This is a genomic window from Rhodohalobacter sp. 8-1 (assembly GCF_038150125.1).
Classification (GTDB): Bacteria; Bacteroidota; Rhodothermia; order Balneolales; family Balneolaceae; genus SW132.
This window is the reverse complement of sequence record NZ_JBBVMF010000004.1, coordinates 115344-173014: the sequence shown is the minus strand read 5'-3', so window position 1 is coordinate 173014 and position 57671 is coordinate 115344. Positions and strand designations below refer to the sequence as shown.

Genomic DNA, 57671 nt, shown 5'->3' with positions numbered 1-57671 from the left:
TACATAACTGAAGCAATCGCTTATTATCATAGAAATTATAGTCTGGAATATTTAAATATGGTGCAAAAATCAGAAAGCCCAGTAATAAGCCAATTATTATTTTTTGCATTGTGAATTACTGATATAAAAAAAACCCCTCAAATTATCCTGAGGGGTTTAACTTAATTTAGATTTATTGAATCTGATTTAAGAATCAAATGCAAATACATTTGGTTCAACTGTTGCTGTAATTTGATCTGCTGCGGCGCAAGCTGTTCCGCCAGTGAGAACACCTTCTGCGTCAACAGCTCCGGGAGTATACCCATCACAACTTGCTGGATCTGCCACAATTGAGAATGATTGCGGCGCAAGTACAGCTATTGTGTATCTTCCATTCTCATTTTGTGCAGTTAGTGGTGTTGCTGTTACTCCATCAGCTGGAAAAGCAAGCCCATCAAATGAAAGTCCAGTAAAAGTTCTGCTACCACCACCTAACATTCCTGGTCTCATATAGAAGCCCTGTGCTGCAGAAGCAAGTGTTGCTACGTCATTTCTAACGGCGTCTACGTTTGCCTGATCGGCTGCTGTGCCGAAGGTGTTGATTGCTACGACCGTGGCGATACCCACGATGATTGTTACCAAGATTACGAGTAAGAGTTGTTGTTGACCCATGATGTACTCCGAATTGTTTGTTTAGTATTGGTTTGAGAACTGCAATTGATTTGCTGTTCTGTATGTATAGATTGCTACTGTGTACAAGAGTGTAAAAGATTCGATTTGTTACAGATTAAATTAAAATTTTTTAATTAATTGATTAGAAAAAAGAACCTCTCAACCCTCTCTCCTTACCTTATTGATTAATCCTATCTGCTAAAAATAGGTCTTTATTTAATTAAAATGCCTATTTATGAATCAAAACCGCACACCCAAATTGTAAAAGAACATTGAAATATTTTAACTAAAAGAGGGCATTTTGAAAACATTAGTATTAATGTTTTCTAATGTTTTACGGCGCAACTCTCTTCCCTTCGGTTATCGGACAGATTTAAAATCTACTTAAACCCATTTATAATTTTATTCATCTATAACTTTAAACTGTTTGTTTTAAACCTTTATTAGAGCCTCTTCTCTTTGGGTTCTCTTTTTGTTCACATATCTTCATTCATCTAATACCAATACATACATTCGACCTGAATCCATCAAACCCATGCAGGAACTTACAGGCACTATCCTTGATCCCGTCAACCGACGCTCATTTCCCGGAAAAATTACGTTTCATAACGGAGTCATTTTATCCGTTCAAAAGATTCCGGAGGCCGACGCCGGTCAACGTATCATCGCGCCCGGCTTTGTCGATTCCCATATTCATATAGAGAGCTCCATGCTCGTACCATCTGAGTTTGCGCGTCTTGCCGTTCGTCACGGCACAGTGGCCACCGTGTCTGATCCGCACGAAATTGCCAACGTCTGCGGGCTTGAGGGGGTTGAGTATATGATTGAAAATGGCAACAAGGTTCCTCTGAAGTTCTTTTTTGGCGCGCCTTCATGTGTTCCCGCTACATCATTTGAAACGTCAGGATCCCGGCTTACTCCCCGCGATATAGACAAGCTCCTGGAACGCGACGACATTCTTTACCTTGCAGAAATGATGAACTGGCCCGGCGTCCTTAACAATGATCCGGACGTCATTGCCAAGATTGAATCAGCCATAAAGCGCGGAAAACCGGTTGACGGTCACGCTCCGGAGCTAACAGGAATCGATGCAATTAAGTATGCAGGCGCCGGCATCACCACCGATCACGAATGTTTCACTATCAAGGAAGCCAGAGACAAGATCAAAGCAGGGATGAAAATTGCTATTCGTGAAGGCAGCGCCGCAAAAAACTATGAGGCACTGCATCCGCTGTTTGATGAATATCCGGATAGAATCATGTTCTGCTCTGATGATAAACATCCCGACGACCTGATTCTTGGCCACATTAACCACCTTGCGGCACGCTCACTTGATCATGGATATGATCTGTTTGACGTGCTGCAAGCCTCTTCGGTTCACGCTGTCCGCCATTACGGACTGGATGTGGGACTGCTCCAAACCGGTGATCCCGCAGATTTTGTCATTCTTGAAGACATTGATTCAATGGAGGTACTTGAAACCTGGATCAACGGAATGTGCGTATTCCGCGATAACAGTGTGCTCTTTGATACCATTGATGCGAACATCATCAATAATTTTGTCAGCCGGAAGGTCTCTGCCGCTGAGCTGGAAAAACGAATGTCATCGTCGGAATCAGAACTATCCGTTCCGGTCATTGTGGCAAAAGATGGGGAGCTCATCACTGAAAAATCAATGGAGACGCTTACCGCAGAAGATGGAATCATCTTGCCGGATCCTGATCGCGATATACTGAAAGTGGCGGTAGTTAACCGGTATGAGACGTCTGAACCGGCCGTTGGGTTTATCAAAAACTTTGGGATCAAAAACGGGGCTATCGCCTCCTCCGTTGCGCATGATTCGCATAACATTATTGCGGTCGGTTCATCCGATGAACACCTCGCCGAGGTTATCAATAAAATAATGGATAGCAAAGGTGGAATTGCAGTCTGCGACGATTCCGGTACCGATAGTCTCCCTCTTCCTATTGGCGGCATCATGACCAACCGGAACGGTGAAGAGACGGCAGGCGCCTACAAGCGCCTCACCCAAAAAGCGATAGACCTGGGCAGCACACTCAATTCTCCATTTATGACCATATCATTTATGGCACTGCTTGTGATTCCAAAACTGAAATTGAGTGATAAAGGCCTGTTTGATGGCGAGAACTTTGAATTTGTGGAATAGAATTAACAGACCTGTCAGCATTGGAAACATGGCATGTCTATTCAATATCAATGATCAGATCGTTTGCACCAATTCACTTCGAGCCAAATTCTCGCATAGATCAGGTGAGACATGCAATGTTTTGGATGGGACCCTTTGCCTGACGCTCACAGAAGTCCACCAAAAGCGCGGAAATGTTGTCAGGTCTGGTAACATGGCATGTCTATTCCGTATCAATGATCAGATCAATCACACGAATTCATTTCGAGCCAAATTCTCGCACAGATCAGGTGAGACATGCAATGTTTTGGATGGGACCCTTTGCCTGACGCTCACAGAAGTCCACCAAAAGCGCGGAAATGTTGTCAGGTCTGGTAACATGGCATGTCTATTCCGTATCAATGATCAGATCAATCACACGAATTCATTTCGAGCCAAATTCTCGCACAGATCAGGTGAGACATGCAATGTTTTGCAGGGAATCTTGCCCCATATTTTCGAAATCAAGCAAAAGCCAATCGCTTTTTGAGACGTTGCCTTACGCCCGCCTGATTATGGAGTCGGGGTTTTTAAAGTCTTATAAGCCTTCTCGGGTCGGCGACCCGAGGTACGTGGCGACGCTGACAGAAGTCCGTAAAAAGCCGCGTAAATGCTGTCAGGTCTAATATCAACCTGACTATCCAGCAACCTTCGCGGTATTCTCCAATTAAATGGAATCGGTTCCAGTTACATTCAGCCTCTGAATTCAGTTATTATTGGGGACTTAATTATTGCCCATCGCTCTTTAAAACTGTCCATGAAGCAAAGCTACCTGATTACTTTTATTTTTTTCTTATTTGCAATTACCACTCAGACAGAGGCTCAATCACTTGAAGATAAAATCGGTCAAATGATAATGGTCGGTGTTGAAAATGATCAGCTCTCACAGTCAACGCTGATTGAGGATCTTGAACAGCGAAACCTTGGCGGGGTTCTACTGTTCGGGTACAATATAGATAACCCGACACAGGTTCGAAACTATACTTCCGACCTACAGACAAAAAGTGACGAACGGCTGCTCATCGCAGTTGACCAGGAGGGCGGAATTGTTGCCCGTCTGGATGAAACCAATGGCTATGCGCAAACATATTCCGCGGAAACCCTGGGATTCGAATTTAACTCGGAAGATTCTACCCGTGCAGTCGCACAGCTGATGGCTCACTGGCTGAGTGACGCCGGTTTTACATTTAATCTTGCACCGGTTGTTGACCTGAGAATCAATCCCAACAGCCCGGCAATTGGCTTTCTCGACCGTAGTTTTTCAGCAGACCCTGAAACGGTTGTTAATCACGCAAGCTGGTTCATTGAGGAATTTCACAGCCGAAATATTGCCACCGCCCTGAAACACTTTCCCGGACACGGCAGTGCGGAGACAGATTCGCATTTAGGATTTACAGATATCACCAACACCTGGAAATCTGTTGAGCTCGACCCTTTTAAACAGCTCATAGACAATGGTTACAATGATCCCATCATGACCGGTCACCTCTACAATGAGGATTGGGACACAAATTACCCGGTGTCTCTTTCTGAGTACGCCATTACCATAATGTTGCGTGACAGCCTTGGATTTGATGGTGTTGTCATAACCGATGAACTATTTATGCGCGCCCTCTCCAATAATTACGGGCTTGAGGAAACAATTGTCACTACTATAAACGCCGGTACCGACATTTTGCTGTTCAACACCAATATCTGGAATAATCAATCGCTGGTTGAATATATCATTAACCTGGTAGTTGATCGCATTAGTGACGGGACAATTCAAGAGTCAACTATTAACGAATCTTATGCGAGAATCAAGTGGCTGAAACAAGAAAGAATTCCCACATCCTCCGATGAAATTGTTGAAAGCTCCGAGTTGCCGGCATCTTTCAGAATTCAAAACTACCCCAATCCTTTTAATCCTTCAACAACAATAACCGTGTCAACACTTGAGCGGTCAAATGTACGTATTTCCGTTCATGATGCTTTAGGCCGGGAAGTCCGGCTTCTTCAGGAAGGTCAGCTACAAAGAGGCGTACATACCATTCGATTTGATGGAGGCCGGCTTTCGTCAGGTGTTTATTTCGTCATGGTTCGGTCACCATCATCCGTTAAAACCCATGCTATAACGCTTGTAAAATAAGACGGGCAGCTTACTATCGGTTAATTAGGTTTGTTGATGCCAAAATATTTGATTTCGTAGTAGATCAAACCCGACAGGCCGTGACTTAACGGGTTTCTTTAAGAATTGATTGTAGTTTGATTGTATTCGGAGATGGAAATATGGCATGTTTATTCCACATTAATGATCAGATCAATGACACGAATTCAACTCGAGCAAAATTCTCGCATAGACCAGATGAGACATGCGATGTTTTGGATGGGATCTATCAGCGTTCTACGATTGTACGATTAAGAAACGATCGAAAACGAGCAAATGACACTTAATTTATAGACGTTGCCTTACGGCCGGCTTGTTCTCGATTCGGGTAATTTTGAGACTTATAAACCTTCTCGGGTCGGCGACCCGAGGTACCTAGCGACGCTGACAGAAGTCCGCAAAAAGCCGCGTAAATGCTGTAAGGTCTTTTGAGCCAACCACCCAATTTGTTACGAACCCGTGATGAATCTTCACTTGTTTTGTACAATATTCTCATTATTCTTAAAGAAAAGAGATTTTGATATGTCACACACCAACGAATCAATTCTTGTCGTAGAGGATAACAAAGACCTTGTTAATCTTCTTGAGATCAATTTATCAGATGAGGGGTATCAGGTTCAGACGGCAATGGACGGCGAAGCGGCCCTTGAAGCTTTCAATCAACAAGAGCCGTCACTGATTGTTCTCGATGTAATGCTGCCAAAAATGGATGGGTTTGACGTTTGCAAGGAAATCCGATCCAAAAATAAGCAGGTCCCTATTCTCATGCTTACAGCCAAATCAGAAGAGGTCGACAAAGTTCTTGGCCTTGAAATTGGTGCCGATGATTACATGACGAAACCGTTCAGCATTCGTGAGTTCCTGGCTCGTGTGAAAGCAATAATTCGGCGGTCAAATACGGCATCAACCCCTGCGAAACAATCAAAACTCAGTTACAAAGACCTGGTCGTGGATCCCGATAAACGACGGGTTTCTCTGCAGGGTGAAATGATAGAACTTACAAGTAAAGAGTATGATCTCCTGCTGCTATTCTTTTCAAATCCCGGGAAGGCCTACAGCCGGGAAGAGCTACTGAACATCGTTTGGGGGTATAGTTATGAAGGATACAGCCACACCGTGAATTCACATATCAATCGCCTGAGAAGTAAAATCGAGGATGATCCGTCCGAGCCCGATTACATTAAAACTGTCTGGGGCGTGGGATACCGTTTTACAGATATAGAAAAGGAAGCAAATCATGCGTAGTTTTTACACGAAACTTGCCGTCATATTCTCCATTATCCTGGTGGTGTTTGGAATGATTGTGGCGTTTATAAGTATTCGTGCCTCCTCCAAGGTAGCTCAGGAGTCGCTGCAAAAGATCAATCACGACCTTGCGCCAACACTCGTTGAATCATTTGAGCCAATTGTAAAAGATGAATTTAACCAGCAAAAAATTGAAGCCTTACTGACCAGGCTTCGTGGCACAAATCCTCAATTCGACTTCTATCTCCTGAATGGTGAAGGAAAAATTAAAAGCTCGATACCTGCATCAAAGCAAAAAATAAACGTCGCGAACGCGACCGTTGACGTGGAACCGCTTGATGATTTTATAGCCGGAGAGCCGTTGCCCATACTCGCTGCCGACCCGCTCAACCCCGGTCAAATGAAGCCATTCAGCGCCGCGCACATCAGTATTATGGGATCACAAGGTTGTTATCTTTATGTAGTACTTGAGGGCGAGCAATTCAGTGAAACCTTTGCCGTGCTTTCGGAAAGCTATATTACCAGAGGATCACTGATCATCATTGGCCTGGCCCTGATTATAAGTCTTATTGTAGGACTCATACTATTCAGGCAGCTCACACAGCGCCTCGATGTTATCAAATCTACTGTTGCGGACTTTGAACGGGGTGAGCTAACAAAGCGGATTCCCGTAAAAGGCAATGACGAGCTTTCAGATCTTTCAAGATGTTTCAACAGTATGGCGGATAATCTCTATCATAATATGATGGAAATTAGAAAATCTGACCAGCTGCGCCGCGAGCTTGTAGCAAACATTTCCCACGATTTACGAAGTCCGCTGGCATCTATCCAGGGATACCTGGAAACGATTCAGCTCAAAGGCGAAGATCTCACCCGTGAACAGTTTACGCAATATGTTGAAACGGCCCTCGGGAATACCAAGCGACTCAATAAACTGATTGGCGACCTTTTTGATCTTTCAAAACTGGATGCGGAACAAGTTAAACCGGCGCTCGAGTCAGTATCGGTAGCTGAGCTGGTGCAAGATATTGCCCTTCAGTTTAAACCCATCGCCGCTAAGAAAAATATTGAACTATCTGCAGGCTTTCCAGAGCAGCCCAACTCCTATATCACGGCAGATATAGGTCTGTTAAACAGGGCCATTGCAAATCTAATTAACAATGCCATTGAACATACCCCGGAAGGCGGAAAAGTGTCCATCACCTTTTCAAAAGACGGAACAAATGTTCGGCTTGAGGTTTGTGACAGTGGTTCAGGAATCCCGGAGTCGGACCTACCTCATATTTTTGACCGGTTTTACCAGGCTGATAAAAGCCGATCAAGCGATTCAAATGCCGGGCTCGGTCTTGCAATCGCTCAAAAAATTTTTAGCCTTCATGGCGGCAAAATTTCTGTTGATAGTCCATTGGAAACCGGAACCACATTTAAAGTTTGGATACCGGAATCCTCCTGAGAATGAGACGTCTGAAATTATGCCAATTATTAATATGGAGTTTATTCTGGAGTGACCCCTTCTGCCGCAGCATCCCATATGGGGAAGGTGGACTTTCATCTTTTCCGACCAGAGGATCGGGGAAATGAACCACTTTTGATAGAATGGGTAGATCATCTTCTTTAAAACTTCAAAAAATTGTGCTACTATCTCAATTGTCCAACTTACAGGAGAGCAAAAGAAAACCTGGTTGATGGCATTAATGAAACTGAACAATAAATAATTTGATTGGATGTTTTCTTAATGGAATGCAAAAGCCAACGTCGGGTGTTGGTCGAGTTCACGGCATCAAATTTTTTATCAAACTTAATTTTATAAACGCAACGAATGCCACAGTTTACGTTTAAACGCTGGTTATCACTTTTTACCCTGATAGCACTGGTTACCACCTCTCAGCTGGCTGCACAATCATCTGCTGTATCAAGTGCATCAAAAGTTGATATAAAGATCGTCAAGTCTCAAAATGTAATCCCGGCGGGCAGCTCGGCACAGTACGGGGTATTGCTCAATCTTGAAGAGGGATGGAAAGTAAACTCTAATCAGCCGCGGCAGGATTTTTTAATTGGTACTGAGCTTACAATCAGTGGAACCGACCAGCTGACGGCAACCGCGTTTCAGTACCCAAATCCAAAAACCTACAACTTTGAATTTTCACCCGTCCCGGTTGATGTATTTGAAGGCGAAGCTCCGATTCTATTTTCTGTTTTTGCGTCGGAGTCGATTGACCCGGGAAGTTATGAACTAAACGGATCGCTTAGAATCCAGGCTTGCGATAACGAAGTGTGCCTTGCGCCTGTTACTCTTGATGTCTCTGTGCCGGTGGAAGTTTCTGCGGCAGGCACAGGATTCCAGCCGCTCAACACCGAATTTTTTGAGAGTATCGAAACATCCGGGGGTTCCATTGTAGATGCACTCTCTGCACGTGGCGGCGGTGAAATCGAGGCGCTATTCGATTCCTTAGGCCTTTTTTGGGCATTTGCGGGCATCTTTTTGATCGGCCTCGCGCTCAATCTTACACCTTGCGTATACCCCATGATGTCGGTGACCGTTTCCCTGTTCGGAAACAGTTCCGATAGTGAAAGTAAACTCAGCAGCTCGTTTTTCATGGCGTTTGTATATGTGATGGGAATCGTATTTATGTACAGCATTCTTGGTGTTGCCGCGGCTTTTACAGGGGCACTGTTCGGAAGCTGGCTGCAGAGCCCAATTGTACTGGCCGGAATCGGTATTCTCATTTTCGCACTCGCCCTTAGCATGTTTGGACTTTATGAGCTCCAGCCACCCTCCTCCTGGATGCAGTCGCTCAGCGGCACTCAGCGTAAAACCGGCGGCGTTGTTGGCCATTTCTTCTCCGGCCTGGTGGTCGGAGTATTTGCAGCCCCCTGTATCGGCCCCCCCATTATTGCATTGCTGGCATTTGTAGGATCACAAGGTGACCCGGTTTTCGGATTCACCATTTTCTTTGTGATGGCATTTGGGTTAGGATTCCCGTACCTGATACTTGGAACGTTTAGCGGTCTGCTGTCTAAAATGCCGAAATCCGGCACCTGGATGGTTTGGGTGAAAAAGATTTTCGGTGTGGTCCTGGTGGGAGTTGCTTTGTTCTATATCGCACTTGCCTTCTTCCCAGGCTACTCATTTCACATGATCATCGCCACGGTCATCATTGGCGGTATTTATCTTGGATTTCTGGAATCATCCGGCAAAGGCATCAAAACATTCACCCGCATTAAATGGGGACTGGGTGCAGCAATGCTTGCTTTAGGAGTCATGATGATCATGAACCTTCAAAAAGAAGGAATCGAATGGGAGCCGTACAGCGACGAAAAATATACAGAAGCTATTGAGAACAACCAGCCCGTAATAATGGATTTTTATGCCGACTGGTGTATACCCTGCCTCGAACTCGAACGGTCTACCTTTGTGGATGAAAACGTGATTGAATCTACTCAGAACTTCAGGAGATTTAAGGTAGACATGACCAATTACGAATCCGAAGATTCACAGAATCTTAGAGAGAGGTTTGAAGTGGCAGGCGTACCCACAATTGTATTTATTGGCCCCGGCGGCGAAGAGATTGAAGATGCCCGCGTGGTTGGTTACCTGAATGCCAGCAGCTTTATGGAACGGGTAAACATGTTGCTGGAAGCATCAAATAGCGAAGGCGTGGCACTTGCTGAGTAATCAGTTTGTTAGTTAAACAGTTAAACAGTTCAACAGTTTATCAGTTTATCAGTTTATCAGTTTTTAATTTAAGACTTCAGTGGCTCGCGCTAACACCATCAATACTTATACCCCTTCATTTCCTCATCGGTAAATTCAACCCCGAGTCCCAGAACCATTCGATTGACAAAATTGAAGTAGGCTATCACTTGCGTGGCATCAAGAATAGCACGGTCGGTAAGTCCGGATTTTCGAATTTCCTGAATGAGTTTTGTTGTATCCTTTGCTGGAGCTTTGGTTAGCTGATCGGCATACTGACACAGCAAAAACTCAGCCTCATTCAATTCGGCATTTTTCCTATCCCCGGGGTCTGAAATCATTTTTATTCGTTCCTCATCTTACCAGTACGCAAGCAACGCCTGTTCATGATGATTCACGCAATAGTCACAATTATTTGCTGCTGACACCACCACACCTATCATTTCCCGCTGGTATCGCTTGAGTGGTGATTTACCAAACATAACTGCCATATAGAGCTCCATATGTGCAACAAGAACCGAGGGGTTCAGGCTGTGTATTTTATGCACTTCTGCGAGCTTCCCTCTCGATTCAACCAGGTTCTCGTAAATTTGTTTTAGTTCACCTTCGGCTTCCTCGAAAGTTACTGTTTCAATATGCGGCATTATGCACTCCGATGTTATCGATTGACTGTTTTTGCAACAACAACAAACTATTCATTTTATCAGTTATATGATAAAACCGCGATCGTTTGTTACTTAATTGTTATGCATCGCCCCTTCTTTTTTTTCTTATTGCAAATAAAACAATTAGACCCAAACAGTATGTTTTACAATATCTTCAGATTTTTTGGCCTGCTGCTGATGCTTTTAAGCATTGCTTTCCATCCTTTACACTCACAGCAGCTTAGCGGCTTTGATACAAATACCGATAAGCGAAGTATCGATCTCGACGACCTTAAGGCCGGTGGTCCAGGCAAGGACGGCATTCCATCGATCGATGACCCCAAATTTGTTTCTCAGGCCGATGCAGCAGAATGGCTCGCATCCAACGAGCCTGTCATATCACTCGAAGTTAACGGCGAGGCACGGGCGTATCCCCTTCAGATCCTGATCTGGCATGAAATTGCAAACGATGAGCTTGGCGGGGTTCCGGTGGCTGTCACATTTTGTCCGCTTTGCTATTCCGCTATCGTCTTCGACCGCCGTGTTGATGGTGAAACTCTAAGATTTGGAGTGTCCGGTTTTCTGCGGCATTCCGACATGATTATGTACGACCGCAAAACGGAAAGTCTCTGGCAGCAATTTTCCGGCGAAGCCCTGGTGGGCGATTACACAGGCACCGAACTCACCATCATACCGAGTCAGCTTATTTCGTTTGAGCAGTTCAGAAATTCATTTCCAGACTCACGGGTGCTCTCCCGGAACACAGGCTATAATAGAAACTATGGTGAAAATCCGTACGCCGGCTACGATGACATTAATAATTCCCCCTTTTTACTCGATGAGGATGAGTTAACGGATAAACTCCCGCCGATGGAAAAAGTGATTGGTGTTCGTTCTGGTGAGGCCTCCAGAGCATATCCATATTCTGAGACATCAGAAGAACGGGTCATTCAGGATGTCATTAATGGTGAGCCTATCGTCATTTTTCATGTGGAAGGTATGGCATCCGCGATGGATAATCGAAGAATTCAACAATCCCGTGATGATGGGGCAACAGGCGTATTTTCGCCTGTGGTCAAAGGAGATACGCTGGAGTTTAAATGGGAAAATGATGCCATCAAAGACACAAAAACTGAAAGCAAATGGAGCATTAGCGGAAAGGCTGTAAAGGGTCCGCTAAAAGGCGAGCAGCTTGAAACTAAAACATACGGCGACTACTTTGCTTTTGCCTGGATGGTATTCTATCCCAATACTGAAATTTATCGATGACAGATTTATTTCCAGAGTTCAACTACCGATGACAGATTGATAAAAGTAATGTTATTGGGCTTTATTCAATGCTTATTGCCTTTACGAACACACCCCTAAATCCCCTCTCGAGAGGGGACTATAATCTCTGTCACCTTTGAAATAGTGTTGCCCGATTTTGGGCAAAATTAGAGGCTACCAATGACAGATTTTAACCATCACGTTTTCTCCCGTTGTGGAAAAAACTCCCGGCTATGATGGCTTCCGGGCATGGTTTGCCCCGCACGGTTACACAATGAGAATGCTCACTGCGTGAACGATCATTGCGATTTTTCCCGTGCCTGCCCTCCGAAGCCTTGGCGCAGTTAGGGCTGTGGTGCAACCCCTGCTATCTCTCAACCCATCAAGGCCGGAGGGCTGTATCCTAATAACTGATTATGAAGTAGAGCTTTGCTACTATTTCTGTCTCTTCTTAAATGGTATTGCCCTGCTTTTTGGGCAAAATTAGCGGCTACCGATGACAGATTTTAAAAGCACTGTTTTAGGCTAAAATCGATGTTTTATTTTAATATGCACGTGAATTATCCCCTGCCAATCTACATCCGGTTATGTGTGGTTTCGAGCCTGCGCGTAACAGAAAGTCCCAATAGGGACGGCAGCTTCGTAGCCCCATACAAGCGCCGTGGTGTTTACGGCGCGCAGTGTGGGGTTAGTTAGCGCAGATAATCCAAGAGCCCCAAGGCGAATGATTACACAGAAGAAATGAATTCAGTCGACGGGTTTATGAAAGATCAAATCCATGGATGCATCACGACCTGAAGAGGTGCTTTTGAAATTTAATTCTACCTGTAATACCGTACACATACCCTCAAAACGAATAGTAGTTCCGGATCGGAAAACACATCCTGTCACCTCTCAAATAGTGTTGCCCGTTTTTGGGCAAAATTAGTGGCTACCGAAAACAGTTTGTAAATTAGTTGATCTATATGCCTGATACTTAAACAGCTGAGAGTCAGATGTCCCTTCTGAGGGGAGATTTTATCCTGTCACATTCAAAATGGTGTCCCCCTTTTTTTTTGAGTAAAATTAGGAGCTAACAGTGATAAATACGCAGCTATTGGCATTTACTTAATAAAGCCGGCAAAGCAGTATGATAAAATTTTTTGAGGACTCCCGTTATGGATCATTTTTTGCCATTTCAACAGAATTTCCATCAGACATAGTGGAATCAAAAAAACCTCTCATGTTTATCTGGAATGATGAAGGTAAGCCAATGATATTTCATGTTGATGGGAGGCAAATCACCCTCCAGCATTCCAGTATATTGTGTACTACCTACATGTACAATTTACGATTTGACAATTCTGAATCAGATTTGAAATTTCTTCTTTTCAACCGGGAATTTTACTGTATTCATACAAATGACAGCGAAGTTAGCTGTAATGGACTTCTGTTTTTTGGATCAGATTTTACCCCAATCCTCGATTTGTCTGACAGTGAATCATCAACACTTCGAACGCTTTTCAGTGTATTATCTGAAGAGTTCGACATCCATGATACGGGACAGGAAGAGATGCTGCGCATTTTGTTGAAACGGTTCATCATTCGCTGTACCCGTATGGCGAATAACCAGATTGTTCAAAATGGCGACAATCAAACAGAAATTGACCTGATAAGGCATTACAACGTACAAGTTGAAGAACATTACAAAACAAAAAGAAGGTGGCGGACTATGCTGATCTTCTATTCAAATCTCCAAAAACCATCGCGAATGTCTTCAGCAAAAATTCAGAATACACTCCCCTTGAGGTGATTCATAACCGGGTCATCCTCGTAGCAAAACGAATGCTTCTGTATACCGACAAATCCTCAAAACAAATCGGTCTTGAGCTTGGATATGATGATCCGGCCCAATTTAGCAAGCTTTTCAAGAAACAGACCGGAACCACCACGACTGAGTTTAAGAATAACAAAGCAGTCATCCCACAATAGGAAGTATTGACAATAGCGGGTGACGTCCTGCCATTTTTTAACGGTCTTACATCAGGTAGTTTATGAGTGAATTAAACAAACAACTCATAAACCAACAAAACCATGAGACCATTTAATGTTCCGATAAAAAACGATGTAACTGAACAAAACCGAGCCATCTTTGATGATCTTGAATCCAAACTCGGGTTTGTTCCTAATATTTATGCAACCTATGCGCTGTCTGACAACACGCCTGCAAGATACCTCTCGTTTGCTAACGGCAAAACCTCTCTAAGTAACAAAGAAAAAGAGGCGATCAACCTCATTGTCAGCCAGGTAAACGGGTGCGTGTACTGCCAGGCCGCTCATACTCAACTGGGTAAAATGAACGGGTTTACAGAAGATCAAACCATAGAGTTGCGTAAAGGAACAGCGGGGTTCAACGGGAAACTTGATGCTATAGTAAAACTCACTAAAGCTATCACAGGCAACAGGGGCGTCATTTCTGATGATGTTCTCCGGGTATTTTTTGATGCAGGCTATACAAAAGAGAACCTGGTGGATGTTATTCTGAATGTTGGCGAAAAAACAACAACCAATCTCTTGCATAATGTCACGCAGATTCCGGTCGATTTTCCGGAAGCACCTACCCTGGACCGAACTGAACCACAAACTGTTTAACGGAGGATAACCATGCATAAAATCAACTGGACAAAAGCAATATTAGCCGGCATTGCCGGAACAGTATTATTCGACATCTTTGGATTAATTTCAGGCTCGGGGTGGTGGGATATTCCTGCCCTCCTGGGAGAAAAAACAGGCCTTGGACTGGCTTACGGGGTATTTGGCCACTACAGCAACGGTATATTATTGGCGGTCCTTTACTCTGGTATAGCACCATCGCTGATAGGCCCAAACTGGCTTCGCCCATTCATTTTCATGACAGGTGAAACCATCGCCCTGGTCTGGTTCTTCATGTTCCCGTTGCTGGGTGCGGGAGTTGCCGGGCTTAATATGGGTGTGGACATGGCCATCGGATCGATGGTTCGCCACTGGCTGTTTGCGATCCCGCTGATCTTAATCGTCAATAAAGATCTGTTCGACAACACAGCATCATAGCCTCTTCAAGTTCCCAGAAAGGCACCTCATTGGGTTGGGGTGTCTTTTTGTTATTTGTGCAAACCAGGTCGTTGGGTTCACTTTTTTGCTCATCCGGGACTTGAGCCGGCATATCCCTTACTCGTTTGAACTGTACATCTGACACCGGCAAATCCTTCCCCGTTACAAAAATGGGAGATCGCGGTTCGGGGTCCGCGATGACGGTAATAATCTCACATACCAGACCAACACATCACCCCTGTGTCAATAACACAAGACTCTCCTTTAGTGCTCCAAGCGAGTGTGTCACGTTGGCCGGAATATCGATTTCATCGTACTGTTTCAGGCGAATGTCTTTCTTTTCCATATGATAGATGAGGTCACCCTCAAGCACAAGTAATTTAGTCGGATGTTTTGCTTTATGGTCTTCAAGTTTCATTCCTTTATTGAATCCGAACAGCAAAACCTTAAACTTTTCACCCACGTGAAATGATTTGGCTACCGGTTTATCCGCATCTTTCAGCTGTTCTTTGATCTCGTTGATTGTCATGTCATCCCCTTTTTAAGACGTTCAATTACTGATTTTATTTATTATAGCTTTTAATTGGTCGAATCCAAAACAATGTGCGATCAATAACAAATAAAGACTCTTAAAATACAAGAGTCTGGCTTAACAGATTGCAGTATTTCATTATTATTTCAACAATTAATACTCTTTTTTAAACCCTTTCTTTTTCAAAGAATTTATCCAGCCACTGATCATCTCATTAGCTGTTCTATCAATATTTTTTTAAAATTTTAGCGACAGCCTCCTTAATTATTGATAATTAATTGAGTTTCCGACACTTAATTTTAAGCGTATTTCTTCAGGAATTGCAAAATATATTGGACATCTCGTAGTCATTGAGAATATTCCTTCCACTATTCACTCATCTTTTGTTAATTAACATTGAACAGGAGATCAGCCACACCGATATGATCAAACTTCAGTTACTGGGCCCTTTAAGAATTCGAAAAGAGGATCACACTCTTGATCAATCGGTTCCAAAAGGAGCCAAGAGAATCTCACTTCTTGCTTACCTTGTCTTAGTTAAACCACATGGATATCATCGGAGAGATAATTTGCTGGCCATGTTGTGGCCAGACTCAGGTCAAAAAAGCGCCCGAAATTCACTGAGCAATATTCTATACCATATTCGGGAAGCTCTCGGTAAAGATGTGGTCTTAAATCGAGGGTCAGAGGAAATACAGGCAAACACAGATTTGATTTGGTGTGACGCTCTTGCTTTTCAAAAATCACTTAATCAAAATGATCTATACGAGGCATATAGTCTCTATAAAGGTGAACTTCTCGCCGGTTTCCATGTAGATCATGTGTCAAATGATTTTCAGGACTGGCTTGATGGAAAACGCGAGAGTTTAAAAGACGAGTATCGCAAACTATGCTGGAAGCTCGCCGTAAAGGAGAAAGAATCAGGGCATCTCGATATTGCCAACCAATATGCACAAGAAGCAGCTAATTTAACGCCTTACTCAGAAACGGACCATCACCGTTTTATTGAGTTTCTGGTCGCTACCGGACGGCCCGACAAAGCAAAGCAGGTATATGAAAAGTATGCCGAACGCCTCAGATCGGATTTGGATTCAAATCCATCACAAGACCTGACACGCTACGTAAAAAGTCTCTCAACCATTCACTCAGCTAATCAACGGGCTGAAACCAATAAAACCAAGAGCTCCTCTTCCTCAGATGAAGAAGGAAATAAGAGTGACCGTCAGAACACCGATGCAAATTCCAAAAACATGCTCCACAAGCGATCTGAAGCCAGTGCTGATCGCAGCAATACAACACTATTCAGATACACTCTAATCCTATTGACGATTGCTCTGATAGCGTGGTTCATTGGAAGAAATATTTTCAACCAGGAATCTGCGTTTCAGGCCGGGGACAAATCAGTTGCGGTTCTTCCATTTACGTATATAAACTCTCCGGATAGTACCGACTATTTTAGCCTTGGAATCACAGAAGAAATTCTCTCAAAGTTGGCCCGTGTTGCTGATTTGTCTGTTACATCGCGTACATCTGTTATGCGGTACCAGAATTCCGATAAAAGTATTCAGGAAATTGCCCGAGAGCTTGGGGTTTCTTCAGTCGTTGAAGGAAGTGTCCAGCGGCATTGGGATGAAGTGCGTATAACTGCACAACTGATTGATGCGGAAACGGACCGGCATCTTTGGGGAGATACTTATGACCGAAAAATTGAGAACATCCTTGATATCCAGAGTGAAGTTGCGGCGAGAATTGCAAATGCTTTGCAAACAGAGCTCATACCGCATGAAAATTCCGAGTACTCTCCTAATCAAAACGTAGATGATTTCGCTTACCAGATCTACTTACAAGCTAAACACTTGCTGGATATTCATGAGCCTGAAGGTATCATGGAATCAATCGATTTATTCAAGGAATCTATTTTAGTTGATTCAACATTTGCCCCGGCCCATGGTAGTCTTGCCCTTGCTTACTATTATGCGGGCCTTTTATCCACACTTGAGTTTAATGTGGTTGGAGTTGAAGGAATAAAATTAAGACAAGCTGCAGATTTGTCTCTTCAATCAGCAAACAAGGCAATTTCTATTAATCCAAACGTCGTCGAAGCATACCTTGCGCAAGCCATCATATACCAGCGCATTCACAGCGACTGGGAGCAAAGTGAAGACAAGTTTTTAAAAGCATTATCATTAAATCCCAATAATAGTGATGTAAGACGAGGGTATGGTTTTCATCTGTTATTTCAGGGAAATATTGAAGAAGCTTTGATCCATATGGAAAAAGCGGTAGCAGTTGACCCATTATCCTGGTACGCTCATCACGGATTAGGATATACCTACTATTGCGCAAGAAAATATGAAAAAGCGATCCTGGAGCTTGAGACTTCTATCAATCTCGGCAGTCCTAACCCAATAACTAAAAAACACCTGAGTCTTGCTCTGCTTAAAAAAAGCCAGGAGCTATTCAACAATGGACAGGACGAGGAAGCTATCTCCATGATTGAGCGAGGTAGTTCTATTTTAGATGAAATCTGGGGAGCCAACACCGGGTGGAAAGAAACCGTCGTTTTTGCTGCTATGGGCAACAAGGCAAAAACTCTTCAAAGTATTAATGAAAATCCTCTCCCCAATCCTCCTACATTGTATTCTTTACTACTTATCGGCCAAACTGATGAAGTATTGGAAAATCTTGAAAACAGAATAAACTTCAGAATTAATCGAACATATGTCGATCCTATTTTTGATTCTATTAGAGATCACCCAAGATTTAAACAAATGGTCAGGCACGATCTAAATAAAAACATTAAGTTTGACTGATTTTCGCTCTTTTTTGTTGATCGCAGGAATTGTTCTCCGCTTTGATTTAAGGCAGGAAAAGTACATTCGAAAGATCTATTTATTTGTTGATTGAATATCAAAAAAATGGAGCCTGCCGATCTAGTAACCGACAGGCTCTATTTTTTAATAATTACTACTTCATATTTCTGCCAAAAGGAACAGAAAACGTTTTTAGCATATTTTTTTCAGACGCGTCTGGCACCTCCGCAATCCATGCGTAGGTTCCGGGCTTTAAATTAACAGTGTAGTATGCCGTACTTCCTTCCGTCATCTCCATGGCTCCACCAAGAAACGTGGTTCCTTCCGGTGAATTATCAATAAACGCATCCGGATCAGACCAATCCATCCATGCTTCCAGCTCGCTCAAAAGTGCCGAATCATACCCGTCATCAAAACGAACCAGTTGCACGTTATGACCAACTAAATGACCATAAATGGCCTGATCTTCGTAATTTATAGCAACCGTATGCTTACCTGGCCGCACAGATTCCGGGTGTTCGATACCTTGCTGAGATGAGATTGAAACTTTCATCGTAGCTCTCGGTTCACGCTCTTTGGACGTTTCACCAGTTACTTCCAGCATCGCAAGCATACCGTTAAAAGAATGAAACTCACCATTTTCATCTTTAACGTAACATTCGGCAATATAAAGACCTTCTTCAAGGTAGACAGTCGTTTGTGACGTGGTGCCGGCCGCGGTAATTCCGGGACCTCCCATGATGACTGCGTCGGGAAACCACGGTGCCGAACTCAATACGGCTCCGAACAGATTATTTACGAATGTACCCCACCCTATCGATCCTTCGAAATACGGATTCCACTCTGTCTGAAATGGGTATGTGACCGTATCATACCAGTGGTCCAATACAGACTGATTTGCATTCGATGCAGCGTCTATTGCTGCCTCTGGAACTTCATACAGCAGAAAGAAATGATCTGCGTGCGTAGCATTTGTCAATTGAAAACGAGTCCAACCCTCTGGAACTTTATCAATATTCAGATCAAATGTGTGCAGGTTTGCATCATGATCGTGTCCTGTTGTGACTTCCACAAGATTGCCCCCCCCTTTTACAACCAGTTCGGAGGCTTCAGGAGAGAACTCCTGCTGGGATATTGTATCAGAAATGGTGCTTTGTGATTCGTTACATGAAGATACTATAAAAGCAATCAGACATATACTTGTCACCACAATGAAAGTTGTTACTATTTTTGTATTGTTCATAACTTCTCCGGAATTTGAATGAAACATTTAGTTCACATCGATAATAACTGATCCCTCTTTGTTTCCTCCGTTTTGACTCTTAGATGGCATCTAAGAGTCATTTACTGTCTACATTATGCTTAAATTTTCAACCTCACTACAGCCAATTGAAAGTTTTCTCTTAACATCATCTTTAGTATTCCTATTTTGAATTGATCTAAATCTACTTCAATCACAAACATCTTTTTATGAAAATAGCTATCAACACGGGCGGTGGCGATGCACCGGGATTAAATGCAGCAATCAGGGCGGCAACACTGGCGGCTCACCGTTTAGGCTGGGAAGTCGTTGGCATAAAAAACGGCTACGGATCTCTCTATTCCGATAACCCATTCATTCCTCTTACAGCGGATAAGGTAAGAGGAATTACTATGCTTGGCGGAACCATTCTCGGCACAGCCAATCGCGGAAATCCGTTTCAAATGCCCTACCAAAAAGAGGATGGCAGCTGGGGACTTGAGGATCGGTCTGATGAAGCAGTTGAGGTATTCAAAAAACATAATGTTGATGCGCTAATCGCTATTGGCGGCGACGGATCGATGAAGATTGCTCACAAACTTACACAAAAAGGACTCAGAATTGTCGGAATCCCAAAAACAATTGATAACGATATCTGGGGCTGCGATGTCACGCTCGGGTTCGACACCGCGGTGTCCACAGCAACCGAAGCGATCGACAAACTCAGAACCACGGCTGAGTCTCATCAACGGATTATGGTTGTAGAAGTAATGGGACGATATGCCGGCTGGATTGGCCTTCACTCCGGCCTTTCAGCTTCAGCTGATGTGATCCTTATTCCCGAAGTTGAATATGAGTTTGAGCCGATCATCAGAAAAATAAAAGACAGGGAAGCACGCGGACGCATGTACACAATTGTTGTAGTAGCTGAGGGCGCTGTTGAAAAAGGCGAGTCTCACTTTGTAAAAGGTAAAACTTTAGGTCAGTCTGAGCAGCTTGGAGGTGCGGACGAATATATAGCAAAAACACTGAGCGAACAGACGGGAAAAGAGTCGCGCTCCATCGTGCTTGGGCACCTGCAGCGCGGCGGTACACCCAGCACATACGACCGGCTGATTTCCCTCAGGTTTGGAGCTGCTGCAATCCGTGCCATTGCCCAGAAAGATTTCAACAAACTGATTGTGATGCAAAAAAACTGCATCACACGCATCCCTATTTCTGATGTAGCAAACAAAATGAAGTTAGTCCCATTAGATGGCGACACCATCCAAACCGCCCGTGACATTGGTATCTGTATGGGGGATTAGTTTTTTGGGTGTTGCATCGAAGAACATCAGTCTTATGCAGTTTTAGTTTTGATGCGTTATTGGCTGCCTTTGCGGAATAGGTTGAGGCTGAGGGAGGTTGATTCGAAGAACCTCAGCCTTAGTAGTCTTATCAACGGATATAAAGCTAGCTGCCACATCACAATAGGTTGAGGCTGAGAGGAGCCGTAACAAAGAACCTCAGCCTACAGTAATCTTTTCGTTGTCGCATGATGGGCTGCCTTTTCGGAGAAGGTTGAGGCTGAGGGGAGCCGAAACAAAGAACCTCAGCCTACAGTAACCTTTTCGTTGTCGCAGGTTGGGCTGCCTTTGCGGAATAGGTTGAGGCTGAGGAAATTTAGCAACAAAGAACCTCAGCCTCATTCTAAACATCACACCGTCTCACAGCATCACGCAACATCGCTAAATTTTCTTCTGTTGATTCCTGAGTCGGAATAAACTCTTGTGCAACGTATCCATCAAATCCGACATCAACAATGGCTTTCATAATAGCCGGGTAGTAGAGCTCCTGGCTTTCATCAATCTCATTGCGGCCGGGAACGCCTGCCGTATGGTAGTGGCCAAACCACTGGTGGTCCTGGCGGATCGTTCGTATGATATCGCCTTCACTGATCTGCATGTGATAAATATCGTACAGCAGCTTAAAGTTGGGTGATCCCAATCGCTTGCAAAGCTCAACCCCAAATGGTGAGTTATCAGCCATATAATCCGGATGATTGACCTTACTGTTGAACAGTTCAAGCTGAATAATAACGCCGCGGCGCTCAGCATGACCCATAATCTGCTCCAGGCCGGCTACACAATTTTGAAGGCCCGTTTCATCATCCATTCCACGCTTGTTGCCAGTAAAACAGATCAGATTTTTATAACCTGCATCCGCCACAAGATCTATGTGTTTTGTGTAGCTCTCAATAAGCTTGCTATGATAATCGGGCTCGCACCATCCTTCTTCCAGGCTGATTTCCGCACCATTACACATCGATGAATCGATTCCGTGTTCTTTCAGAATATCCCATTCAGCCGGCCCCACCAAATCGATTGCTGAAAATCCGATCTCTTTCACGGCCCGGCAAAGTTCATCTAGCGAAAGCCGGCTAAATATCCACCGGCACACGGAGTGATTAATATTTCCATTCAAATCAAGCGGATCGGCATTTTTTCTGTTAGATGTCATAGACGGCAGTGAACACAAAATGATGAGACACCGGCTCCCACCGTATCTGCCGACAGTAGGCTGATCATCTCTTTTCGGGTGATTGAATTCATAAAGCAGGTTAGTTTAAAAGGTCTGTGCTTTTAAAAAAGCTAATGAGAACCAGTAAGCCTGGTATGGTATCGCTAATAAAAATATCATATAGCCCAGAACGAATTCGAGGTGAGTTTTTCGAAGAGTCGAGTCTTACTGGATAATCTTATTATTCACGGGTAACTCAACCAAAGATTCGCAAGCTACAACTTGCCATTAACACGATACTATAGCTAATGTAGATAAATGAGATCGCTTTATGAAACCTGACTTTTTTCCACGTTGAGGTGTGCTTCAGCTCGTTCTTCTCCGAGAGTATGAATCACAACCCATTCACATCCAATATTATTTTTTCGGCGATTGGCAGTCCCAAATGCATCTCGTTATTAGCCACTGTTTTTTATAGAGCGTAAATTATATTCCAAAAGTGTCACGAACGCTCATACGAGCAGATGGTGTTTAAACTAACATATATGCAACGTTGATCACTAATTCCCTATGATCCACAAAAAAATTATTTCCTTACTTTTTCTTCTGCTGGGGATCACGCTGCTCTACATCGGTATTGAAGAAATTTACCTGCTGTCAACCTACCTCAACAAGCTCATACCTATCAAACCGGATACCGAAACCCGGCTGATGATTATACTCGGTGCTGCTGCATCAATTTCAGGATTTGTGGGGATCATTCGTGACAGAGCAATTGAGGTATGATACCTCAGATCTATGTCTCGTTCTTCTCAAGCCGCTGAACAGCTTCATCCATCTGTCTCAGCAATTTCCAGCGGTACATCCCGGCATTGTGGCCGTCGTTCCAGCTGATTTTCAGTGCGTGATTCCCCACCGTTTCCGCATTCACAACCTTGTACTCCCGGGTGGGCTCAACCCTGAACAGCTCAGGTTCAAACCGTCCCATTTGATCATGGCCGCCCCGGCACTCCACACAGGGACAATTTTTGCGGAGTCCAAATAATGAAAACTCGCTTTTATGGCCATCCGCCCATTCTACCGTCAGTAGTTGATCTGAATTACTGACGTCAATCGACTTTGGTTTATACTTTTTTTCCACTTCTTTGATCGGCTCCATTGAATCTTTGAATTTCAGTTGCGGTTCACGGGTTCGGTGTTTAACATTATCACTTTAAAGATACACTCTGTTTATGTGGATTTATATCATTTTCTTATCGGCTCTTTTTATCGGCGGACTTTATACCGGTGAACGTCCATTCTTTCAGCTCAGAAAACTGACGACCTCCATGGTCCTCAACATCTCTCTGGTTGTGCTTGTTTTCTTCACAGCCCTGATGATCGCTTTTATTGTGGGCGTTTTTCCGCAATCCATTGCTGCCCCCATGATGGCCGGGCTTTATATTCTGCTGGCTGGTTTCTTTGCCGGGTATGCATTTCGCTTGTACAAACTTCGCTCGGATAGCGGTACGATTCTCTATCAGAACCGGTCGTTCTGGATTGATCACGCTCCGAACCTGCTTGCCATCGGGCTGATTGTTTACGGCATATACCGCACATCTGTTCTGACCGACCTGCCCATCACCGGTATTCGATTTTCGTCGGGCATGTCGCTGATCAGTTTTGGAATTCTCGGGTGGACGCTGAAAGTAGTACCGGAGTTTCGATCAAGCGGTATACTTTTTCTGGATCAGTTTATTCCATGGAAAAAGGTACTCTCATGGCGATGGCACACAGATGATGTGGTGCTGGTGGAATACATCCAATCAGAAGAGAAAAATGAAGATCGCATCAAACAATTTGTAACTGCGATTCCCCCGGATGAGAAAAAAGAGATTGAGCTTGTATTAAAATCCAAAATGGATGAGTTTGCCGATCAGCGCAGCGAAGAACTGATGGGCGATTGATTACCTCGTCTGACGATTGCCTTTTTCGTCTGACGAGTTTAACAGGCTTGGAATTTAGTCATAAAGCACTCTCGGACTCTGCCAGGAACTCTCCGTCAGCCGACGGATCGTTCTCTGGCAGGTCCTCAAATAAAAGTAAAATCTACAATTCACCCTCAATTCGCCGGTGCTCCACCATCAGGCAGCGGTTTTCCACGTACTCAAGTCCTGCGTCATCTGCCAGCTGTTTGGCCTCCGGCGTACTCACATTCAGCTGCGTCCAGATGACCGGTTTTTGACCGGATTCTTTACTCCACTCCACAATCTGCTTCACCATTTCAGCCGTATATTTCTTGTTCCGAAAAATATCAACCATGTCAATGGTGATATCATCGGGTACATCAAAGATAGTATCGTAGCACGCCTCGCCAAGAACCTCCGTTTCATTCGGGTTGATGGGGATCATACGAAAACCGGCCCTTTGAATGTAGCTTGCAATATGGTGGCTCGTGCGATACGTGTTGGAAGAGCACCCGATGATTGCAACCGTTTGAATATCTGTAAATATATTTTCCAATGTGATAAGAGTATCTCAAGTAGTTTAATATTCGATATTTAGCCAATAAAACGATATCTTTACATAATAATTAAATTGTAAAACAAACCAAGGATTATTTTGTCTAAAGTTAAAGACGGAGATACCGTCAAAGTACACTACACAGGAACATTGAAAGATGGATCAGTTTTTGATACATCTGCAGAACGCGAGCCTCTCGAGTTTAAACTTGGAGAAGGACAGCTCATTCCCGGTTTCGAGAAAGCCGTCATTGGAATGGAAGAGGGAGAATCCACAAAAATTGACATCCCGGTTGAAGAAGCATACGGGGAAGCCCGTGAAGACCTGATCATTAATGTACCCAAAGATCAGCTTCCTGAAGATGTGGAGCCGGAAGTTGGAATGCAGCTCCAGGTAAATCAGCCTGATGGTCAGCCCGTACCCGTACGTGTTGCTGAAATCTCGGATGAGGAACTGACGCTGGATGCCAACCATCCGCTTGCAGGTAAAGACCTGCAGTTTGAAATTGAAGTGGTTGAAGTTAAGGATTAATTCCCGCCACTTGTATTACTACATTTTCCCGTCTGTGATGACCACTGGATTTTTTCCTTCATCGCAGCCGGGATTTTTTTTGCCCAACAGTTATAATGTCTACAAGTTTTTCCCATGGCTGATTTCTCTTTTAAACGAACTGTCCGTATCACCTGCCCGTTTGGTATGGCCCAACATCTTGAAACCGAAATACGAGACTTAGGCTTCACCCCTCTTGAAGTTTCCGAAACGGGAATTGAAATTTCAGCATCACTTACCGATACTATTTCGCTGAACTACTGGCTGCGTACCGCCCACCGGATTCACGCGCTCATTGCTGAAACCGGTCATAAAGATCCGGATGAGTTAAAAGACTGGCTTCGCGATATTCCTTGGGAAGAGTGGATTGAGGGTGACGGCTATTTTTCGGTCACCTCACGGGTGGATCACTCTGATATTGAAAACAGTCAGTTTGCCAACCTCATCACCAAAGATGCGGTGGTTGACCGAATGCGATCGGCAAACGATCAGCGTCCCGATACGGGATCGGACCTTAATAAAACGGTCCTGTTTCTTTACTGGAATGACGATGTTGCCCGTATTTTTGTTGATACGTCCGGTGAATCACTCTCCCGGCGCAACTACCGGACCGAAAATGTGTCGGCTCCAATGCAGGAAACGCTTGCGGCCGGAATCATCCGCTCAACAAAATGGGAACCGGGCCAGCATTTCATCAACCCAATGACCGGCGGCGGAACACTGGCTATTGAAGCCGCCCTGATCGCCATCAACCGTGCACCGGCATCCTTGCGTAATAACTTTGGGTTTATGCACGTCAAAGGGTTTGATGAAGACGCTTATTACGCGGTTCGTAAGTCAGCCAAAGAAGGTGTCAATAAAAACCCTGGAGGTCAGATTATCGCATCCGATATTGACCCGGCATCTACTGAAGCCGCCCGACGAAATGCAACAACGGCGGGCGTAGATCATCTTATCACGTTTGAAACCTGCGACTATTCTAAAACGACGATACCCGACGGAAAAGGCGTGGTTGTGATGAATCCGCCGTACGGCATTCGGCTAGAACCCGGCGAAGATCTTCGGCCCCTTTACGCTGGAATGGGAGATTTTCTGAAGAATGAATGCGCCGGTAAGTTTGGATATGTGTTTACCGCTAATAATGCGCTAAGCAAAAAGATCGGCCTGCGAAGTAACAGCCGAACCCTGTTTTATAACTCCACCCTTGAATGCCGCCTGCTGGAGTATGAGATTTATGAAGGGAGTAAAAAATAGCGTCCCCTCATCCGCTGGCTTCCCGCCATCGGATGAGTTGGTGAGGCGGGACGCGGGGAAAGACATGGCATGTTTACGTATTGACCAGAACTCAAGTTCTCTCCGAAAACATGCTATGTCTACGTTGCTCATATTTCTTATTCATGGACCTTACAATGTAGTTTGAGGCAGATTTCAAATGATCCACGGGAGAAACATGCTATATCTGTCTCTCACGAATCAGATTTTAGTGTCAAAACCAGCTAAGAGTCCAGATTGTCATGCTGAGTTTGAACAGACATACCATGTCTTGTTCGATATTTCGCCGATTTGACAGTTCGACAGTTCGACAGTTCGACAAAATTACCTGCCTAATTTTCATCCGACATTCCATGTACTTTGGGGAATTCCAGCTAAACACGAAAGGCCTGATGTGCTCGTTACAGCTTACAGACCGGACCCTAATCTTTGGAATGAAGATTTCACCAAACGCAAAGAGAATCTATGAAGAAAAAGAAAAAATACGTACATGCCGGTAGCTATGTCGGTGAATTGGAAGTGAAAATAATTCACGATGATCATCCCTGGGCCCCCTATCTAACAATAGAGGATGCCAAAAAATTAGACTTCGTCAAATCTGCACTGAAAAAAGAGAACCTCGCAGATGCTTCAAAATTTGGGCGTATTTACAAACTTAAACCTGTTACTTTGTAAAAACCTCAATCCGCTGGCATCCCGCCACCGGATGAGTTGTGTAAGCTCGGATTTAGTTAAAGAAGATTTCATAGTGATGCACGGGAGAGACATTGCATGTCTGTCTTTCACCCATCAGAGTTTGATATCAAAACCAGTTGAGAGATAAATTTACTTACTGAGTTTGAATAGACATACCATGTCTTTCTTGCCATAACAATTCAACAGTTCAACAATTCGACAATACTAAATGAACCTAAACTCAGATTTAGTTAAAGCAGATTTCATAGTGATGCACGGGAGAGACATTGTATGTCTGTCTTTCACCCATCAGAGTTTGATATCAAAACCAGTTGAGAGATAAATTTACTTGCTGAGTTTGAATAGACATACCATGTCTTTCTTGCCATAACAATTCGACAGTTCAACGATTCGACAATACGAAATGAACCTAAGCTCGGATTTCGTTAAAGCAGATTTCATAGTGGTGCCTGGGAGAGACATTGCATGTCTGTCTTTCACCCATCAGAGTTTGATATCAAAACCAGTTGAGAGATAAATTTACTTACTGAGTTTGAATAGACATACCATGTCTTTCTTGCCATAACAATTCAACAGTTCAACGATTCGACAATACTAAATGAACCTGACATTCATCGGATGACAGGAAGTCATCCGATAAAGATCCCCTCTCAAACGATCGGCTAAACTTAGAAATTATCTTCCTGCCTGAACTTACATTAGCAGATCAGTATTCACTTGCAATCACGCTTGTTTATACCATTTTACCCTGCCAATAACTGTAATAACTCTCGTTAAAACAACTATTTTTGCAATTCTTCTTTTTCACAAGCTCATACTCTTCCATTCTCTCCCACTAAGTCCCCCATCAAGCTAAAACAGCCTTCTAAGCATATAGACAGTGCTTTTAAATATTATTATGCGTCATACTACAAATACATACACATTACAAAACATTTTTCTTGACAATTTACGGCGGGTTGAGGTACATTGTGGTGAGAAGTGGGAGATTGTGGGGAATTATTTAGCAAGTTCCGAAAAAGCCACAGTCGGCATACAAATTTAGCAATATAACTAACCGGTAACCTACTCGTGCCAAGTTTCAAAGGGGAATTCGAACATAGTGTAGACAGTAAAGGCCGTGTGGCCTTCCCTGCTAAGCTGCGTAAAGCATTGAGTCCCCAGGCAAACGAGCAGTTCACTATTCTTCAAGGCATTGAACCCTGTATATACTTATATCCCAACGACGAGTGGGAAAAAGTCGAAGAGAAACTCGCCCAAATCAGTAGTTTCAGCAAACGCGGACGTACAGTTAAACGTAATTTCCTGCGATCTGCTGAAGATCTCTCACTCGACAAGCAGAACCGTATCCCCATTCCCTCCCACCTCAAAGACTATGCTGGAATTGACGGCACTGCCATTTTTATTGGGAACGGTGAGATGATCGAAATCTGGTCGCCTGAGAAACTTGAAGAAATTGACTCCAACCTTAGCATGGATGCTTACGAAGAGATGTTTGAGCAGGTAATGAGCGGCAATAACCCAGAGGAGGATTAAGTTGAGCTATATTCCTCACGTTCCGGTTTTACTTAAAGAATCTATTGAATATCTCGTTACCGATCCTAACGGAATTTACGTTGATGCAACCCTGGGGGGCGGCGGGCACAGTAAAGAAATTTTATCGGCTTTATCTGATGACGGGCGTTTGTTTGGCCTTGATCAGGATGCAGAAGCACACAAAGCGGCGGCTCTGAAAATTGGCGACGATTCACGCTTCACTCCTATTTCCGGAAACTTCGGGTACCTGAAAACATTGATTAACCCAGATCTGCACGGCAAAATCACTGGCATCTTCTACGATCTTGGCGTATCAACCCATCAAATTAAAGAGGGCGATCGAGGCTTTAGCTTTATGGAGGAAGGCCCGCTTGATATGCGAATGAGCGCTCTTACCGGGCTTACAGCACACCAGGTTGTAAATGAATATAGCTACGAAAAACTTCGGGACATCATATTTCACTATGGAGAAGAGCGGTTCAGCCGTGAAATCGCCCAGGAAATCATTAGTCGCAGACCCCTCGAAACAACTCATGATTTAAGAGAAGCTGTATCAAGCGTTGTATTCGGCAAACACACCATCAAATCTATTGCGCGTGTTTTCCAGGGCATTCGGATTGAAGTGAATCGAGAGCTTGATGTTTTGAAGGAATCACTCGAACAGGCGATTGACATTTTAAAAATGGACGGGCGCATTGTAGCGATCTCCTATCACTCACTGGAAGACCGGATTGTTAAAAACTTTTTCAAGAGCGGTAATGAATCAGGCAAAATTGAGAAGGACTTTTACGGGAACCCTCAAAATCCGCTCACTCCCATCACAAAGAATATTGTAACCCCGTCAGAAGAAGAGATTAAAGCTAACCCGGCGGCCCGAAGTGCCAAACTTCGTGCTGCGGTTAAGACAGGAGAATCAGAATGAACTATATCAAATCACCTCTTCAGGAAAAGAAAAAGAAGCCAAACCGACGAACGGTTATTTCCGGTGGTGAACCGGCAAGACGCAAACGCCGGTCAATTTTTGATTCATCAAATAGCGGATCGGCCTCACAGAATTACGGAACCCGAAAGTCAGCAGAAAGTGGCAGGAAAAAATCAGCGCTACCCGCATTCGCGCCCTGGAAAATGATTTTAGGGTGCATGGTTGTCGGAGTCTTTGGTCTCATGTATATCAATCATGTGTTTAGCACACAGCAGACGCTCTTAGAAGTTCAGCAGCTTGAAAACAATTTCAATAAGACTCAACGTATTTACAACGAACAGCGGCTTGAATACGATCGTATGATCGGGCCAAAAGAAATTTACCAGCAGGCACGTGAACAGGGCTTTGTAAATGCAGGCCCTGCAGACCAAATTATAACTATAAAACCCTGAATCTGAATGAAACAGCGTACGTCCATTATGAGCCGGATGTTTATCCTTCTGGGATTGCTGTTTCTATTGCCATTTGCTATAGCTATACAGCTATTTCGCGTGAATGTTGTTGAAGGCGATGGACTTAGGGACTTATGGAACTCCCAGGCAATAGACTATATCGAAATTCCTGCACAGCGTGGAAACATTTTCGACGCTAACGGGTCACTCCTGGCTACCAATTCCGCAGTTTATAAAATTGCCGTTGATCCATTTGCGCCCGGCACAACCCGTGATGACCTAAAAAATGTAGGAACGGTGTTGAGCCGGCATACCAACCGGTCTGCAAGTTATTACCAAAATAAAATCAGAACCGCCCCTTCAAATTCTCGATATATCGTTCTTGAACGAAGCATTTCCGTTCAGGCCTACGAAGATATCCGTGCTCTGGACATCCGGGGCGTTATCCTGGAAGAAGAATATAAACGAACCTATAACTTCGGCACACTGTCTGCCCATATTCTCGGATATGTCAATCACAACATCGATGGCATGACCGGCCTTGAAGGCAAATATAATAAGCTTTTAAAAGGCGAATCAGGCCTCCAGCAAGTGCGTCGTGACCGATCAAACCGGATTTTTGCTTTCGTCGGCGCACCCCGTCAGCAACCGCTCCAAGGGTATTCACTCCACACTACGATCGATTCTTATATCCAGGCGATTGTTGAGGAAGAGCTCGAAGAAGGCATCAAACGCAACATGGCAAATCACGGCAGTGCCATTGTTATAGATCCCAAAACCGGCGCTATAAAGGCGATGGCTAATTACCCAACATTTGATCCAAATTCTCCCGCTGCTGCTGAATCAGAAAACCGGCGTAATTATGCTGTTTCCGACATGTTTGAGCCCGGTTCTACATTTAAGCTTGTTACAGCCGTTGCTGCAGTTGAACAGGGCGTTGTTGATTTTGATGAAATCTTTGAAACGCCGGAAAACGGGCGTGTTCAAATTCATGGACAGTGGATGCGTGACCATGATCCGCTGGGTAATCTCACATTTAAAGAGACGATTGCAAAATCCTCAAATATCGCTACGTCCGAAATAGCGATGCGTCTCGATCCAAAAACTTACTACCAGTACGCGCGAAATCTTGGCTTTGGAACGCCCACGAATATCGATTTGAATAACGAAATTGGCGGCCGATTGCAGAAACCATTTGAATGGAGCGGCGTGACGCTTCCGTGGATGTCCATTGGTTACGAAGTACAGGCTACATCACTCCAGATTGCACAGGCCTATGCCGCATTCGCCAACGGCGGGGAGTTGATGAAACCATACATCGTCAGTCACATTACTGATGAATATGGCCATGTTCTGGAGAAAACAAATCCATCAACAGTGCGTCGGGTAGCCAGCAAATCAACTATTAAGAAGCTTCAGCCAATATTTGAAGCGGTTGTCACTGACTCAGGAACAGCTGAATGGGCAGCCGTTGATGGCTTGCGAATTGCGGGAAAAACCGGGACAGCCCAGAAATACATCAACGGACGATACACCAGTAACTATCGGGCTTCATTTGTCGGTTATTTCCCGGTGGAAGAGCCATCTTATGTGGTTTTGGTGATGCTGGATGAGCCAAAAACGAGTTACTACGGCGGATTTACGGCAGGAGCTGTTTTCAAAGAAATTACGACCCGGATTGCCGGGCTTGATGAAACAATCAGAAAAAGTTTTTCGCCGGGCGATACATTCGCAAATTCTGACTCTTTGATTACACCGCTCCTCAAAGGTCAGCCTGCATCTTCAGCGACATCTATTTTAGAAGCAAACGGATTTGCTTATAAAATCTCTGGCTCAGGATCGACTGTCACAGGACAGACACCGGCCGCATCAGAAAAAATTGAGCGAAACTCTTTTATCGAATTACAGTTGGGAAATGTAACAGATAACACATCATCAGACGATATGGTAACCATTCCCGATTTAAGAAATATGAATATGAGGGGAGCGACTGCCGTGCTTCACAACCTTGGCCTTAAGATTGAACGCATTGGGTCAGGAACAATCTACAACCAGTTTCCGCTTGCTGGTGAAAAGATGCGTCCCGGGCGTACCGTGGTGGTTCGGGGAAAGGCTCAATCAATGGAAAATGTAACTCAAATGGCCTCGCAAAAATGACATTTTCCGAACTCATAACATTTTGTAATCCCGTATCTGTCATCGGCCAGGGGCCGAATGAGATTGGAATGCTTTGCCAGGATTCCAGGAAGATTACACCGGGCGACACATTCATCGCTATTCGCGGCATCTCTTCGGATGGCCACAAGTATATCAAAAAAGCTGTGAAAAATGGCGCAACGGTCATTATCTGTGAAGAAAAAACCACCGATCTTGAAAACGTTGTGCAAATTATTGTAAAGAATACACGATCTCTTATTGGCCCCCTTGCCCAAAAAATGGCTGGCAATCCGGGTGATGAACTTACGATTATTGGTATCACCGGAACCAACGGAAAAACCACGGTTGCAACACTCATCTGGCAGGTATTGACGGATTTAGGCCAGCCTGCATCTCTGCTCGGAACCGTTGAGAAGCGATTTAACAGAACTCAAAGTGCAGACAGTGCACTCACCACGGCCGATCCCATTGAAATTGCCGGAGACATGAAGAAAATGGTTCAAATGGGCAGTAAGTTTCTGGTGATGGAAGTGTCGTCCCATGCTCTTGCACAGCAAAGAACTAACGGAATTCCATTTTATGTGGCTGTATTTACGAATCTAAGCCATGACCATCTTGACTACCATAAAACTGAGAAACACTACGCCAAGTCCAAAAAGAAACTTTTTGATTCTCTCGATGCGACGGGCTGGGCTATTACAAATGTAGATGATCCATATGGCGAGTGGATCACGAAAGATACTGCCGCCAAAGTGATTGGCCTCTCATTTGAAAAACATAATACGGTCCAGGCCGACATCGTGAAATCGGATGCGTCGGGTACGCAGATTGATATTGAAGATTTACAGTTGAAGACGTCTCTCATTGGTAAGTTTAATGCTTATAATGCCGTACAGGCAGTTTTAGCTCTTACTGCACTCGGATTTGACGGTTCACATATTGCCGAATCTTTTCAACGTTGCACAGGCGCACCGGGCAGAATGGAACGGGTAAATGAAAGCCCGGAACCTGTCGGTGAACCCATTGTAGTGGTGGACTATGCACACACGCCCGACGCTCTTGAAAATGTGAGTCAGACGCTTGCAAGCCTCAAACAGGAAGGACAGAAACTGACTATACTCTTTGGATGCGGAGGCGATCGTGATAAATCGAAGCGCCCGAAAATGGCAGCCATAGCAGAAAAGTATGGCGATCGCGTGATTGTAACATCAGATAATCCGCGATCTGAAGATCCGGAAGCAATCATAAAAGATATTCTTGCCGGATTTAAAGACTTGTCGGCTATCCACCATAATTCGTCACGCAAGGAGGCCATTGAACAGGCGATTCTTGAGGCAGGTGACAACGATATCGTACTCATTGCAGGTAAAGGACACGAAACCTACCAGGAGATCAATGGCGAACGGTCTCATTTTGATGATCGTGAAGAAGCCCGTGAAGCACTGAAGAAACGGGCCTCCTCGAAAACCGCGGGAGGCGACTGATGCTATACGAGCTTATTTCTTACCTCGATCAACATTTTAGTCCCGCCGGATTTGGCGCATTTGAATTTATTACGACGCGGACCGCGTTTGCAGCAGCTACGGCTTTGATAATCAGCCTGCTGATTGGCCGAAAAATCATTCAATGGCTCGAACGGATGCAGCTTCAGGAAACGATTCGTGACGATATCGGCCTGGATACCCATCTTGCAAAAGGAAAAACACCTACGATGGGTGGTGTCATTATTATTTTAGCGACTGTTATCCCCGCCCTTCTCTGGATGCGTATGGACAGTATTTACACGTGGATGATTGTATTTGTGATGGTCGTCCTGGGCCTGGTTGGGTTTATTGATGATTACATTAAAGTTGTGAAAAAAGATAAGAGCGGCCTTCACGGCTGGTTTAAAATCGCCGGCCAAATTTCCGTGGGATTGGTTCTTGGTGCGCTCCTTTACTGGTGGCCTGAATTCCAGGATTTCAACACACTGTCGACTGTACCATTTTTGAAAAACGTGAACATTGATTACGCGTTTATTGGCGAGACACTGGGCTGGCTGATTTACATTCCGGTGGTAATTTTGGTAATCACAGCGGTGAGTAATTCAGCAAATCTAACCGACGGCCTCGACGGACTTGCGGCCGGAACATCAGCCATCGCCGGACTCGTACTGGGCATTTTTGCTTATGTATCAGGCAACTTTAATTTTTCCAACTTCCTGAACATCATGTACCTGCCCGGTACCGGTGAGCTTACCATTTTTGCAGCATCCCTGGTTGGGGCCTGTCTTGGATTTTTATGGTACAATACCCATCCCGCATCTGTTTTTATGGGAGATACGGGATCGCTGGCCCTCGGCGGCGCACTTGGCTCTCTCGCGCTGATGATACACAAGGAGCTCTTGCTGCCTATCATTTGCGGAATCTTTTTTGTCGAAGCTCTTTCTGTGATTATTCAAACCACGTGGTTCAGATATACCAAGTGGAAATACGGTGAAGGACGCCGCGTATTTTTAATGACGCCGATCCACCACCATTTTGAGAAAAAAGCATGGCCGGAATCCAAGATCGTTGTTCGATTCTGGATCATCGCCATACTCCTTGGAATTATCAGCCTTTTAACCTTGAAACTGCGATGAAAGATGTCAGTGGAAAACATATTGTTGTGGCCGGCGCTGCCCGCAGTGGTATAGCGGCTGCACATCTGCTTTCAGAAAAGGGCGCAGATGTGTTTGTGACGGACACTGGTCCAATCGCAGAGCATATCAAAGAAAGGCTGGAAGAATCCAATATTCCGTTTGAAGAAAAAGGCCATTCGGATAAGTCAGAAAAGGGAGATTGTCTGGTGATTAGCCCGGGTATTCCCTCCGACTCTGAGATTGCAAAGGCCTACATCAACAATAAAAAGAACATTTATTCCGAACTGGAAGCTGCGTCGTGGTTTAACAAGAACCCAATAATTGCCGTGACTGGCAGCAATGGTAAAACCACGGTTGTTAACTGGCTGAATGATATTTGGGACGTTGCCGGAAAACCCCATTCATTGGCCGGCAATATAGGGACGGCTTTTTCTGATGTGGTTTCTAAAACAGATGGAGACACTGATATCCTGCTTGAAGTGAGCAGTTTTCAGCTCGACCATATTGATACGTTCCGTCCCGGCGTAAGCATGATCCTGAATATCACGCCGGATCATTTGAACCGCTATGAGAATAGTTTTGAGAAGTATGCGAAATCAAAATTCAGAATAACAGAGAATCAGAGATCTGATGACTGGTTTATTTTCGACGCCGATGACCCGGTTCTGTCTGAATTTTCCAAGACTCTGTCGAAACAGAAGGCTTCACCCCGACAGCTTGCATTTTCACTGATAAATGAAGTTGACGAGGGAATATTTCTGAAAGATGGAGCTTTGATCCTCACGCTTAATCAAAAACAACAAACACTCATGGAAATAAACGACGTAGGCTTACCCGGCAAACATAATCTAAAAAACGGAATGGCAGCGGCACTGGCAGCCCGGGCTTATGAAATAAGTAATGATCATATTCGCGAATCACTTAAACGGTTCGAGGGAGTTGAACACAGGCTTGAGCTCGTGCGAGTGATCAATGGCGTGAGCTACATCAACGACAGCAAAGCCACCAACATTAACTCGGTATGGTACGCGCTCGACAGTTTTAAAATGCCAATCGTTCTTATTCTCGGGGGGCGTGACAAAGGCAATAACTACTGTGAACTACAGTCGCAGCTGGTTGAGAAAGTTCACACCATCATTGCTATCGGTGAAGCAACAGAAGCAATCAATAAACAGCTGGACAACGTGGTGCCGGACATCATAAATGCAGACTCACTTGAAGATGCGGTTAATATCTCTAAAAAGCGTGCAAAACGAGGTGAAATAGTACTTCTGAGCCCAGCCTGCTCCTCATTTGATATGTTTGATAATTACGAGCACAGAGGCAATACGTTTAAAGAAATCGTCGATCAACTTTAACAAAATCACAGTAAAACTAAACGGAATACAACCATTTTATACACATCACCAAATAGCAATTTGAGCAGCATCATGGGCACAGCGCCCGAGGAGATGGAAACAAAAGGACGCCAGAGCGACCGCGTACTTCTTGTATCTGTCATTATTTTGATGATGTTCGGAGCCATGGCCGTTTACTCCTCTATTGCCTATTTCGCGCAGAGTCATAATACCACGGCCGGCAGTTTGGTAACCGGTCATATCATCAAATTGGGCATCGCCTTTTTTGTGATACTGGTCGTGTCGAAAATTGAATATTCAACCCTGGCAAAGTTCAGCAAGTTTGGCCTGATTATCAGCTGCATACTACTTGTGGCCGTCATGGTGATGGGAGACATGGTATTTGGTGCCCGCCGGTCGCTTTCTGTTGCCGGTTTTTCTTTTCAGCCGTCATCACTTGCCGCCGTCACGCTGATCGTTCACCTTGCCGTGCTGATCTGCAGAAAGCAAGATTACATCAAAGATTTTAAAACATCCTTTTTACCCATCATGTTTTGGGTATTAACCACCTGCTTTCTTATTGCACTTGAAGACTTTAGTACCGCTGCACTTTTGATGGGAATCTGCCTCTGTATGATGTTTGTAGGGCGAATGAGCATGGTTCAGCTCTCCGCTTTTGTGCTGATTGGATTGATTTCGGGAAGCGCACTCATCATGACATCACCCGAACGGCAGAGCCGCGTTGAGCAGTACGTTGAACAAATTACAGACATTAAAAACGAATCCTTCGAATCCTCAGCAGGCTACCAGGCCCAGCAGGCTCACATCGCCATTGCCCAGGGAGAAATTTTTGGCGTGGGTGTGGGCAAAAGCACGCAGCGGGATTTCCTTCCGGCACCTTACAATGACTTTATTTTTGCAATTATTGCAGAGGAGTATGGAATGGCCGGTTCGTTTGCCATCATCCTTGTGTTCTGTGTGATCCTGATTCGCGGCATAGCAAAAGTGGCTAGAAATGCCCGGGATTTACTCGGCACTCTCATCGCTTTGGGAGCCACGCTGATGATCACACTCTACGGTTTTGTAAATGCCGCGGTGGCAACGGGACTCTTTCCGGTGACCGGCCTCCCGATGCCGTTCGTGAGTTATGGCGGCTCCAGCATGCTGTTTACAGGTGTGATGGTTGGCCTGCTGCTGAATATTTCCAAACATAATCTAGATAACGAAAAACGCTTTTACGTCGGATAGTGACAAGCACGAAACAACATATCGATGCCCCATCGGGCAGCACCCTCAACCCTCTCCGTATTCTTTTAGCGGCAGGTGGTACCGGCGGTCATGTGTACCCGGCGATAGCTATTGCAGACGCGGTAAAAGGAGTGCGTTCTGACTCTGAGATTCTTTTTGTAGGCACACGGGACCGAATGGAATGGCAGGCGGTGCCGAGCGCCGGCTACGATATTAAGAGTGTCTGGATTAGCGGGTTTCACAGGCGACTCACGCCACAAAACCTGCTGTTTCCGGTTAAGCTGGTAACCAGCCTGGTGCAAAGTTTTTCAATTTTAAAACGATTTAAGCCTGATGTAGTGGTTGCTTGCGGCGGATTTGCTGCCGGTCCCGTAGGCTGGGTGGCAGCAAAACTGGGAGTTCCTCTTGCCATCCAGGAGCAAAATAGCTACCCGGGCGTCACCAACAGAATTCTTGCGAAACATGCGGTCAAAATTTTTACAGCTTTTGAAGCTGCTGAACAGTATCTGCCCGAGAATAAAATTGAACTGACCGGCAATCCCGTTCGGAACAGCCTTAAAGTGAGCGACAAGCAGGACGCCCTGGACCACTTTCGATTTTCTGATGACAAACCTGTGCTCCTTATCCTTGGCGGAAGCGGAGGAGCTAAAGCGCTCAATGACGCCATGGCCGAACGGCTTGATGAACTGCACGACGAGTATGAAATTCAGATTATCTGGCAGTGCGGGGAAAAGTATTACAAAAATTTATCAACCAGTATAAATGAAAAGGAGTATCCGAACCTGAGACTTCTTGGCTATATCGATGACATGCCGGCGGCATACGGTGCTGCCACACTGGTTTTAACGCGGGCAGGCGCGAGCACGTGTAGCGAGCTGATGATCATCGGCAAACCATCTGTACTGGTTCCGTCACCAAACGTGGCCGGTGATCATCAAACCAAAAATGCCGCCGCAATGGTTGACGAAGGCGCATCAGTCCTGATTTCAGAAGAAGAGCTATCAGATGCGATAACTAATAAAGTGCCGGCGCTGCTAAAGGACGATGAGAAGCTACAAAATATGTCGCAGGCAGCTTTGAAACTTGCCAAGCCAGACGCAGCAAACCAGATTGCAAAACAATTATTTGAACTCGCGAAACGCAATAATTCACATGAGTAAAGAAATTCAAACACAACCAGTATTTGGACGAACCCGCCATATTCACATGGTAGGTATCGGTGGAATTGGTATGAGCGGTATCGCCGAGATTTTGTTGCTTCGCGGCTATATTGTATCCGGCTCCGACAGCAGCGTGTCTGAAACCACGGAACGGCTGAAAGAGCTCGGAGCAACGATTTATCCCGGACATGATGCATCCAATATTGAAGGGGCCGATGTTGTGGTGTACACAAGTGCCGTAAAAGCAGAAGATAATGTAGAGACGAGTGAGGCAATGTCGCAGCAGATTCCGGTGATCAAACGCTCGGAAATGCTGGCCGAGCTGATGCGAATGAAATACGGGATCGGGATCGCCGGAACACATGGAAAGACCACGACAACGACCATGGCCGGTCATGTGGTTCAGGATGGAAGTTTTGATCCCACAATTATAGTAGGCGGACGCGTACACAGTTTTGATAAGACCAATGCCGTAGTCGGAAAAGGCGATATTATTATAGTTGAGGCCGATGAATACGACCGTACATTTTTGCGCCTCTCCCCTTCCATGGCACTGATTACCAACATCGAAGCGGAACATCTTGATATTTACGAAGATCTTGATGACGTGAAAAACGCATTTATCCAGTTTGCAAACAAAGTGCCGTTTTATGGCGCTGTGATTGTTTGCCTTGATGATGCTAACGTCCGGAGCATTTTGCCCGAAATCGAGCGGCGCACTATCAGTTACGGGTTTACGCCCCAGGCGCAAATTCGGGCGATTGATATTGAGCGCTCTGCATTTGAGAGTACATTTACGGTCCTTTTTGAGGACGAAGTCCTAGGTGAAGTCACCGTAAAATCACCCGGGGAGCATAACATTAAAAATGCTCTCGGTGCCGTTGCCGTGGGGCTTGAACTTGGCATGGAATTTAAGGATATCAAAAGCGGACTGGAGCGTTTTCAGGGCGTATTTCGACGTTTTCAGCCCAAACTCGACACTGAAAAGCTGATTGTGATTGACGACTACGCGCATCATCCCACAGAAGTAAAAGCGTCGATTGAAGGTGCACGAAAAGGATGGAAAGACCGCCGGCTGGTTGCTGTATTTCAGCCACATCTCTATTCACGTACGGAGCAGATGTACAGGGAATTTGGCCTGTCGTTTTTTGATGCAGAAGTGCTTGTGGTTACCGATGTATATCCGTCACGGGAACAACCGATTGAGGGCGTCACCGGTAAGCTCATTTCCGATACAGCCAAAGAGTACGGGCATCGCGATGTACACTATATAAAAGACAAAACAGAACTGCCCGGCAAGCTCAGCGAGATTGTGAAAGATGGCGATATCGTCATCACCATGGGGGCCGGCGATATTTACAAGTATGGCGAGCAATTTGTAGAAATGATCCAGAAAGGTAACTGAGATATTGACTAAACAAACATCACATAACATAGCAAAGATGGGCCGTGGCACATGGTCTGCGATTGCACTAATGATGCTGGGACTTGCCGTAGTAGCGGGATTCTATTTTGAGCAGAACACGCGTATCTCTGCCGTTGAATTCAGCGGACAGGAATTCACGTCTGCAGATCAGCTGGAGGATGCGATGGTTTCACCTGTAGGACTTTTGGCTGACAGCGTGGATTACGAAAATATTTTTGGTTCACTGCGTGAGCTGCCTTACGTGAAAGATGTTGCCGTACGAATGTCTTATCGGGGAACACTCACGATTCAGATTGACGAGCGACAACCGATCGGTCTTCTGGCCGGAAAGCCGACTACTTATTTTGATGAAGCTGGGATTCAGTTACCTGCCCAATCCGGAATATGGGTAGATGTACCAATCGTTTACGGATTTAAACAAACAGCACCGGGCGATAGTCTTACCGGCCGGGATTTCAATCAGGTGAAAGACTTTTTGATCGCGGCGAAAAATGAACCATTCGGATGGACCACACTGAGCGAGGTTGCATGGAGTGAAACCGAAGGTGTGGTTGCGCTCAGTAGTGAAAACGGTGTTAAACTTATGTTTGGCCGGAATAGGTTTGATCAAAAAGTAACTCACTGGAAAGCTTTCTATCAGGATGTGGTGACCCACAAAGGAATAAATTCATTCAGGACAGTAGATTTAAGATTTCGCAATCAGATAGTGACAGATGAATTATAAAAAGAAAAATTTAGCAACTAACGAACCGCTGAGGTGACTAATGGAACAGGAAAATGAACGAATTGTAGTAGGGCTTGATATCGGTACAACCAAGGTTTGTGCTGTGGTTGCATCAATTAACGAGCAGGATAAAATCCATATTCTCGGCGTGGGCAAAGCGCCAAGTGACGGGCTGAACCGCGGTGTGGTGGTCAACATCGACAAAACAGTAAACGCTATCAAAAAGGCAGTTGAGCAGGCGCAGCTCGCGTCGGGCATTGAGGTGAACTCTGTCAATGTGGGAATTGCCGGCGATCATATTCGCAGCATCCGCAGTAAGGGCGTCATCACCATCAACAATAAGGATAAAGAGATTACGGTAAAGGATGTGGAGCGCTTGCTTGAAGACTGCCAGCGCATCATGCTCCCCCCTGATCAGCAAATTATTCACGTGATCCCGCAGGAGTTTGTAGTGGATGGTCAGGACGGCATCAGTGATCCTGTTGGCATGAGCGGCATGCGGATGGAGGCGGAAGTCCACATCATCACAGGCCTTGTATCCGCAGCTAAAAACCTGTACAGATGTGTGGAACGTGCAGGATACCAGGTGGCTGATATTATCCTTGAACCGCTCGCAAGTTCGTATGCGGTCCTTGATGATGAAGAGAAAGAAGCCGGTGTGGCGCTGGTCGACATTGGCGGTGGCACAACTGATCTGGCCGTATTTCAGGACAATACCATACGTCACACGGCCGTGATTGCCATAGCCGGTAAGAAGGTAACTGACGACATCAAAGTGGGGCTGAGTGTCCTTGATGATCAGGCGGAAAAACTGAAACACGAATATGGGGAGAGCTTCGTGGACTTAATTGAGCAGGACGAATCCATTACCATCCCCGGAATAGCCGGCCGCCCCCCAAAAGAGATCACAAAAAGCATTCTGGCTAAAATTATTCAGGCCCGGATGGAAGAAATTCTTGAAATCGTAGCCATTGAAATTAAACGAAGCGGATATTCTGAATCACTTAGCGCAGGCATCGTTATTACAGGCGGTGGATCATTGATCAAAAATGTGTGCCCGCTTGCCAACGAAGTCCTGGGCATGGATGCCAAAATCGGCCGGCCGCTTGGCCTTGCCGGCGGACTCACTGACGAAGTTGACAGCCCGATTTATGCTACGGGTGTGGGACTTGTTCTGCACGCGCTCCGAACGGGCGAGACAAATGAACCACTTGCCGGCAGCCACAAAGAGAAAAGTGTGGAGCATGTGATGAGCAAAATTACCGATAGGATGAAAACATGGTTCAAAGAACTTTAGCAATCAGCATAAACAACCTGGTTCCAAGATTGAGAGATCTGTTTCCGGGTACAGCGAAAACGGGCCAAAAATATCGGTCCAAACTAACAACCAACAGCAATCTACAGAATAACAATTAGCAATCTTAAAGGAGTAATCAAATGAAAAACTTAACACCAAGCTTTAGCTTTGACGAACAAGGTCAGGATAATGCAAAGATAAAAGTGATCGGCGTTGGCGGCGGCGGAGGAAATGCCGTTAACAACATGATCAACAAAGGATTAGACAGTGTAGAATACATCGCACTGAATACCGATTCACAGGCACTTAAAAGTAACCGTGCCGACCTGGCAATCCAGGTTGGAGCCAACCTTACGAGCGGCCTAGGTGCTGGCGCACGACCCGAAATCGGACGCGAGGCTGTTGAAGAAAACCGCCACGATCTTGATGAAGCGGTCGACTCGGCCGACATGATATTTATTACTGCCGGGATGGGTGGTGGTACAGGTACCGGTGGTGCCCCTGTGGTAGCCGGCATCGCCAAGCGAAAAGGAATTTTGACCGTTGGTATCGTGACTACACCTTTCAAAGTAGAAGGGAAAGTACGCATGAAATATGCCCTTGAAGGCATCACCGAGCTTAAGAAAAACTGTGATACAGTGATCGTCATCCCCAACGAGCGGCTGCTCGACATATCGGACGAAAACACGACGCTTGTTGATGCTTTCGAGATGGCCAACGAAGTGCTTTACAACGCAACGCGCGGAATATCCGATCTGATTCTAATGCCGGGTCTCATCAACCTTGACTTTGCTGATGTGCGCACCACAATGATTGATGGTGGCGCGGCTATTATGGGATCTGCCACAGCCAGTGGCCCCGACCGTGCTGAAATTGCAGCACGCGAGGCAATCAACTCTCCCCTGCTTGATGGAGTAAGTATTCGCGGCGCGCGTAATGTGCTCGTGAATATCTCGGCCGGCAAGGAGCTTGGGATGCGCGAGACAACAACGGCCACCAGCATTATTCAGCAGGAAGCCGGTGATGATGCTGAGATCATACTCGGTACTGTTCTGGATGAATCTTTTGATGAAGAGATGCGGGTGACCGTGATCGCAACAGGATTTGACCTGAGCGATGACCAGACAAAAGCGAAAATTGCACCTAAATCTGAGTCAGATTCAAAATCCAAATCATCCGGTATGGGCAACCTGCCAAAAGCAAGCCAGGTTGGCCGCAGCTACAACAGAGGTGACGGGCCATTTTATAAAGGCGAAGGAAACCTGAAAGATCTGGATCAGCCGGCCATTCACAGACGTGAGCTCAAGTATATCCGGTCGAATGAAGACAGAGATGAGGAAAATAACGAGTCGGACTACAACAGGAAACGCCGGGAAGCCAGCGGCAATACGCTGCTAAATGATCGCGAGGAAAAGATCGATAAACGCGACAGCGATCAGCCGGCATTCCTTCGAAAAATCATGGATTGATGATGATTCTGTAGTGTTGCTAAAAACTTAAAAACGAATATAGATGGGTTCGCTAAACCCATGCTATAGATTGCTAAATCAAAAAGGGGTTCCTTTGAACGGGAGCTCCTTTTCTATTTTTGGAGGTCCGGTCCACACCTGTTGTCGGCCGTTTTGATGGAGATCTTAAAAGAGATGTATTCTTTGAGTGGGTTCAAGACAGGGTTGATTTCCTTCCCTAACGAGCCACTTATGCCCCGTCGCTTCTCTACCACCGATGTTATTTTGATAAACTTCGACCCAAATCTAATCTACGATTTATAAGATTCTCAATTTTCGATTTCCGATCTACAGCCTCTCCCCTCCGGGCCACACTTGGTCCCGATTCCTCGGGGGGGAACAGACAAACAAAAGAGCGCAAAGCGAGGCTTTTGGTGGTCAGGGTGGGTTCCCGTCCAACCTCGGATTGTGTTGAATGGTTACGAGTATGATCCTAAAATCTAAGCTACCTTACAGATTTATCGCATCTAAAAAGGAAGGGGATAAGAAATCCCATCTTCAGAGGGGACAGACCAACGAAACGACGCGCAGCGTCAGTTTCGGGAGTCAGGGGTGTGTCCGGGGCTTTGCATGAAAAGCGGCGTTGTGCCATGGCTTCTGCCCCATCAACACACCCCTCGGTCTGAAAATTTGCATACCGCAGTTTTCAGATCCATTTCGAACCAAACCTGATCTAACGATTTGTAAGATTTTCGATTTGCAATTTCCGATCTAAAGCCTCTCCCCTCCAGCGGAGCGGGACAGACCAGCAAAAGATCGCAGCGCGAGACTTTTGATGATCAGAGGTGGATCAACCCAACCACCAACTCTGCCAGCAGTTCCGGAAAGCCCGGAACAGTCTTGCAGGTTGGGTCGGTCAATTTGTATCTATAACTGAAATCAATCACTCCGGAAAGAGGGCATGTTAGCAGGCTCTTTCATGATTTATCTTGTATGTTTTAAAAATATAAAGTATTTGATAATAGGATAGAATACACTTATCAGGCCAACAAGTAAAACCATATATGAGAGTACTATTTATAGTCTTAGTTGGCATATTATTAATTGAGGTGCAGGCAATAGTTCAAAACAAGTTAAGTGCAGTGGCACATACCAAATACTAATTCACGGATCAGATCTGCCAATCAGAACCTGAATCAATAAGAGCTAAACTTATATCGAGATTTTGATCAACAACCATAATAATGAGAACATGAAAAAATACATGGCACTTATAGTACTCACTCTGTTTTTGATTGTGAATGTGTTTTCACAGTCCGTTTCAACCGATGGGTTCATTAATTATAGTGAAGGAAATAAGTGGATGTATGAAAGCAGGAATTCTGATAAAGAACTTATCATAGAAATAAAGGACTGTACTGAAACAGATACTCTTAACACTTGTCAGGTTGAGAATTTTGGAGATTTAATTGTGCAAGAGGATTCTGTTTTTGCGACGGATTTTTTTGCAGATGCAGGAGCTTCAGGTAATGTTGGTGTTATTAAATATTATTTAGCCAATCATCCTATCGATTCAACATGGAATGCTTGTTGGGATTGTTATGGATATGGTAGTGAAGCCGTGATCTTTGACACTACACGTTATGATGTATTTGGAGAGGAAGTTGCTGTAAAGCATATCGCTATTAAAGAATTCTTGGAAGAAGACGATTCACTTGGTAACCCTGTTGTGCAGTTAGAAATTGCTGAAAAATATGGCATTTTGAGCATACAATATTATGAAGGCGATGCATTAGTATTGACTGGAGCTGTTATTGAAGGACAAGTATTTGGGAACTTAATCGTATCGAACGAAAGAGATATTCCAGTAGAGGAAGTACGGAACTTTTTCTTATCCAGTCCCTATCCAAACCCATTTAATCCAACGACAACTATATCTTATCAAATGGAGCAGCCCGGGCAGGTAACCATCAACTTATATACCATTACGGGGCAGTTGGTCAAAGAACTTTTGAATACATACAATACATCGGGGACCTATAGTTTTCAACTGAACGGGGGCAATCTGTCGAGCGGTATGTATATCCTGAGAGGGAGATTAGGAGAACAAACAGAATCAAGAACGATAACGCTGATAAAATGAATGAAATAACCAACATAATTTCAGTTTTATTTGTAGCTATACTGTGTGCTTTTAGCACACTACAGGCTCAAGACTCTATAAGAACTCCCTATTTTCCCTACCAAAGCGGCGATTTTTGGGTGAATGAGATTTATATAGCCGGACAATATGAAACGGATGAAAGAATTGACATCATATCAGATTCAGCTGCTCCAAATGGAGATTATGTTTTTACCGTTTCTTCTGATCGTGGCCAACCTGAAGAACTTATTTATAATTTTAAAATTGACTCTACAAATAATATCTATTCCGATTTGTGGTATGATAAAGGAGATTGGTTGAAAATATTTGATTTTTCTAAGAATGTTGGAGAAACCTGGATATTAGAGCAAGATTCTTTAACCCCTTCCCTTGTTCAATACGAACTTGCAGAGGTAATGCTGGAATATAAAAGTAAGATTTTTGGAGATTCAACAACAGTAAAAGAGGTTCGTTACGCCAGAACAGATAACAATTCTACAAGTACCCAAGAAGGATATGGACGGTTTTATGTATGGTGGTCTGAAAAGTTTGGAATGTTGGAAAAAAGATCTTTGGAATTACCAGGAATCGAACCAGTCCTCAAAGGAGCAAGAATTGGAAATACTATATATGGGGATACTACTGCGAACCTCCCCCCGGTAAGTATTGAGCCAGAACCTTCTGTAAATCCTCCACAATCGTTTCAATTAAGCAATTATCCAAATCCATTTAACAGTACTACCAATATTGTGATTAAAACAGAAACTCCTGGAAAGTTTTCCCTCGCCGTATATGATATAGTGGGCAGTAAGGTGACAGAAATTTTCAACAACAAAGCATTTGTCAGCGGTCGCCATACGATACCGTGGCAGGCCGGCAACCTGGCAACGGGCATATACTTTGTCCGGTTGAGCAGTCGGGGCGGAGTACAGGTACAAACCATAACTTACCTTAAATAAATGGGGAAACATCATGAAAACGATTAAGCTCTTAATACTTATAGTACTATTGCCGGCAGCAGTGGCAGTAGCACAGGAACCCGAGTTTATTTGTGGCACGGAAATGTCTGAAACACAAAACAAACAACTATTCAAACAATTGCTGCTTACCAATAACGACGGGCAGTTTTTAACCGCCAATGGCACGTTGAGAATATTGGTGGTATTTGCCGAGTTTGAAAACTACAATGAAGAAGATCAGTATGGAAGACCGGGAGGTTATTGGCCGGATGGTGGATTCCCTTCTTTTGTGGATTCGTATATCGATAGTACAGTAACGCAAAACTCGACCCACAAACGTAATATCACCAATTATTTTTCGCAGATGTCACAAGGTAGTTATAAAGTTATTGGCGATGTGAAAACTGTGCATGTTCCTAACAACTATGTGAATAATAGAAGCGGGGCCAATCAATGGGTACTAAATCATCTGGATAGCGAAGTTGATTACTCAGACTATGATAATTGGACAAAGAATGCCGATTTTATCCACACGAACAACCCCGATGGTATTGTAGATATGATCGTCATGATCTATAGAGGGTGGTCTGTCATGGGTTACGCTGGTGAGGCAAGTTTAGCTTTTAATTCTATTATGGTAGACAATGACTCTACAGAGATTAAAGGTCGATTTACTACTGCGTCAGGGCAGCCAACGATAGGCTCAGGAGTAACAGCCCAAGCCGTTACCAATAACAGCGAGTACGATATGATTTCGGTAACCCATGAAATAAGCCATTGGCTGTTAGGGCCGCATCCATATCAGGGAACTACAGTTATCAGCAGATATCCCTCCATGCTCCAGGGAAGCTGGTTTTACGCGTCCAGCACCAATGCGTATGAAGCAGAAAGATTGGGATGGATTACACCAACCGTTATAGATTCATCGATTGGGGATGTGAGCGGACTTGAACTGGATGATTTTTTAACCACCGGTGATGCGGTTAAAATAAAGGTTACAGGTGGTGGTTCAGATGAATATTATCTGCTGGAGAATCGGCAGCATGTAAGTATCTATGACAATGCTACACAAAATAGTTCGGATAATGGATTATTTATCCATCATGTCAGGGGACATTATTCTTCCAGCCATGATGATCTGCGGATGCTGCCGTCATTTGGAAATTGGGACTGGACGACAGGCGGCACAACAACGGTTAGTGGTACCACGGTTTCAATCATGGAAAAGGATGACCCCAATCGTTCAGGATTATCATACCACGAACCTTTGCCAGGTGTTTCAGGAGATGAATGGATGCATGCTTATAGAGATGAACAAAATAATCTTTTCACTGGTGGCATTTTCAGAGGAAAGGATGTCATTAGTAGCTATAATGTGAATAATATGCCTTTGTTTGCAGCAAATACTAATCCACATTCATTAACCTGGTCAGGTGCGCCAACAGATATAGCTGTTAAAGTGGTTAATGAAGATCAGGGTAAAATTACGGTGGATACATATATGAACTACGACCCCTACACCATCACCGAAAATACCACGTGGGACGGGCAGATTTTCCTGGATCAGAATACAAAAGTAGAGAATAATGCCAAGCTGACGATTTTGCCGGGTACCACCGTGAATATGGCAGAAAATGTCCAATTGGATATTCGTGCCGGGCAGGGAGGGACGCTCATTTCCGAAGGGACTGAACAGGACCCCATTCGATTTCTGCGCACCGATACAACCAAAGCCTGGAAAACGATCTACCTGAACAGCAGTGCTGGCAACAGCATCAAATGGACACTGTTTGATGGTGGAGAGACCAACCTAACCATCGCCTCTCAAAATAATGTGATTGAAAATAGCACCTTTCGAAATGCCACCTATAGAAATATCGATAGCTGGCACAACAATGACGGCAGCGGGAATTCCAGCGCCACCCTCTCCCACGTACTTATCGAAGACGGTGCCACCGTGGGACTTGTGGCTCAATATATTGATTTGGATATCAGCAACACTACCATTCAGGATAATGCTCAGGCGGGGATTTACATCACGTCGGCGTCCGTATATCCCTTCCACCATAATGAAGTCATCAATAACGGAGGCTCCTACCGCGATGGTGTGGAAGTGATGAGCAGCGGGACATTTTATATGCATGATGATAATCTTGAAGGTGGATATAATGTGATATCCGACAATGCGGATGATCAGGTGTCCGGATCTGGAGATATATCCGTTGGCTTCACCTATCCAGCAAGTGATGGGGGGTATAATAGCATGCAAGGAGATTTTTCCGGCAGCTCCTATCTTGTTAGTAATACGAGCAGTACGACAGTTATGGCAGAGCGGGTATGGTGGGGACAAACCTATCCTCAGAGTTCCATGTTTTATGGCCCTGTTCAATTTGACATGCTGTTTCTTTCCAGCGATCCAACTACCGGAGAAAATCCAGGTTCAGGCGGGCAGTCGCCAGCGAAAGCATTGCCAAGTAAGGAAGGCGAGGTGCTGCCATTAGCGGACGTGTACGATCAACTCGAAAGGGATCTTGAAAAAGCAGAAACGGACCAACAAATTCGGGATGGGCTCCACCGTCTGTACCAGGTGGCCTGGCTGGCGAAAGAAGAAAGCCCGGAATTGACCGACCGTTTTCGGGAATTGGCAATACAGTCAGCCTCAGGAAATTATCCACTGTTCGAATCGGCACGCCACAACAAAACCATGCAACACGCGGCTACTCTGCTCTACGCCAAAAGCTATCTCCGCGACGGTGAGTATGAAATCGCCTCCGAGTGGATGAGAGAAACCGATGGAACCATCCTTGAGGCAACAGACCGCCGGGACTGGCTCCATGTAGAGATGGACCTCTTACGGCATAAAGGAGAGTACGAGCAGGCACTGGGAAAACTTGAAGAACTGTACGCTTACGAACAGTCCCGCAGCGTGGATCTTGACTTGCTAAAGGGCGACTATGCGCCCATTGAACAGGATTTAGCTATTCGTATGGGCGGGGATAATTCAATGATTCGGGATGAAGTAGCGAAAGCCTCATCAACTACTTCAAGCCAAGAGCTTGTGTTGGAAAACTATCCTAATCCATTCAATCCTACAACGCAAATCCGCTTCACACTTCCTGAACAAAGCCAGGTGTCGCTGGTGGTCTATGATATGCTGGGTCGGGAAGTGGCCAACTTGGTTAACGATCTACTGCCCGCCGGAGAACAAACTGTCCGCTTCGATGCTTCCAACTTGGCTAACGGTGTTTACATTTACCGTCTAAATGCCAACAAACAGGAACGATTTCGGATGATGACGCTGATTAAATAAAGTGCATGGCGTAAGTACATTCAAATCGTTAAGTTTAATCTAACGATTAGTGAGATTGGCAATTTGCGATTTTTGATCTTATTCCTCTCTCCTCCGGGCCATACTTGGTTCCGATTCCTCGGGGAGGACACAGACAAACAAAAGAACGCAACGCGAGGCTTTTGGTGGTCAGGGTGGGTTCCCGTCCAACCTCGGATTGTGTTGAATGGTTACGAGTATGATCCTAAAATCTAAGCTACCTTACAGATTTATCGCATCTAAAAAGGAAGGGTATAAGAAATCCCATCTTCAGAGGGGACAGACTAACGAAACGACGCGCAGCATCAGTTTCGGGAGTCAGGGGTGTGTTTCGGGACTTTGCATGAACAGCGGCGTGGTGCCACGGCTCCTGCCCCATCTACACACCCCTCAGTTTGAAAATCTGCGTTCCGCATTTTTTAAATCCTTTTCCCCTCTCGGAGAAGGGATTTCAGATGCCTTCATTTAATCGCGTGATAAGATCATTAAATCGCTAAGTCGCTAAATCCCATTAATCCAAAATTATTCAACAGAGAAACTATTTTAAGAATCAAACCCAATATGATTTAGCAATGTTTGAGATATCCGATCTTCGATCAAACGCCTCTCACCTCCATGCAGCGTGTCTTTCGCTGGAGGGAGGCGAGAACGAGAGGTGTGGGTTACATCGCAGAAATAGCCTCCATCATCAGCGCACAGGCCCAGGCCCCGTACGTTCCCAGTGCATAGCCAAATACGGCGAGTAAGACGCCCACAGGTGCCAGAGCGGGATGAAATGCAGAGGCTACGATTGGAGCTGAAGCAGCACCACCTACGTTTGCCTGACTTCCGACGGCTATAAAGAAAAGCGGCGCTTTAATAATCTTTCCAACCAGCAGCAGAACGCTTACATGAATTAAAATCCAGACGGCCCCAATCACGAAATAACCGGGAGCATCTAGCATGGACGCGATATTCATTTTCATTCCGATTGTCATCACCAAAATATAGAGAAAGAGGCTTCCCACTTTAGACGCACCGGCTCCTTCGAGCTTACGAACGTTAGTGAAGGATAATATCAACCCGCCTGTGGTGGCCACAATCACAATCCAGAAGAATGATGAATCCAGGCTCATTCGGGTTAGTTGCGGAGAGTTTGCTTTTACCCATGGACCAATTGCATCACCTGCGACATGCCCCAATGCTACGAGGACAAAAGCAACGGCTCCAATTTTGGCTAAATCAGTCAGTGTCGGGACTCGTGCAATGTTTGCCTGGTAGTCCGCAATTTTATTCTTCAGCTCAGTAATTGCAGATGCATCCGCTTTAAACCAGGCATCTACTTTTTCAGAAATACCGGCGCCATACAGAAGAAATGCCAGCCATATGTTTGCCACGATAATATCCACGGTCACCATCGCTCCGAACAGATCGGTACTCGGTTCAAACACTTCCAGCATCGCGGTCTGATTGGCTCCTCCCCCAATCCAGCTTCCGGCAACCGTGGCCAGTCCCCGCCACACTTCATCAGGCCCGGTTCCGCCAACAATATCAGGACTGATGGTGCCGACAATCAGCAGCGCAATAGGCCCGCCAATCATAATGCTTATGGTTCCCGCCAGGAACATAATCACGGCTTTGGGTCCCAGGTTAATGATTCCTTTGAGGTCAATGCTCAGAGTTAGCAGCACCAAACTGGCCGGCAGCAAATACCTCGACGCCATAAAGTATAAATTGGATTCCTCTTCAGATACAATTCCAAACGTGGTGAGCAGTGATGGAATGAAGTAACACAAAAGCAGTGCCGGAACAAACTTATAAAACTTTTGCCATTTGGGATTATCGCTATTTGATGTTGCAAAAATCCCGGCAAGAATTGCCATCAAAATTCCAAAAGTAACCGCATCATTGGTAATGAGTGCTGAATCCATGAATAAGTTGTCTGAAACTAAATGTTAATTTTGTTGAGGATACGAAATTACCGGGAAATGAACAGGTATAGAATTGATGAGATAGGAGATAACAGATAAGAGATTTTAGACATGAGATTTCCTCCCCTCCGGCGGCTACACTTGGTCCCGATTCCTCGGAGAGCTGACAGAAGCAGCCGCGTTCGCAACAAACACTTCTTTGGAGCAACGGCTCTTCAGGTGCCGGCTTTTTCGGCACTCCGACACATCGGAGGATGGGTCACATTCAACCACCAACTCTGCCAGCAGTTCCGAAGTGCACGGAACAGTCTTGCAGGTTGGTTTGTCCTTAAAAACCCACCTCTGACTCGTCGCTGACCTGCCTTCGGCAGACGCTTTGGAGGCTGTCTCCTCCCGATAGGAGAGGCTTACATTCAGATCATTAAACCTTAAAAATCTTGTGATTTAGCGATTTGTAAGATTTCCGATATCCGATTTAACGCCTCTCCCCTCCATAGCGCGTGCTTTTGCGCGTTAGGGAGGGGAGAACGAGTGGGGTGAGTCACTCCCGCATCAGTTTCTTATATTGAATCCGCTCGGGCTGATCTTCAGAAATCCCCAGCCGCTCGCGGCGGTTCTCTTCATACTCCTGGTAATTGCCTTCAAACCACTTCACCTGGCTATTGCCCTCAAATGCTAGAATGTGAGTAGCCACGCGGTCGAGGAACCACCTGTCATGCGAAATCACAACCACGCAGCCCGCAAAATCAAGGATCGCTTCTTCAAGAGCACGCAGCGTGTTTACATCAAGATCATTTGTCGGCTCATCAAGCAGCAGTACGTTGCTTCCCTCCTTCAGCATCTTGGCCAGGTGCACGCGGTTGCGCTCCCCGCCGGAAATTTCCGATACTTTCTTCTGCTGATCGCTCCCGCTGAAGTTAAACCGGGCCACGTAGGCACGCGAGTTCACTTCACGGTCACCCAGTTTTACAAAATCGTTGCCCCCGGAAATAGCTTCCCAGATCGTTTTATCCGGATCAAGCGGTCGTTTTTGGTCTACATATCCAAGCTCTACGGTCTCCCCAATCTCAAGTGATCCATCATCAGGTGTCTCTTCACCCGTGATCATCTTGAACAGCGTGGTTTTACCTGCACCGTTCGGGCCAATCACACCAACGATGCCACCTGGAGGAAGACTAAATTCCATATCTTCAACGAGCAGTTTATCCTCAAATCCTTTCTTAACGCCTTTAGCCTCAATCACTTTATCACCCAGGCGCGGTCCGGCCGGAATAAATATCTCCATCTCTTCGCGCTGTTTCTTGCGCTCTTCAGAGAGCAACTCTTCGTACGAATTGATACGGGCCTTGCTTTTCTTGCGGCGCCCTTTTGGATTTTGCTGAATCCACTCAAGCTCCTGCTGAAGCGTTTTTTGTCGTTTCGACTCCTCTTTCTCTTCCTGCTCAAGCCGCTTTTTCTTTTGGCCCAGCCACGAGCTATAGTTCCCCTCAAACGGAATGCCTTCGCCGCGATCGAGTTCAAGAATCCAGCCAGCCACGTTGTCGAGGAAATACCGATCGTGAGTAACGGCAATAACGGTTCCCTCATACCGCGCAAGGTGCTGTTCCAGCCAGCCCACCGATTCGGCATCGAGATGGTTGGTCGGCTCATCAAGCAGCAGCACATCCGGCTTTTTCAGCAGCAACCGGCAAAGAGCCACGCGACGACGTTCACCGCCTGACAGATTCTCTACAGATGCATCACCGGGCGGGCACCGCAGGGCATCCATTGCCTGTTTCAGCTTGCTGTCAATATCCCACGCGCCAATCTGGTCGATCTTCTCCTGCAGCTTCGATTGCTTTTCAATCAGTGCATCAAAATCGGCATCAGGATCACTGAACTGTTCGTTGATTGATTCATATTCTTTAAGCAGATCCATCGTATCCTGTACGCCCTCTTCCACGATATCGCGAACAGTCTTTGTCTCATCCAGCTTCGGTTCCTGGCTGAGGTAGCCAAATGTTGTTTTCTTTTGGCGGGAAATCTCCCCGATGTAATCATCGTCAAGGCCGGCAATGATTTTGAGAAGTGTACTTTTACCGGCTCCGTTCAGGCCCAAAACGCCAATTTTGGCACCATAATAAAATGAAAGATAGATATCGTTTAGTACGCGTTTGTTGGGCTTGTAAACTTTACTGACCCCAACCATCGAAAAAATTATTTTTTGATCACTCAATAGACTGGACTTTAAAATGGTTTGATAGAATTTAGCTCGTAAAATACAAAGATTGCAGCGATTCTTAGAATGGCATTTTTCTATTTACGATGAATTTATAAGCATCTTTAACGAAAAACAGCAAGCAACTGATATCCAACGAAATAGGAAAAATTCAGATCTATTGTTACTTTCTCAGGAATAAATACTCAAATGCGACAAAATCTGTCAAATTACACACAGACCCAATGACAACAAGAAAAGACTTTTTCAAACTCGGACTTTTAGGTTCTACCTTATTGATCCCCGATGCCTTCAAAAAAGCAACACGGCTTTTCCCCGGACCTGGTTTCTCAGTCCGTGAGAAACCACTCATACTCTCCACATGGAATCACGGCATTGCCGCCAATGCACGCGCATGGGAAGTTCTTGGTAGTGGCGGATCTATCCTGGATGCCGTGGAGCAGGGTGTGAGAGTCACAGAAAATGATGAAACAAACCGTTCTGTAGGTCTTGCCGGGCATCCTGATCGTGACGGGATCGTCACACTTGATGCATCCATCATGAAAGGCAATGGTGACTGCGGGTCCGTGGCATTTGTGAGGCGTATTAAACACCCGATTACGCTGGCTCGAAAAGTGATGGAAAATACGCCGCATATCATGTTGGCCGGCGAGGGCGCACAGCAGTTTGCCGTATCTGAAGGAATGCCACTTGAAGATGAGAAGCTCCATCCTGATGCAAAGAATGCCTACGAAAAATGGCTGGAAGAAGCCGAATACAAGCCCGTCATCAACATAGAAAATCACGATACAATCGGCATGATCGGTCTCGATGGCGATGGAAACCTCGCGGGTTCCTGCACCACAAGCGGCCTCTCCTATAAAATGCACGGACGAGTGGGCGACAGTCCGATTATCGGTGCGGGATTGTATGTGGATCAAAAGTCGGGAGCCGCTACAGCAACGGGAATGGGAGAATCCATCATCAAAATATGCGGCAGTTTTCTGGCCGTTGAACTGATGCGCCAGGGCCGGTCACCGCAGGAAGCCTGCGATGAGGTTGTACGGCGGCTAATTGAAAAGAATCGCGGCCAGATTGATGACATTCAGGCTGGATTTATTGCCATGAATACCGAGGGCGACTATGGCGCTGCAGCTGTCCGTCCGGGCTTTAATTTTGCCCGGCATACATCAGGCGGAAATGAAATGGTGGATTCGAGCAATTATTTCAGCGAGCGATAATTAATTTCTTAACGTACTCGACTGATCTGACCAACTAGTGTTAAGTCAACTATGAGATGTCGTATGCAACCTGTCAGCACCTACCGGATCTGACAGCGTTGGTTTTATCCCGACCGCTGTCGGGACGGCAAAGCACCGGGAATACTGTCAGGTCTTTATTCGACAAATAAGAATTGACATAACACTGGTATTGTACGGTAAAATACATTGAGACATAACAGCGAATGGTGCATCCATATTTTTGATTCATATGGCGGGTATACTCAAAACACCAAACTTGCTATGAAGCTATCAACTCTATTTTTGTCATTACTATTTCTTTCAGCCTGCACCACCATTGAAATCAACGAGGACGACGCGTTCGACAATCACCGGACCGTTAAGCCTGAATCGTTTAGCAATGACAACCTCACGCTTATTCAGCAAACCATAGAAACCGGCGACGGCGTAACTCTCGATACCTGGCAGCTGACCCGACAAGATGCCCGTGCTACAGTGCTCTATTTTGGCGGAAACGGATTTTTGATGGTGAAATCTCAGCCATTGATAGAGGCATACTCTACAATGCCTGTCAACCTGGTGTTGTTTGATTATCGCGGATATGGTTTAAGTTCGGGCGAACCCAGCGTGGAAGGTATTCAAACCGATGCCCGGGCCATGATTGACGTTGCTCAGAATCTTTCCGAAGAGTACCAGACGCCGCTCTATGTTCATGGCCACTCTATGGGATCGTTCTTATCAACTTACACTGCTGAACGAAACGATCTTGCCGGCTACATCCTTGAAAGCCCAATCTCCGAAGTGGAGAGCTGGACAAAAAAAGTAGTACCCTGGCTTCTGAGGCCGTTTGTCCGGTTTGATATTGATCCGGCCATTGCGTCACAAAATAATCGTAAACGCGTGTCGTCAATAGCCACTCCATTGCTTATCATTGGCGGTACAGAAGATAATATCACCCCATTTGATATGGCTGAGGAGCTATACAATGAATCAGCTTCATCAGATAAGGGACTAATAACTATTGAGGGCGGGAACCACAATGATCTTCCCTATTTTGATAACTACGCTATCGGTATCGAATCATTTCTGTTTGAATGAAAAATGAAGCCCCCGGAATCGACATTTCTGTCAGAAACACCAAGAATCCATCTTTATTGCTCTACTGGATCACCGCATTGGTGATTGTTTCTGCATGGGCAATAGCCATGCAAATACTCCAATGGTGGCCAATGTTCGCGGAAACCTGGCCCATCTCGCTCACCATGGTATTGGGATCATTCATTGCGGGAGCTACATCCGAAGGCGGCGGTGCCGTTGCATTTCCCGTGTTCACAAAGCTGTTTGATATCGAGCCTGCCGATGCCAAGGTCTTCTCATTCTTTATTCAGTCGATGGGCATGACCATGGCCGGGCTGTTCATTTATCTCAAAAAAATACCGGTTCTATGGAATGTCATAGGCACGGCTTTATGCGCCGGAATTGGCGGGCTCATCATCGGCGAGCTATTCCTGGTCATTCCAAACCCCTACCCTAAACTTCTTTTCACGTTTATCGCCGGTATTTTTGCTTTTTTCCTGATTTACAACCGATGGGGTATTCCCAATAATCCGGAAATGTCGTTCCGGTTTAATCACAGCAAAGATTTTATCATCATTCTCACCACTGGTTTTCTTGGCGGACTTGTGGCATCAGTAGTAGGTGTGGGAATCGATATGCTCATCTTCATTGTCCTGACACTGCTGTACGGTATCGATGAAAAAATCAGCACGCCAACCACAGTTGTGTTAATGGGACTATTGTCCGTGGCCGGGTTCATCTGGCATGCGGGAATCACGACTGATGTAAATCCCGATGTGTGGCGATACTGGATGAGCTGCGTTCCGATTGTCATTTTCGGTGCTCCGCTCGGTGCCTGGGTCTGCAGCAAAATTGGCCGCGATCAGCTCATCTGGTTTCTGCTGTTTTTAATTGCGATTGAGGTTGCCAGCACATTGTGGATTATCCCGATTACGCCAGACAGGATAGCCATATTGGCCGTGCTTGTTGTTTGTACGTCACTCCTCTTTTACGGCTTGGTTCGGTATCGAAGGATCAATGACGGATTTTGAGGGTATATTAGGAATTAGAGATAATTGATGTGGCGTTATAAGATTGGATTTATATGTGAGATCTAACCTATTGGAAAAAATGTTTAATGATTATTAATAATGTACCCTATGTTCTAAAGCAAAACTCTACCCAAAAATCAACGGACTTATTGTTCTTACCCCCACTCCACCTGTTCCTTCTTTTCCAATGCACAAGGTGCTGTTGGCAATACAGAACATATGATAAAGGTGGCTGAAGCGTCCACAACCATCTTCAAAGGAGGTGCTTTTTCGGATCTTCCCGTTCAGTTCGAACTCTTCCAAAACTATCCAAACCCGTTCAACCCGTCAACAACTATTAACTTCGCGCTGCCTGAGCAGTCTGATGTAACCATTCGGATTTATGATGTGATGGGCCGGCGTATAGCTACGCTGATGGATGAAAACCGCCTGGCTGGGTATCACAATGTGGT

Annotated in this window: 48 protein-coding genes (2 of these 48 cut by a window edge); 37 read left to right on the top strand and 11 right to left on the bottom strand. The window is 45.2% G+C overall.

Going from position 1 to position 57671, the window contains the following annotated elements; translation table 11 throughout:
• Together AABW11_RS05375 and AABW11_RS05370 are read right to left on the bottom strand one after the other, a co-directional pair.
• On the bottom strand, positions 1-109 hold the start of the coding sequence (locus AABW11_RS05375; RefSeq protein ID WP_340103762.1) for an O-antigen ligase family protein. It extends 1355 nt beyond the left edge of the window; the window shows 109 of its 1464 coding nt (coding positions 1-109); its start codon is at positions 107-109; its stop codon lies beyond the left edge, outside the window.
• 77 nt (positions 110-186) lie between these two features.
• Positions 187-621: a hypothetical protein gene (locus AABW11_RS05370; protein WP_340103761.1), complete on the bottom strand. Its 435-nt coding sequence runs from the start codon at positions 619-621 to the stop codon at positions 187-189.
• Positions 622-1186: 565 nt separating this feature from the next.
• Between AABW11_RS05370 and ade the strand changes: the two genes are divergently transcribed.
• The 5 genes from ade to AABW11_RS05345 all read left to right on the top strand — a co-directional run bounded on the left by ade (position 1187) and on the right by AABW11_RS05345 (position 9903).
• Complete coding sequence (gene ade, locus AABW11_RS05365; protein WP_340103760.1) at positions 1187-2818, top strand: adenine deaminase; 1632 nt, start codon at positions 1187-1189, stop codon at positions 2816-2818.
• Positions 2819-3593: 775 nt separating this feature from the next.
• Complete coding sequence (locus AABW11_RS05360; RefSeq protein WP_340103759.1) at positions 3594-4964, top strand: glycoside hydrolase family 3 N-terminal domain-containing protein; 1371 nt, start codon at positions 3594-3596, stop codon at positions 4962-4964.
• A gap of 540 nt (positions 4965-5504) precedes the next feature.
• On the top strand, positions 5505-6227 hold the full coding sequence (locus AABW11_RS05355; RefSeq protein WP_340103758.1) for a response regulator transcription factor: 723 nt from the start codon (positions 5505-5507) through the stop codon (positions 6225-6227).
• Positions 6220-7680 (top strand): sensor histidine kinase, encoded by a 1461-nt coding sequence (locus tag AABW11_RS05350; protein WP_340103757.1) that lies wholly within the window; start codon positions 6220-6222, stop codon positions 7678-7680. Before AABW11_RS05355 ends, AABW11_RS05350 begins: the two co-directional genes overlap by 8 nt.
• Positions 7681-8046: 366 nt before the next feature.
• Complete coding sequence (locus AABW11_RS05345) at positions 8047-9903, top strand: protein-disulfide reductase DsbD family protein (protein ID WP_340103756.1); 1857 nt, start codon at positions 8047-8049, stop codon at positions 9901-9903.
• Between the two features lie 98 nt (positions 9904-10001).
• Here the strand turns inward: AABW11_RS05345 and AABW11_RS05340 are convergent, their stop codons facing one another.
• Both AABW11_RS05340 and AABW11_RS05335 read right to left on the bottom strand, forming a co-directional pair.
• Positions 10002-10262, bottom strand: a complete 261-nt coding sequence (locus tag AABW11_RS05340) for a hypothetical protein (protein WP_340103755.1) — start codon at positions 10260-10262, stop codon at positions 10002-10004.
• Between the two features lie 18 nt (positions 10263-10280).
• Positions 10281-10565 (bottom strand): carboxymuconolactone decarboxylase family protein, encoded by a 285-nt coding sequence (locus AABW11_RS05335; protein WP_340103754.1) that lies wholly within the window; start codon positions 10563-10565, stop codon positions 10281-10283.
• 159 nt (positions 10566-10724) lie between these two features.
• On the opposite strand from AABW11_RS05335, the gene AABW11_RS05330 reads away from it, so the two are divergent.
• The 5 genes from AABW11_RS05330 to AABW11_RS05310 all read left to right on the top strand — a co-directional run bounded on the left by AABW11_RS05330 (position 10725) and on the right by AABW11_RS05310 (position 14903).
• Positions 10725-11834 carry a DUF3179 domain-containing protein gene (locus AABW11_RS05330; RefSeq protein WP_340103753.1) on the top strand — a complete coding sequence of 370 codons (1110 nt, stop codon included), beginning with the start codon at positions 10725-10727 and terminating at the stop codon, positions 11832-11834.
• Between the two features lie 1129 nt (positions 11835-12963).
• Positions 12964-13626, top strand: a complete 663-nt coding sequence (locus AABW11_RS05325) for a hypothetical protein (protein ID WP_340103884.1) — start codon at positions 12964-12966, stop codon at positions 13624-13626.
• Positions 13536-13805: a helix-turn-helix domain-containing protein gene (locus tag AABW11_RS05320; RefSeq protein ID WP_340103752.1), complete on the top strand. Its 270-nt coding sequence runs from the start codon at positions 13536-13538 to the stop codon at positions 13803-13805. Before AABW11_RS05325 ends, AABW11_RS05320 begins: the two co-directional genes overlap by 91 nt.
• A 102-nt stretch (positions 13806-13907) precedes the next feature.
• Complete coding sequence (locus AABW11_RS05315; protein ID WP_340103751.1) at positions 13908-14465, top strand: carboxymuconolactone decarboxylase family protein; 558 nt, start codon at positions 13908-13910, stop codon at positions 14463-14465.
• A 12-nt stretch (positions 14466-14477) separates the two neighbouring features.
• Positions 14478-14903, top strand: coding sequence for a hypothetical protein (locus tag AABW11_RS05310; RefSeq protein ID WP_340103750.1), 426 nt, complete (start codon positions 14478-14480; stop codon positions 14901-14903).
• A 232-nt stretch (positions 14904-15135) separates the two neighbouring features.
• On the opposite strand, the gene AABW11_RS05305 is transcribed toward AABW11_RS05310, so the two are convergent.
• A complete protein-coding gene (locus AABW11_RS05305; protein WP_340103749.1) occupies positions 15136-15432 on the bottom strand; it encodes a hypothetical protein in 297 nt (98 codons plus the stop codon).
• A 386-nt stretch (positions 15433-15818) separates the two neighbouring features.
• On the opposite strand from AABW11_RS05305, the gene AABW11_RS05300 reads away from it, so the two are divergent.
• Positions 15819-18248 (top strand): BTAD domain-containing putative transcriptional regulator, encoded by a 2430-nt coding sequence (locus AABW11_RS05300; protein ID WP_340103748.1) that lies wholly within the window; start codon positions 15819-15821, stop codon positions 18246-18248.
• Between the two features lie 154 nt (positions 18249-18402).
• Here AABW11_RS05300 and AABW11_RS05295 read toward each other — a convergent pair whose 3' ends face one another.
• Complete coding sequence (locus tag AABW11_RS05295; RefSeq protein ID WP_340103747.1) at positions 18403-19491, bottom strand: hypothetical protein; 1089 nt, start codon at positions 19489-19491, stop codon at positions 18403-18405.
• 227 nt (positions 19492-19718) lie between these two features.
• Here AABW11_RS05295 and AABW11_RS05290 point away from each other — a divergent pair, with 227 nt between their 5' ends.
• Entirely contained in the window at positions 19719-20795 is a 1077-nt protein-coding gene (locus tag AABW11_RS05290; RefSeq protein ID WP_340103746.1) for a 6-phosphofructokinase, read from the top strand.
• A 382-nt stretch (positions 20796-21177) separates the two neighbouring features.
• Here AABW11_RS05290 and AABW11_RS05285 read toward each other — a convergent pair whose 3' ends face one another.
• Positions 21178-21987 carry a hydroxypyruvate isomerase family protein gene (locus tag AABW11_RS05285; protein WP_340103745.1) on the bottom strand — a complete coding sequence of 270 codons (810 nt, stop codon included), beginning with the start codon at positions 21985-21987 and terminating at the stop codon, positions 21178-21180.
• Positions 21988-22557: 570 nt separating this feature from the next.
• Here AABW11_RS05285 and AABW11_RS05280 point away from each other — a divergent pair.
• Positions 22558-22773: a DUF3185 family protein gene (locus AABW11_RS05280; protein ID WP_340103744.1), complete on the top strand. Its 216-nt coding sequence runs from the start codon at positions 22558-22560 to the stop codon at positions 22771-22773.
• A 10-nt stretch (positions 22774-22783) separates the two neighbouring features.
• On the opposite strand, the gene AABW11_RS05275 is transcribed toward AABW11_RS05280, so the two are convergent.
• Entirely contained in the window at positions 22784-23146 is a 363-nt protein-coding gene (locus tag AABW11_RS05275) for a DUF971 domain-containing protein (protein WP_340103743.1), read from the bottom strand.
• A gap of 73 nt (positions 23147-23219) precedes the next feature.
• Between AABW11_RS05275 and AABW11_RS05270 the strand changes: the two genes are divergently transcribed.
• Positions 23220-23933, top strand: coding sequence for a hypothetical protein (locus AABW11_RS05270; RefSeq protein ID WP_340103742.1), 714 nt, complete (start codon positions 23220-23222; stop codon positions 23931-23933).
• Positions 23934-24075: 142 nt separating this feature from the next.
• Here the strand turns inward: AABW11_RS05270 and AABW11_RS05265 are convergent, their stop codons facing one another.
• Positions 24076-24489: a CoA-binding protein gene (locus AABW11_RS05265; RefSeq protein ID WP_340103741.1), complete on the bottom strand. Its 414-nt coding sequence runs from the start codon at positions 24487-24489 to the stop codon at positions 24076-24078.
• A gap of 99 nt (positions 24490-24588) precedes the next feature.
• Between AABW11_RS05265 and AABW11_RS05260 the strand changes: the two genes are divergently transcribed.
• The 19 genes from AABW11_RS05260 (at position 24589) to AABW11_RS05170 (ending at position 49745) form a co-directional block, all read left to right on the top strand.
• Positions 24589-25020 carry an FKBP-type peptidyl-prolyl cis-trans isomerase gene (locus tag AABW11_RS05260; protein WP_340103740.1) on the top strand — a complete coding sequence of 144 codons (432 nt, stop codon included), beginning with the start codon at positions 24589-24591 and terminating at the stop codon, positions 25018-25020.
• A 114-nt stretch (positions 25021-25134) separates the two neighbouring features.
• The gene (locus AABW11_RS05255; RefSeq protein WP_340103739.1) at positions 25135-26292 is read left to right on the top strand and encodes a THUMP domain-containing class I SAM-dependent RNA methyltransferase; all 1158 of its coding nucleotides are present in this window, start codon (positions 25135-25137) and stop codon (positions 26290-26292) included.
• A gap of 483 nt (positions 26293-26775) precedes the next feature.
• Complete coding sequence (locus AABW11_RS05250; RefSeq protein WP_340103738.1) at positions 26776-26985, top strand: hypothetical protein; 210 nt, start codon at positions 26776-26778, stop codon at positions 26983-26985.
• Between the two features lie 1092 nt (positions 26986-28077).
• Entirely contained in the window at positions 28078-28542 is a 465-nt protein-coding gene (mraZ, locus tag AABW11_RS05245) for a division/cell wall cluster transcriptional repressor MraZ (RefSeq protein ID WP_340103737.1), read from the top strand.
• 1 nt (position 28543) lies between these two features.
• Positions 28544-29464 (top strand): 16S rRNA (cytosine(1402)-N(4))-methyltransferase RsmH, encoded by a 921-nt coding sequence (rsmH, locus tag AABW11_RS05240; RefSeq protein WP_340103736.1) that lies wholly within the window; start codon positions 28544-28546, stop codon positions 29462-29464.
• Positions 29461-29916 (top strand): hypothetical protein, encoded by a 456-nt coding sequence (locus AABW11_RS05235; protein ID WP_340103735.1) that lies wholly within the window; start codon positions 29461-29463, stop codon positions 29914-29916. Before rsmH ends, AABW11_RS05235 begins: the two co-directional genes overlap by 4 nt.
• 6 nt (positions 29917-29922) lie before the next feature.
• Positions 29923-32073 carry a penicillin-binding transpeptidase domain-containing protein gene (locus AABW11_RS05230; RefSeq protein WP_340103734.1) on the top strand — a complete coding sequence of 717 codons (2151 nt, stop codon included), beginning with the start codon at positions 29923-29925 and terminating at the stop codon, positions 32071-32073.
• On the top strand, positions 32070-33557 hold the full coding sequence (locus tag AABW11_RS05225) for a UDP-N-acetylmuramoyl-L-alanyl-D-glutamate--2,6-diaminopimelate ligase (protein WP_340103733.1): 1488 nt from the start codon (positions 32070-32072) through the stop codon (positions 33555-33557). Before AABW11_RS05230 ends, AABW11_RS05225 begins: the two co-directional genes overlap by 4 nt.
• Entirely contained in the window at positions 33557-34693 is a 1137-nt protein-coding gene (gene mraY / locus AABW11_RS05220) for a phospho-N-acetylmuramoyl-pentapeptide-transferase (RefSeq protein ID WP_340103732.1), read from the top strand. The genes AABW11_RS05225 and mraY overlap by 1 nt, the downstream gene beginning before the upstream one ends.
• Positions 34690-36051: a UDP-N-acetylmuramoyl-L-alanine--D-glutamate ligase gene (murD, locus tag AABW11_RS05215; protein WP_340103731.1), complete on the top strand. Its 1362-nt coding sequence runs from the start codon at positions 34690-34692 to the stop codon at positions 36049-36051. The genes mraY and murD overlap by 4 nt, the downstream gene beginning before the upstream one ends.
• Positions 36052-36123: 72 nt before the next feature.
• Positions 36124-37278 carry an FtsW/RodA/SpoVE family cell cycle protein gene (locus tag AABW11_RS05210; RefSeq protein ID WP_340103730.1) on the top strand — a complete coding sequence of 385 codons (1155 nt, stop codon included), beginning with the start codon at positions 36124-36126 and terminating at the stop codon, positions 37276-37278.
• Positions 37278-38438: an undecaprenyldiphospho-muramoylpentapeptide beta-N-acetylglucosaminyltransferase gene (gene murG, locus AABW11_RS05205; RefSeq protein WP_340103729.1), complete on the top strand. Its 1161-nt coding sequence runs from the start codon at positions 37278-37280 to the stop codon at positions 38436-38438. Before AABW11_RS05210 ends, murG begins: the two co-directional genes overlap by 1 nt.
• The gene (gene murC, locus AABW11_RS05200) at positions 38431-39843 is read left to right on the top strand and encodes a UDP-N-acetylmuramate--L-alanine ligase (RefSeq protein ID WP_340103728.1); all 1413 of its coding nucleotides are present in this window, start codon (positions 38431-38433) and stop codon (positions 39841-39843) included. Before murG ends, murC begins: the two co-directional genes overlap by 8 nt.
• Positions 39844-39847: 4 nt before the next feature.
• Positions 39848-40588, top strand: a complete 741-nt coding sequence (locus AABW11_RS05195; RefSeq protein WP_340103727.1) for a cell division protein FtsQ/DivIB — start codon at positions 39848-39850, stop codon at positions 40586-40588.
• Positions 40589-40628: 40 nt separating this feature from the next.
• Complete coding sequence (ftsA, locus tag AABW11_RS05190; RefSeq protein WP_340103726.1) at positions 40629-41885, top strand: cell division protein FtsA; 1257 nt, start codon at positions 40629-40631, stop codon at positions 41883-41885.
• A gap of 140 nt (positions 41886-42025) precedes the next feature.
• Positions 42026-43354 carry a cell division protein FtsZ gene (gene ftsZ, locus AABW11_RS05185; protein WP_340103725.1) on the top strand — a complete coding sequence of 443 codons (1329 nt, stop codon included), beginning with the start codon at positions 42026-42028 and terminating at the stop codon, positions 43352-43354.
• A 1231-nt stretch (positions 43355-44585) separates the two neighbouring features.
• Positions 44586-45476 (top strand): T9SS type A sorting domain-containing protein, encoded by an 891-nt coding sequence (locus AABW11_RS05180; RefSeq protein ID WP_340103724.1) that lies wholly within the window; start codon positions 44586-44588, stop codon positions 45474-45476.
• On the top strand, positions 45473-46435 hold the full coding sequence (locus AABW11_RS05175; RefSeq protein ID WP_340103723.1) for a T9SS type A sorting domain-containing protein: 963 nt from the start codon (positions 45473-45475) through the stop codon (positions 46433-46435). Before AABW11_RS05180 ends, AABW11_RS05175 begins: the two co-directional genes overlap by 4 nt.
• Positions 46436-46448: 13 nt before the next feature.
• Positions 46449-49745, top strand: a complete 3297-nt coding sequence (locus AABW11_RS05170) for a T9SS type A sorting domain-containing protein (RefSeq protein ID WP_340103722.1) — start codon at positions 46449-46451, stop codon at positions 49743-49745.
• Positions 49746-50425: 680 nt separating this feature from the next.
• Here the strand turns inward: AABW11_RS05170 and AABW11_RS05165 are convergent.
• Both AABW11_RS05165 and ettA read right to left on the bottom strand, forming a co-directional pair.
• Positions 50426-51673 (bottom strand): DUF819 family protein, encoded by a 1248-nt coding sequence (locus AABW11_RS05165; RefSeq protein WP_340103721.1) that lies wholly within the window; start codon positions 51671-51673, stop codon positions 50426-50428.
• Positions 51674-52214: 541 nt separating this feature from the next.
• The gene (gene ettA / locus AABW11_RS05160) at positions 52215-53888 is read right to left on the bottom strand and encodes an energy-dependent translational throttle protein EttA (RefSeq protein WP_340103720.1); all 1674 of its coding nucleotides are present in this window, start codon (positions 53886-53888) and stop codon (positions 52215-52217) included.
• Between the two features lie 227 nt (positions 53889-54115).
• Here ettA and AABW11_RS05155 point away from each other — a divergent pair, with 227 nt between their 5' ends.
• The 4 genes from AABW11_RS05155 to AABW11_RS05140 form a co-directional block, all read left to right on the top strand.
• Positions 54116-55111, top strand: coding sequence for an isoaspartyl peptidase/L-asparaginase family protein (locus AABW11_RS05155; protein ID WP_340103719.1), 996 nt, complete (start codon positions 54116-54118; stop codon positions 55109-55111).
• A 282-nt stretch (positions 55112-55393) separates the two neighbouring features.
• On the top strand, positions 55394-56209 hold the full coding sequence (locus tag AABW11_RS05150) for an alpha/beta hydrolase (protein WP_340103718.1): 816 nt from the start codon (positions 55394-55396) through the stop codon (positions 56207-56209).
• Positions 56206-57219: a sulfite exporter TauE/SafE family protein gene (locus tag AABW11_RS05145; RefSeq protein WP_340103717.1), complete on the top strand. Its 1014-nt coding sequence runs from the start codon at positions 56206-56208 to the stop codon at positions 57217-57219. The genes AABW11_RS05150 and AABW11_RS05145 overlap by 4 nt, the downstream gene beginning before the upstream one ends.
• A 219-nt stretch (positions 57220-57438) precedes the next feature.
• Positions 57439-57671, top strand: the 5' portion of a protein-coding gene (locus tag AABW11_RS05140) for a T9SS type A sorting domain-containing protein (RefSeq protein WP_340103716.1). The gene runs 34 nt beyond the window's last position; 233 of the gene's 267 nt are visible here — the first part of the coding sequence; it begins with the start codon at positions 57439-57441; the stop codon falls past the right edge of the window.

Bases quoted from the DNA above. Each gene is read 5' to 3' on its own strand.
- ade (WP_340103760.1), top strand. From the start codon at position 1,187: ATGCAGGAACTTACAGGCACTATCCTTGATCCCGTCAACCGACGCTCA.
- AABW11_RS05360 (WP_340103759.1), top strand. From the start codon at position 3,594: ATGAAGCAAAGCTACCTGATTACTTTTATTTTTTTCTTATTTGCAATT.
- AABW11_RS05355 (WP_340103758.1), top strand. From the start codon at position 5,505: ATGTCACACACCAACGAATCAATTCTTGTCGTAGAGGATAACAAAGAC.
- AABW11_RS05350 (WP_340103757.1), top strand. From the start codon at position 6,220: ATGCGTAGTTTTTACACGAAACTTGCCGTCATATTCTCCATTATCCTG.
- AABW11_RS05345 (WP_340103756.1), top strand. From the start codon at position 8,047: ATGCCACAGTTTACGTTTAAACGCTGGTTATCACTTTTTACCCTGATA.
- AABW11_RS05340 (WP_340103755.1), bottom strand. From the start codon at position 10,262: ATGATTTCAGACCCCGGGGATAGGAAAAATGCCGAATTGAATGAGGCT.
- AABW11_RS05335 (WP_340103754.1), bottom strand. From the start codon at position 10,565: ATGCCGCATATTGAAACAGTAACTTTCGAGGAAGCCGAAGGTGAACTA.
- AABW11_RS05330 (WP_340103753.1), top strand. From the start codon at position 10,725: ATGTTTTACAATATCTTCAGATTTTTTGGCCTGCTGCTGATGCTTTTA.
- AABW11_RS05325 (WP_340103884.1), top strand. From the start codon at position 12,964: ATGATAAAATTTTTTGAGGACTCCCGTTATGGATCATTTTTTGCCATT.
- AABW11_RS05315 (WP_340103751.1), top strand. From the start codon at position 13,908: ATGAGACCATTTAATGTTCCGATAAAAAACGATGTAACTGAACAAAAC.
- AABW11_RS05310 (WP_340103750.1), top strand. From the start codon at position 14,478: ATGCATAAAATCAACTGGACAAAAGCAATATTAGCCGGCATTGCCGGA.
- AABW11_RS05305 (WP_340103749.1), bottom strand. From the start codon at position 15,432: ATGACAATCAACGAGATCAAAGAACAGCTGAAAGATGCGGATAAACCG.
- AABW11_RS05295 (WP_340103747.1), bottom strand. From the start codon at position 19,491: ATGAACAATACAAAAATAGTAACAACTTTCATTGTGGTGACAAGTATA.
- AABW11_RS05290 (WP_340103746.1), top strand. From the start codon at position 19,719: ATGAAAATAGCTATCAACACGGGCGGTGGCGATGCACCGGGATTAAAT.
- AABW11_RS05285 (WP_340103745.1), bottom strand. From the start codon at position 21,987: ATGACATCTAACAGAAAAAATGCCGATCCGCTTGATTTGAATGGAAAT.
- AABW11_RS05280 (WP_340103744.1), top strand. From the start codon at position 22,558: ATGATCCACAAAAAAATTATTTCCTTACTTTTTCTTCTGCTGGGGATC.
- AABW11_RS05275 (WP_340103743.1), bottom strand. From the start codon at position 23,146: ATGGAGCCGATCAAAGAAGTGGAAAAAAAGTATAAACCAAAGTCGATT.
- AABW11_RS05270 (WP_340103742.1), top strand. From the start codon at position 23,220: ATGTGGATTTATATCATTTTCTTATCGGCTCTTTTTATCGGCGGACTT.
- AABW11_RS05255 (WP_340103739.1), top strand. From the start codon at position 25,135: ATGGCTGATTTCTCTTTTAAACGAACTGTCCGTATCACCTGCCCGTTT.
- AABW11_RS05250 (WP_340103738.1), top strand. From the start codon at position 26,776: ATGAAGAAAAAGAAAAAATACGTACATGCCGGTAGCTATGTCGGTGAA.
- AABW11_RS05235 (WP_340103735.1), top strand. From the start codon at position 29,461: ATGAACTATATCAAATCACCTCTTCAGGAAAAGAAAAAGAAGCCAAAC.
- AABW11_RS05230 (WP_340103734.1), top strand. From the start codon at position 29,923: ATGAAACAGCGTACGTCCATTATGAGCCGGATGTTTATCCTTCTGGGA.
- AABW11_RS05225 (WP_340103733.1), top strand. From the start codon at position 32,070: ATGACATTTTCCGAACTCATAACATTTTGTAATCCCGTATCTGTCATC.
- mraY (WP_340103732.1), top strand. From the start codon at position 33,557: ATGCTATACGAGCTTATTTCTTACCTCGATCAACATTTTAGTCCCGCC.
- murD (WP_340103731.1), top strand. From the start codon at position 34,690: ATGAAAGATGTCAGTGGAAAACATATTGTTGTGGCCGGCGCTGCCCGC.
- AABW11_RS05210 (WP_340103730.1), top strand. From the start codon at position 36,124: ATGGGCACAGCGCCCGAGGAGATGGAAACAAAAGGACGCCAGAGCGAC.
- murC (WP_340103728.1), top strand. From the start codon at position 38,431: ATGAGTAAAGAAATTCAAACACAACCAGTATTTGGACGAACCCGCCAT.
- ftsA (WP_340103726.1), top strand. From the start codon at position 40,629: ATGGAACAGGAAAATGAACGAATTGTAGTAGGGCTTGATATCGGTACA.
- ftsZ (WP_340103725.1), top strand. From the start codon at position 42,026: ATGAAAAACTTAACACCAAGCTTTAGCTTTGACGAACAAGGTCAGGAT.
- AABW11_RS05180 (WP_340103724.1), top strand. From the start codon at position 44,586: ATGAAAAAATACATGGCACTTATAGTACTCACTCTGTTTTTGATTGTG.
- AABW11_RS05175 (WP_340103723.1), top strand. From the start codon at position 45,473: ATGAATGAAATAACCAACATAATTTCAGTTTTATTTGTAGCTATACTG.
- AABW11_RS05170 (WP_340103722.1), top strand. From the start codon at position 46,449: ATGAAAACGATTAAGCTCTTAATACTTATAGTACTATTGCCGGCAGCA.
- AABW11_RS05165 (WP_340103721.1), bottom strand. From the start codon at position 51,673: ATGGATTCAGCACTCATTACCAATGATGCGGTTACTTTTGGAATTTTG.
- AABW11_RS05155 (WP_340103719.1), top strand. From the start codon at position 54,116: ATGACAACAAGAAAAGACTTTTTCAAACTCGGACTTTTAGGTTCTACC.
- AABW11_RS05150 (WP_340103718.1), top strand. From the start codon at position 55,394: ATGAAGCTATCAACTCTATTTTTGTCATTACTATTTCTTTCAGCCTGC.
- AABW11_RS05145 (WP_340103717.1), top strand. From the start codon at position 56,206: ATGAAAAATGAAGCCCCCGGAATCGACATTTCTGTCAGAAACACCAAG.